General features: G+C 53.9%; 68 protein-coding genes and 2 pseudogenes (1 of these 70 only partly in view). 50 read left to right on the forward strand and 20 right to left on the reverse strand.

All coding sequences use genetic code 11. From position 1 onward, the window contains the following. From INF86_RS06465 to INF86_RS06480, 4 genes and pseudogenes are all read right to left on the reverse strand, one after another. Positions 1-413 (reverse strand): annotated as a pseudogene (locus tag INF86_RS06465) (DNA replication protein); the annotation flags it as partial. Next, on the reverse strand, positions 406-552 hold the full coding sequence (locus INF86_RS06470) for a hypothetical protein (RefSeq protein WP_015571544.1): 147 nt from the start codon (positions 550-552) through the stop codon (positions 406-408). The pseudogene INF86_RS06465 and the gene INF86_RS06470, both read right to left, overlap by 8 nt. A gap of 89 nt (positions 553-641) precedes the next feature. Then, the gene (locus INF86_RS06475) at positions 642-1,184 is read right to left on the reverse strand and encodes a toxin YdaT family protein (protein ID WP_063151927.1); all 543 of its coding nucleotides are present in this window, start codon (positions 1,182-1,184) and stop codon (positions 642-644) included. Positions 1,185-1,187: 3 nt separating this feature from the next. Then, positions 1,188-1,388, reverse strand: a complete 201-nt coding sequence (locus INF86_RS06480; protein ID WP_006176184.1) for a Cro/CI family transcriptional regulator — start codon at positions 1,386-1,388, stop codon at positions 1,188-1,190. 107 nt (positions 1,389-1,495) lie between these two features. Between INF86_RS06480 and INF86_RS06485 the strand changes: the two genes are divergently transcribed. The 4 genes from INF86_RS06485 to INF86_RS06500 all read left to right on the forward strand — a co-directional run bounded on the left by INF86_RS06485 (position 1,496) and on the right by INF86_RS06500 (position 3,462). Further along, positions 1,496-2,206: a LexA family transcriptional regulator gene (locus INF86_RS06485; RefSeq protein WP_023303585.1), complete on the forward strand. Its 711-nt coding sequence runs from the start codon at positions 1,496-1,498 to the stop codon at positions 2,204-2,206. Between the two features lie 112 nt (positions 2,207-2,318). Next, positions 2,319-2,732 carry a hypothetical protein gene (locus INF86_RS06490; protein ID WP_044704986.1) on the forward strand — a complete coding sequence of 138 codons (414 nt, stop codon included), beginning with the start codon at positions 2,319-2,321 and terminating at the stop codon, positions 2,730-2,732. Between the two features lie 9 nt (positions 2,733-2,741). Beyond that, positions 2,742-3,221: a hypothetical protein gene (locus INF86_RS06495; RefSeq protein ID WP_046695767.1), complete on the forward strand. Its 480-nt coding sequence runs from the start codon at positions 2,742-2,744 to the stop codon at positions 3,219-3,221. Between the two features lies 1 nt (position 3,222). After that, positions 3,223-3,462, forward strand: coding sequence for a hypothetical protein (locus tag INF86_RS06500; protein WP_044704990.1), 240 nt, complete (start codon positions 3,223-3,225; stop codon positions 3,460-3,462). A gap of 133 nt (positions 3,463-3,595) precedes the next feature. Here INF86_RS06500 and INF86_RS06505 read toward each other — a convergent pair whose 3' ends face one another. After that, complete coding sequence (locus INF86_RS06505) at positions 3,596-3,793, reverse strand: hypothetical protein (RefSeq protein ID WP_023313997.1); 198 nt, start codon at positions 3,791-3,793, stop codon at positions 3,596-3,598. A gap of 779 nt (positions 3,794-4,572) precedes the next feature. On the opposite strand from INF86_RS06505, the gene INF86_RS06510 reads away from it, so the two are divergent. The 19 genes and pseudogenes from INF86_RS06510 to add all read left to right on the forward strand — a co-directional run bounded on the left by INF86_RS06510 (position 4,573) and on the right by add (position 16,849). Beyond that, complete coding sequence (locus tag INF86_RS06510; RefSeq protein WP_045343392.1) at positions 4,573-4,857, forward strand: hypothetical protein; 285 nt, start codon at positions 4,573-4,575, stop codon at positions 4,855-4,857. A 278-nt stretch (positions 4,858-5,135) separates the two neighbouring features. Beyond that, positions 5,136-5,333 (forward strand): DUF1482 family protein, encoded by a 198-nt coding sequence (locus INF86_RS06515; RefSeq protein WP_048207095.1) that lies wholly within the window; start codon positions 5,136-5,138, stop codon positions 5,331-5,333. Between the two features lie 72 nt (positions 5,334-5,405). After that, entirely contained in the window at positions 5,406-5,687 is a 282-nt protein-coding gene (gene gamL, locus INF86_RS06520; RefSeq protein ID WP_048229705.1) for a host nuclease inhibitor GamL, read from the forward strand. 9 nt (positions 5,688-5,696) lie between these two features. Next, positions 5,697-6,614 carry a recombinase RecT gene (locus tag INF86_RS06525; protein WP_193543354.1) on the forward strand — a complete coding sequence of 306 codons (918 nt, stop codon included), beginning with the start codon at positions 5,697-5,699 and terminating at the stop codon, positions 6,612-6,614. Next, positions 6,611-7,291: a lambda exonuclease family protein gene (locus INF86_RS06530; RefSeq protein ID WP_193543355.1), complete on the forward strand. Its 681-nt coding sequence runs from the start codon at positions 6,611-6,613 to the stop codon at positions 7,289-7,291. Before INF86_RS06525 ends, INF86_RS06530 begins: the two co-directional genes overlap by 4 nt. A 2-nt stretch (positions 7,292-7,293) precedes the next feature. Next, complete coding sequence (locus INF86_RS22395; RefSeq protein WP_227414748.1) at positions 7,294-7,758, forward strand: hypothetical protein; 465 nt, start codon at positions 7,294-7,296, stop codon at positions 7,756-7,758. After that, positions 7,755-8,816, forward strand: a complete 1,062-nt coding sequence (locus INF86_RS06540) for a DGQHR domain-containing protein (protein ID WP_193543356.1) — start codon at positions 7,755-7,757, stop codon at positions 8,814-8,816. Before INF86_RS22395 ends, INF86_RS06540 begins: the two co-directional genes overlap by 4 nt. 2 nt (positions 8,817-8,818) lie before the next feature. After that, entirely contained in the window at positions 8,819-9,283 is a 465-nt protein-coding gene (locus INF86_RS06545) for a hypothetical protein (protein WP_193543357.1), read from the forward strand. Continuing rightward, complete coding sequence (locus tag INF86_RS06550) at positions 9,280-9,939, forward strand: MT-A70 family methyltransferase (RefSeq protein ID WP_193543358.1); 660 nt, start codon at positions 9,280-9,282, stop codon at positions 9,937-9,939. The genes INF86_RS06545 and INF86_RS06550 overlap by 4 nt, the downstream gene beginning before the upstream one ends. Beyond that, positions 9,936-10,154 carry a hypothetical protein gene (locus INF86_RS06555; RefSeq protein ID WP_193543359.1) on the forward strand — a complete coding sequence of 73 codons (219 nt, stop codon included), beginning with the start codon at positions 9,936-9,938 and terminating at the stop codon, positions 10,152-10,154. The genes INF86_RS06550 and INF86_RS06555 overlap by 4 nt, the downstream gene beginning before the upstream one ends. Then, positions 10,151-10,381 (forward strand): hypothetical protein, encoded by a 231-nt coding sequence (locus INF86_RS06560; RefSeq protein ID WP_006176201.1) that lies wholly within the window; start codon positions 10,151-10,153, stop codon positions 10,379-10,381. Before INF86_RS06555 ends, INF86_RS06560 begins: the two co-directional genes overlap by 4 nt. Positions 10,382-10,472: 91 nt before the next feature. Continuing rightward, complete coding sequence (locus INF86_RS06565) at positions 10,473-10,691, forward strand: TraR/DksA family transcriptional regulator (RefSeq protein WP_193543360.1); 219 nt, start codon at positions 10,473-10,475, stop codon at positions 10,689-10,691. Positions 10,692-10,886: 195 nt separating this feature from the next. After that, complete coding sequence (locus INF86_RS06570) at positions 10,887-11,126, forward strand: DUF4222 domain-containing protein (protein WP_023306020.1); 240 nt, start codon at positions 10,887-10,889, stop codon at positions 11,124-11,126. Between the two features lie 9 nt (positions 11,127-11,135). Beyond that, positions 11,136-11,411, forward strand: coding sequence for a hypothetical protein (locus tag INF86_RS06575; protein WP_032621606.1), 276 nt, complete (start codon positions 11,136-11,138; stop codon positions 11,409-11,411). Between the two features lie 108 nt (positions 11,412-11,519). Next, positions 11,520-11,768 carry an excisionase family protein gene (locus tag INF86_RS06580; RefSeq protein ID WP_022650951.1) on the forward strand — a complete coding sequence of 83 codons (249 nt, stop codon included), beginning with the start codon at positions 11,520-11,522 and terminating at the stop codon, positions 11,766-11,768. Between the two features lie 32 nt (positions 11,769-11,800). Then, positions 11,801-13,081, forward strand: coding sequence for a site-specific integrase (locus INF86_RS06585; protein ID WP_063926432.1), 1,281 nt, complete (start codon positions 11,801-11,803; stop codon positions 13,079-13,081). A gap of 44 nt (positions 13,082-13,125) precedes the next feature. Beyond that, positions 13,126-14,532, forward strand: a pseudogene (malX, locus tag INF86_RS06590) (maltose/glucose-specific PTS transporter subunit IIBC); the annotation flags it as partial. Between the two features lie 49 nt (positions 14,533-14,581). Continuing rightward, positions 14,582-15,754 (forward strand): MalY/PatB family protein, encoded by a 1,173-nt coding sequence (locus INF86_RS06595; protein WP_193543361.1) that lies wholly within the window; start codon positions 14,582-14,584, stop codon positions 15,752-15,754. Positions 15,755-15,850: 96 nt separating this feature from the next. Then, on the forward strand, positions 15,851-16,849 hold the full coding sequence (gene add / locus INF86_RS06600; RefSeq protein ID WP_022647922.1) for an adenosine deaminase: 999 nt from the start codon (positions 15,851-15,853) through the stop codon (positions 16,847-16,849). Between the two features lie 56 nt (positions 16,850-16,905). On the opposite strand, the gene INF86_RS06605 is transcribed toward add, so the two are convergent. Next, positions 16,906-17,946 carry an oxidoreductase gene (locus INF86_RS06605; RefSeq protein WP_023306015.1) on the reverse strand — a complete coding sequence of 347 codons (1,041 nt, stop codon included), beginning with the start codon at positions 17,944-17,946 and terminating at the stop codon, positions 16,906-16,908. 239 nt (positions 17,947-18,185) lie between these two features. On the opposite strand from INF86_RS06605, the gene blr reads away from it, so the two are divergent. From blr to gstA, 12 genes are all read left to right on the forward strand, one after another. After that, complete coding sequence (gene blr / locus INF86_RS06610) at positions 18,186-18,311, forward strand: division septum protein Blr (protein ID WP_193543376.1); 126 nt, start codon at positions 18,186-18,188, stop codon at positions 18,309-18,311. Positions 18,312-18,540: 229 nt separating this feature from the next. Beyond that, positions 18,541-18,756, forward strand: a complete 216-nt coding sequence (ydgT, locus tag INF86_RS06615; protein WP_000217941.1) for a transcription modulator YdgT — start codon at positions 18,541-18,543, stop codon at positions 18,754-18,756. Between the two features lie 85 nt (positions 18,757-18,841). Then, entirely contained in the window at positions 18,842-19,282 is a 441-nt protein-coding gene (locus tag INF86_RS06620) for a DUF2569 domain-containing protein (RefSeq protein WP_015570663.1), read from the forward strand. Between the two features lie 76 nt (positions 19,283-19,358). Next, positions 19,359-19,940: an electron transport complex subunit RsxA gene (rsxA, locus tag INF86_RS06625; RefSeq protein WP_022647920.1), complete on the forward strand. Its 582-nt coding sequence runs from the start codon at positions 19,359-19,361 to the stop codon at positions 19,938-19,940. Beyond that, on the forward strand, positions 19,940-20,518 hold the full coding sequence (gene rsxB, locus INF86_RS06630) for an electron transport complex subunit RsxB (RefSeq protein WP_015570664.1): 579 nt from the start codon (positions 19,940-19,942) through the stop codon (positions 20,516-20,518). The genes rsxA and rsxB overlap by 1 nt, the downstream gene beginning before the upstream one ends. Then, on the forward strand, positions 20,511-22,532 hold the full coding sequence (gene rsxC, locus INF86_RS06635; protein WP_193543362.1) for an electron transport complex subunit RsxC: 2,022 nt from the start codon (positions 20,511-20,513) through the stop codon (positions 22,530-22,532). Before rsxB ends, rsxC begins: the two co-directional genes overlap by 8 nt. Then, the gene (gene rsxD / locus INF86_RS06640; protein ID WP_022647918.1) at positions 22,533-23,585 is read left to right on the forward strand and encodes an electron transport complex subunit RsxD; all 1,053 of its coding nucleotides are present in this window, start codon (positions 22,533-22,535) and stop codon (positions 23,583-23,585) included. It begins immediately after the preceding gene. A gap of 10 nt (positions 23,586-23,595) precedes the next feature. Beyond that, the gene (rsxG, locus tag INF86_RS06645; RefSeq protein ID WP_063148153.1) at positions 23,596-24,216 is read left to right on the forward strand and encodes an electron transport complex subunit RsxG; all 621 of its coding nucleotides are present in this window, start codon (positions 23,596-23,598) and stop codon (positions 24,214-24,216) included. 2 nt (positions 24,217-24,218) lie between these two features. After that, positions 24,219-24,905, forward strand: a complete 687-nt coding sequence (locus INF86_RS06650) for an electron transport complex subunit E (RefSeq protein WP_003857592.1) — start codon at positions 24,219-24,221, stop codon at positions 24,903-24,905. Then, positions 24,902-25,537 carry an endonuclease III gene (gene nth / locus INF86_RS06655; RefSeq protein WP_161177683.1) on the forward strand — a complete coding sequence of 212 codons (636 nt, stop codon included), beginning with the start codon at positions 24,902-24,904 and terminating at the stop codon, positions 25,535-25,537. The genes INF86_RS06650 and nth overlap by 4 nt, the downstream gene beginning before the upstream one ends. A 608-nt stretch (positions 25,538-26,145) precedes the next feature. Continuing rightward, positions 26,146-27,654, forward strand: a complete 1,509-nt coding sequence (dtpA, locus tag INF86_RS06660; RefSeq protein WP_022647916.1) for a dipeptide/tripeptide permease DtpA — start codon at positions 26,146-26,148, stop codon at positions 27,652-27,654. Positions 27,655-27,759: 105 nt separating this feature from the next. After that, the gene (gene gstA / locus INF86_RS06665) at positions 27,760-28,365 is read left to right on the forward strand and encodes a glutathione transferase GstA (RefSeq protein ID WP_023299960.1); all 606 of its coding nucleotides are present in this window, start codon (positions 27,760-27,762) and stop codon (positions 28,363-28,365) included. A gap of 60 nt (positions 28,366-28,425) precedes the next feature. Here gstA and pdxY read toward each other — a convergent pair whose 3' ends face one another. The 5 genes from pdxY to anmK form a co-directional block, all read right to left on the reverse strand. Beyond that, positions 28,426-29,286 carry a pyridoxal kinase PdxY gene (pdxY, locus tag INF86_RS06670; protein ID WP_063137521.1) on the reverse strand — a complete coding sequence of 287 codons (861 nt, stop codon included), beginning with the start codon at positions 29,284-29,286 and terminating at the stop codon, positions 28,426-28,428. Between the two features lie 66 nt (positions 29,287-29,352). Beyond that, entirely contained in the window at positions 29,353-30,627 is a 1,275-nt protein-coding gene (gene tyrS, locus INF86_RS06675; protein ID WP_038415949.1) for a tyrosine--tRNA ligase, read from the reverse strand. A gap of 125 nt (positions 30,628-30,752) precedes the next feature. After that, positions 30,753-31,409: a pyridoxamine 5'-phosphate oxidase gene (gene pdxH, locus INF86_RS06680; RefSeq protein ID WP_003857601.1), complete on the reverse strand. Its 657-nt coding sequence runs from the start codon at positions 31,407-31,409 to the stop codon at positions 30,753-30,755. Between the two features lie 57 nt (positions 31,410-31,466). Then, complete coding sequence (gene mliC / locus INF86_RS06685; RefSeq protein ID WP_022647912.1) at positions 31,467-31,790, reverse strand: C-type lysozyme inhibitor; 324 nt, start codon at positions 31,788-31,790, stop codon at positions 31,467-31,469. Between the two features lie 93 nt (positions 31,791-31,883). Further along, positions 31,884-33,008, reverse strand: a complete 1,125-nt coding sequence (gene anmK, locus INF86_RS06690; RefSeq protein ID WP_032624364.1) for an anhydro-N-acetylmuramic acid kinase — start codon at positions 33,006-33,008, stop codon at positions 31,884-31,886. 255 nt (positions 33,009-33,263) lie between these two features. Here anmK and slyB point away from each other — a divergent pair, with 255 nt between their 5' ends. Both slyB and INF86_RS06700 read left to right on the forward strand, forming a co-directional pair. Next, a complete protein-coding gene (gene slyB / locus INF86_RS06695; protein ID WP_022647910.1) occupies positions 33,264-33,731 on the forward strand; it encodes an outer membrane lipoprotein SlyB in 468 nt (155 codons plus the stop codon). A 196-nt stretch (positions 33,732-33,927) separates the two neighbouring features. Beyond that, on the forward strand, positions 33,928-35,289 hold the full coding sequence (locus tag INF86_RS06700) for a GGDEF domain-containing protein (RefSeq protein ID WP_045308479.1): 1,362 nt from the start codon (positions 33,928-33,930) through the stop codon (positions 35,287-35,289). 38 nt (positions 35,290-35,327) lie between these two features. On the opposite strand, the gene slyA is transcribed toward INF86_RS06700, so the two are convergent. Continuing rightward, a complete protein-coding gene (gene slyA, locus INF86_RS06705) occupies positions 35,328-35,768 on the reverse strand; it encodes a transcriptional regulator SlyA (RefSeq protein WP_032623345.1) in 441 nt (146 codons plus the stop codon). 187 nt (positions 35,769-35,955) lie between these two features. Between slyA and INF86_RS06710 the strand changes: the two genes are divergently transcribed. From INF86_RS06710 to INF86_RS06720, 3 genes are read left to right on the forward strand one after another with little or no spacing between them, the layout of a single operon-like run. Next, on the forward strand, positions 35,956-36,192 hold the full coding sequence (locus INF86_RS06710; protein WP_022647907.1) for a DUF1656 domain-containing protein: 237 nt from the start codon (positions 35,956-35,958) through the stop codon (positions 36,190-36,192). A gap of 2 nt (positions 36,193-36,194) precedes the next feature. Continuing rightward, positions 36,195-37,055, forward strand: a complete 861-nt coding sequence (locus tag INF86_RS06715) for an HlyD family secretion protein (RefSeq protein WP_038417029.1) — start codon at positions 36,195-36,197, stop codon at positions 37,053-37,055. Further along, complete coding sequence (locus INF86_RS06720; RefSeq protein WP_032677351.1) at positions 37,055-39,088, forward strand: FUSC family protein; 2,034 nt, start codon at positions 37,055-37,057, stop codon at positions 39,086-39,088. Before INF86_RS06715 ends, INF86_RS06720 begins: the two co-directional genes overlap by 1 nt. Here the strand turns inward: INF86_RS06720 and sodC are convergent. The 3 genes from sodC to INF86_RS06735 all read right to left on the reverse strand — a co-directional run bounded on the left by sodC (position 39,067) and on the right by INF86_RS06735 (position 40,851). Continuing rightward, positions 39,067-39,585, reverse strand: coding sequence for a superoxide dismutase [Cu-Zn] SodC (gene sodC / locus INF86_RS06725; RefSeq protein WP_022647904.1), 519 nt, complete (start codon positions 39,583-39,585; stop codon positions 39,067-39,069). The genes INF86_RS06720 and sodC overlap by 22 nt on opposite strands. Before the next feature lie 81 nt (positions 39,586-39,666). After that, on the reverse strand, positions 39,667-40,563 hold the full coding sequence (locus INF86_RS06730) for an aldo/keto reductase family oxidoreductase (RefSeq protein ID WP_038415946.1): 897 nt from the start codon (positions 40,561-40,563) through the stop codon (positions 39,667-39,669). A 48-nt stretch (positions 40,564-40,611) separates the two neighbouring features. Beyond that, positions 40,612-40,851: a DUF1289 domain-containing protein gene (locus INF86_RS06735; RefSeq protein ID WP_023299951.1), complete on the reverse strand. Its 240-nt coding sequence runs from the start codon at positions 40,849-40,851 to the stop codon at positions 40,612-40,614. Positions 40,852-40,999: 148 nt separating this feature from the next. Here INF86_RS06735 and eptA point away from each other — a divergent pair, with 148 nt between their 5' ends. From eptA to rnt, 5 genes are all read left to right on the forward strand, one after another. Beyond that, complete coding sequence (gene eptA / locus INF86_RS06740; RefSeq protein WP_193543363.1) at positions 41,000-42,625, forward strand: phosphoethanolamine transferase EptA; 1,626 nt, start codon at positions 41,000-41,002, stop codon at positions 42,623-42,625. Between the two features lie 41 nt (positions 42,626-42,666). Beyond that, a complete protein-coding gene (locus INF86_RS06745) occupies positions 42,667-43,266 on the forward strand; it encodes a TetR/AcrR family transcriptional regulator (protein WP_022647900.1) in 600 nt (199 codons plus the stop codon). A gap of 53 nt (positions 43,267-43,319) precedes the next feature. Continuing rightward, positions 43,320-44,417 carry an alkene reductase gene (locus INF86_RS06750; protein WP_023299948.1) on the forward strand — a complete coding sequence of 366 codons (1,098 nt, stop codon included), beginning with the start codon at positions 43,320-43,322 and terminating at the stop codon, positions 44,415-44,417. Between the two features lie 99 nt (positions 44,418-44,516). Beyond that, positions 44,517-44,924, forward strand: coding sequence for a lactoylglutathione lyase (gene gloA, locus INF86_RS06755; protein WP_022647898.1), 408 nt, complete (start codon positions 44,517-44,519; stop codon positions 44,922-44,924). Between the two features lie 96 nt (positions 44,925-45,020). After that, a complete protein-coding gene (gene rnt, locus INF86_RS06760; protein WP_003857625.1) occupies positions 45,021-45,680 on the forward strand; it encodes a ribonuclease T in 660 nt (219 codons plus the stop codon). Between the two features lie 78 nt (positions 45,681-45,758). On the opposite strand, the gene grxD is transcribed toward rnt, so the two are convergent. Continuing rightward, entirely contained in the window at positions 45,759-46,106 is a 348-nt protein-coding gene (gene grxD / locus INF86_RS06765) for a monothiol glutaredoxin 4 (RefSeq protein ID WP_003832760.1), read from the reverse strand. A 338-nt stretch (positions 46,107-46,444) separates the two neighbouring features. Between grxD and INF86_RS06770 the strand changes: the two genes are divergently transcribed. Further along, on the forward strand, positions 46,445-47,203 hold the full coding sequence (locus tag INF86_RS06770) for a C40 family peptidase (protein WP_023299947.1): 759 nt from the start codon (positions 46,445-46,447) through the stop codon (positions 47,201-47,203). A gap of 122 nt (positions 47,204-47,325) precedes the next feature. Further along, complete coding sequence (gene sodB, locus INF86_RS06775; RefSeq protein ID WP_017693553.1) at positions 47,326-47,907, forward strand: superoxide dismutase [Fe]; 582 nt, start codon at positions 47,326-47,328, stop codon at positions 47,905-47,907. A 37-nt stretch (positions 47,908-47,944) separates the two neighbouring features. On the opposite strand, the gene INF86_RS06780 is transcribed toward sodB, so the two are convergent. Together INF86_RS06780 and INF86_RS06785 are read right to left on the reverse strand one after the other, a co-directional pair. Next, positions 47,945-49,111: an MFS transporter gene (locus tag INF86_RS06780; RefSeq protein ID WP_193543364.1), complete on the reverse strand. Its 1,167-nt coding sequence runs from the start codon at positions 49,109-49,111 to the stop codon at positions 47,945-47,947. 160 nt (positions 49,112-49,271) lie between these two features. Beyond that, a complete protein-coding gene (locus tag INF86_RS06785; protein ID WP_003857632.1) occupies positions 49,272-49,361 on the reverse strand; it encodes a YnhF family membrane protein in 90 nt (29 codons plus the stop codon). A 297-nt stretch (positions 49,362-49,658) separates the two neighbouring features. On the opposite strand from INF86_RS06785, the gene purR reads away from it, so the two are divergent. Continuing rightward, positions 49,659-50,684, forward strand: coding sequence for an HTH-type transcriptional repressor PurR (gene purR, locus INF86_RS06790; protein WP_006809011.1), 1,026 nt, complete (start codon positions 49,659-49,661; stop codon positions 50,682-50,684). A gap of 17 nt (positions 50,685-50,701) precedes the next feature. Here the strand turns inward: purR and punR are convergent, their stop codons facing one another. Further along, positions 50,702-51,613, reverse strand: coding sequence for a DNA-binding transcriptional activator PunR (gene punR / locus INF86_RS06795; RefSeq protein ID WP_022647895.1), 912 nt, complete (start codon positions 51,611-51,613; stop codon positions 50,702-50,704). 112 nt (positions 51,614-51,725) lie between these two features. Between punR and punC the strand changes: the two genes are divergently transcribed. Then, on the forward strand, positions 51,726-52,925 hold the full coding sequence (gene punC / locus INF86_RS06800) for a purine nucleoside transporter PunC (RefSeq protein WP_023299943.1): 1,200 nt from the start codon (positions 51,726-51,728) through the stop codon (positions 52,923-52,925). Positions 52,926-53,223: 298 nt separating this feature from the next. Beyond that, entirely contained in the window at positions 53,224-54,372 is a 1,149-nt protein-coding gene (gene cfa / locus INF86_RS06805; protein ID WP_193543365.1) for a cyclopropane fatty acyl phospholipid synthase, read from the forward strand. Positions 54,373-54,402: 30 nt separating this feature from the next. On the opposite strand, the gene INF86_RS06810 is transcribed toward cfa, so the two are convergent. Then, positions 54,403-54,481, reverse strand: the end of a protein-coding gene (locus INF86_RS06810; RefSeq protein ID WP_022647892.1) for a riboflavin synthase. Its footprint extends 563 nt past the window's final position; only the last 79 of its 642 coding nucleotides appear in the window; its start codon lies beyond the right edge, outside the window — the gene reads right to left on this strand; its stop codon occupies positions 54,403-54,405.

Raw genomic sequence — 54,481 nt, forward strand, 5'->3', positions numbered from 1 at the left:
GGCTGGACATCGGCTGGACAAAAATTTGACTGATATTCGTCATATTTGACCACTTTTAGAACAGTGAAACGGTTGTTCGATTTGGTGGTGATCATGCCCAGGTTCTGGAATTTACGGAGCAGTGATTTAACGCGATCAGCGGTCAAACCCGTTTCCATTGCCAGTGTGTTGCGCCCGGTGATGAACTCTCCGCGTTCACAGATCACATCGCCGACATCCGTGGATACCAGTGTCTGTTCGTGATTTGCACGCAGGAGCAGGTGAACCCATAAATGAGCCGCCTCAGCATCCTTGTAGAACGGCACATCCATAATTTTACGGTGCAGCAAGGCAAACCCCTTACCGTCATTCGTGCGCGGTTTCTGGAGCCTTCTGGCCTCTCTGGCTTCGGCTAAATTAGATACGTTACCCACGGCCACTCTCCTTACGTTTCAGTTCTTCCAGGATGGCGCGCATCTTCTCTGCCACAATCGGGTTAACCGAGCGGATGAAGCGGTCGCGGGTTATGTTTTTATGTACAGCGGTATGGTAATAGCGTGGATTTTTTGCCATTATTCCTCCTGCAATGAGTGCACACGATTTGCATCTGAAGGCCAGTTCTGTTCGCGCAGACTGGCTTTCACCATTTTTGAAACTTCCCATCACATAACCCCCAGCATCGACGTAACCATCGTCATCAACGGCCCTACCTGCTCCGGCATGAGGCGGAACAGCGACGCTATACCCTCGCTTACCTCTTTCAGCTTCTGATGCTCTGGAGCGTCCAGCAGCACGGCCTGTTTAGCTTCGGCGAGTTCTTTCTCGGCTTCAGCCAGACGAGACAATTTGCAATCGGCACCGATCAGGCGAGTGCGATACTCAACAGGCAGCACGGCCATGATTGCTGGCGTCAGCTGGCGAACGTTCTCGCGGTACTGTTCGGAGTCGAAACGGTTATCCAGGAAGCGGAACAGCTTCTGGCGCGCCCGGCTGATGTCTTCCGGAAAGCTGATGGCGGTCCCGCCCTGCTCCCGGTATTCGTTGATGATCAGCGCCGAAACGACGTCCTGATTGTCCAGCGCCGAAGACCATGCCCGGACCGCATCGCGGATCTTTTCGTGGTCTGGCGCCGCCTTATGTTGAGCGCGGTTTATCATCGCTCCCGGGTGTATTCCGGTATTGTGTTGATACGCAAGTGAATGCATTTGCTATTCCTGATGTTCCTGTTTCTTACTGTGAGGAAATTCGCGGTACTCGACCGCCTTAACCTCGCCAGTAGGAAGCTTGTTGATGAAAATCTGACGGCCGACCCTGATCGCTTTGCTAATTGCCGTTTGATGGACACCAATGGCATCAGCTGCTTTTACCTGGCCAACTTCGTCGACATACTCGGCGAGTGAAATTTTCATGTTTAGCGTTGCTCCTTACCGTTAATACAAAAACAATACCACAAGTATTAGATAAATCAATACCGCCGGTATTTTAAAAATATGAGCTTTGGTATTAATATCTGATAATGGAAAAGAAAAAGATCCTCACCCCCGCTCAAGTGGCTGATTCAAAGCGTTTAAAAGCCCTTTACGAAGCGAAGAAAAAAGAACTGGGTATTACTCAGCAATCCATTGCGGACGCGCTGGACATATCCCAGGGTGCCGTTGGCCATTATCTCAATGGAAGGAACGCTTTAAATACAGCGGTAGCATCGGTCTTTGCGAGGCTTCTTGGGATTAGTGTCTCTGATTTCAGCCCGTCACTTGCGAAGGATATCTCTGATATGAGCTCGGTGGCGTCGGAAAATACTTCTTTCGCAGGGCATTATTCACCTGGCTCAAAATATCCGGTGATTAGCAAAGTTCAGGCGGGCGCCTGGTGTGAAGCGGTTGAGCCGTACACCCTAAAGGATATAGACCTTTGGCTTGAATCAGATGCTCACATTCAGGGGGAGGCGTTCTGGCTGCAGGTAGATGGTGACTCGATGACAGCCCCTGCTGGTCTTAGCATCCCTGAAGGTACCTTCGTTCTTTTCGATACGGGCCGCGAGGCGATCAACGGCAGCCTAGTAATAGCAAAGCTATCTGATTCGAACGAGGCAACATTTAAGAAGTTAGTGATCGACGGTGCGCAGAAGTACCTGAAGGGTTTAAATCCACAGTGGCCATTGGTAGCGGTGAATGGTAACTGTCGAATTATCGGTGTTGCTGTAGAGACGAAGATGCGGCTGGTTTAGATGTTTGGAGAGTGTGCGATAACTGCATCATCAGAACGCGAAGATTCCGTCTCTCAAAGCAATTATTTTGTATAAAAATTTAGCCATTTAACATTTACAAAAGGACTGTAGAATGTCTAACGACCAGATTCTATCTAATGCTGATATTACAATAAAGCGTCTCGAAGAGATTTTTGCAAACGCAGGCTTTAAAACTGAGAGTTTTGAAAACAGGATCGTCATCAATCATGAAGGAACCGTTGCATCGGTCTATCTAAGGTCTGACGTTATAAGCATATTTACGTCCTTCCAAGTTAAGCCAGAAGTGAATATTGATGATTTTAAAGACAAGATTTTAGAACTAAACAGCGCCCACTCCCTTAGCAACTCCAGCCTCAATGAGGCAAAAAACAAACTCGTGATCTCAATGACATATCTGACAAGCGTTGGTGTTTACATTCCACATTTTATTTTCACAATAAATGGATATTTTGCTTTTCAAACAATCAACTTTAAAAGAATAGATTGCTCAGAATTCATCGAGTAAGGGTGCGATATGATAAACCCTATTGAAAACGCATTTAATGAAATAGCCTCGCTTCTTGGTAGTGACGAGGAGTCTAATCACATATCGATGACGATCAACACCTCTCCAGAGTGCTATTTAGAGGCAATTGAACGGTCTGAAATTGAGTACGAACGCATAAGGAATGACACTACAGATATTAATAAAATCTGTAACACTCTCTCAAAGACTGAAGACATAGTTGAAAGGGTGAAAAATCATATTTTCTTCGATGATCATGAGATAGTGTATCAGGACAATACTAAACGTTATGGCAGGCTCGACGCAGACCCGGAAATAGTAAATGCTTGGGATAGACTAGCCTGCAACCTACATATCAGTTCTGACGTAGAGTTTTTCGCGCACGAGGAATATGAGTCTCATATAGAAAAAAAAGATGGACTCACCTATAATGAAGCTCACAAGAGAACGATCGAAGCCGGTTTTGTATGGAATCTTAAGGAGGAATGATATGGGCTTTTATGTTCAAATTCAAAAAAAATCCTCTGATGGAAAGACATCTAACTATGTGTTTTTTAATGAAAATGGCAGTGGAGAGTTCAGCGTAAACGAACAAAGCGGTAAGATTGACTACTACTGCAAAATGCCGAATGACGTGAAGAATGTTTATTTTTCTCGTGCAGCCTTTAAAGTCATTAAACACTGGCAAACCAGTGGAAAACTTCCTGATGCAGAGGTGTGGGCATCCTGAATCAACCCGGCCACCGCGCCGGGTTTTTATTGCCCACCCATAAAGCCATCACCCATTCTGCCGATAACTATCCAGCCTGAAGCTGATAACAATAACTATCGCAACACTACCTGCCCGCCCCGTGCGGGCTTTTTTATTGCCCCTTCCTCACCAACTCCGCAGCATCCCTGTTAGCTCCCTTCCCTATCACGTTTCCTGTTTCCTTCCGGTACTGCTTCAGCTTGTCGATGATGTTTTGCTGGGTCATGGGTAAATCAGCCAGTGACAATTCCATCACCGCCCGCCCCATGGCCTGAATTTTCATGCTTATACGCTCTTCATCCAGAACCATGCACATCCCTCCTGCTGTTTTTTTAAGCGTAGCACTGGTATTTACAAAAATAAAATCACATCAAATTCATACTCTTAGTATTAATAAAAGATTTATTAATACTGGCGGTATTGCTATATATTAATACCGCTAGTATTGTTAACCCATCGAAACGAAACATCGACAGCTGAGCGAAGTTAGCCAGCGGCGGATGCCCCGCCTGCTTCTTTAACAATTCAGACTGAGTGACAGGCAAGCCGTAGCGCTCCTGGCAAAAAGAAATGGCACCCGATGGGATCGAGGTAAGCACTGAGTCCGTATGCGTACGGTAGGTGTAGAGGACCACGCTGCGATGAGCTGATAAGTCACTCAATTTGAAACGCTCCGATGATGGGGCGCTGATTCAACTTAGAGGAGTGATTCCAATGAAGCGCTAAAGCGGACAGACCGCACTTTCAAGCCGCAGTAATGATGCGGCCCCGAGTCTCCGTGAGAGAGCCAGACGCAGGTCCGAACTGCGACATACCGCTGGTCAGGGTTAAACGAGGAAAAGGGTATGCCGGTAAAGCAGCGCGAACGCCAGAAGCGCACCGGTTATAAGCGGCGATGAGCGACAAGGTCTCAAGGGCATGAGCGCGGCCACTGCGAGAGTGTGGCGAAGTGCTTTGGGCTGGCAGACGGTTATCAGCTAGTTGGTGAGGTAATGGCTCACCAAGGCGACGACGGCCTTCCCTGCTTCATTGTGGGGAGCCAGCGCCAAAGCATTTCTCCCGCATCAGCGGGTAACGATAGAGGGTTTTATGGCAGACGAAGATTATACGATGGGGGAGTTTTGGCGAGACATGAAGCCAGAACTTAAAGAGCGGCGCAGAATGGCACGCAATTCGGCACATGAAGGGATGAAGGCATTCTTTCAGCGTAATGGGGTTGAGTTCGAAGAGGGAGAAAACACACTCATATTTCGCACGCCGCAAGGGACCGTTGCTTATTACCCGCCAAGCAAGCGGATGCAGCATAAAACCACATGGCGAACATGCAGCCCTACAGCATGCATGAATTACGTCAACAAACTCAGAGCCGCCTAACCAGCGGCTTTTTTCATACCTCACCGTTCTCGATGAGTGCGGTTAGTTATGACAACCGGCGGCCATCCACCGCCCATTGAAACACTGAATAAATGCGTTGAAGTCTTGTATTAACTGTTCCGTTCGCCGCGATAAGGCCAAGAGGAAATCATGGTAAACCAGCAGCAGATCAGAGAGGCCCAACGGCTCGCGTCGTTCGCGGTACTCCATCGCAATGCTCCGGCGTGGGAAGCAGCAAAGCGCCTTTACGCCATCGCCATCGGGAGGACTCTTCACTGATGGAAACTTTATTCGCGCTCGTCCTGACCGTGGCAATGACCAACGGTGATTATCAGGACGTCATTCTCGGCGTTTACGACAGCCAACAGGAATGCAGCCAGGCAGCAACAGAGCAGAAAGTAACAGCAGAATGCTGGCCGGTAGAAAGCATCCTTCGCAACGGCGAGTTCCCGGCGAAATCCATCGCGCAACAGTAACCACCCTATTCAACCGATCGGCCTGGCTTTCTGCGGGCGGCATCTGCACATCCAAATTTCAGGAGTTCAGCCATGAACGCATACCTCACTTACGACCGAATCGAAGATCGGCGCTGGGTTGAGCAGCAGCTCACCGACGAGAAGGAGAAGTGGATCGACAACCGGGCGAAAGAACTGATCGCCATGTTCCCGAAATATGCTCTGCAAATGAGTAGCCTGTTTCTCCCAAAAGAAGCGCAAATGGCACTAGTCGGTGAAAAGGCAGAGGAAGCCTATAACGACTATGTCACACGCATCTGTTACGACCGCGCCGAAGAAGAGTGGGATCGCCTTCATCCAACCTGCCCATTTTAAGGAGGGGCTATGAGCTTAACCCTTGTTGATTTCGTCAAACAACAGGAGCCGCTTTTCATGAAGGCGGCCACAGACGAGCGGATGGTGTGGGCGAAGGAAAGCCAGTTTGCCATCCAACTATTTCAGAACAACGACTACCTCGCGAAAGTCGCTTTCCAGAACCAGACCAGCACGCAGAACGCAATCATCAACGTTGCGGCTATCGGTATTTCGCTAAACCCAGCTCAGAAGCTGGCTTACCTGGTTCCGCGTAAAGGGGCTATTTGCCTAGACATCAGTTACATGGGCCTGATGCACATCGCGCAGCAGTCTGGCGCCATTAAGTGGTGCCAGTCGGCTATTGTTCGAAGAAACGACCAGTTCCGCCGCGAGGGGCTCGATAAGCCGCCAATCCACATCTACAACGACTTCGATACTGAAGAGCAGCGCGGGGACATCGTAGGCGCGTATGTAACGGTAAAAACTAACGATGGTGATTACCTCACCCATACGATGCGCATCGATGCCATCTATTCCATCCGTGACCGGTCTGAAGCATGGAAGAAGTACAAATCTGACAACAGCAAAAAGTGTCCATGGGTCACTGACGAAGAACAGATGATCCTCAAGACGGTCGTGAAGCAGGCAGCAAAATACTGGCCTCGCCGTGAGCGCCTGGACGCCGCCATAGACCACGTCAACACCGAGGGTGAGGAAGGTATCAACTTCTCATCCGAACGCCAGCCTGAACGAGATGTAACCCCAGCAGGGGACGAAATTATCAAGGAGATTAACGACGTCCTTATCGCAATGGATAAGACGTGGGAAGAAAACCTGCTCCCAGTCTGTTCGCAAATTTTCCGTCGTGTTATTCGCGATTCATCCGAGCTTACGCAAGCCGAGGCAGTTAAGGCTCTCGGCTTCCTCAAGAAGAAGGCGGCAGCATGACACCAGAAATTATCCTTGCCCGGACCGGCATTGACGTAACCACTATCCAACAGGGCGATGAGGCGTGGCACCGTCTGCGCCTCGGCGTTATCACAGCCTCTGAAGTGCACAACGTCATATCCAAGCCCAGATCGGGAAAGAAGTGGACAGACATGAAAATGTCCTACTTCCACACGCTGCTCGCCGAGGTATGCACAGGCGTGGCGCCAGAGGTTAACGCCAAGGCGCTGGCCTGGGGCAAGCAGTACGAGGAAGACGCCCGCACCCTCTTCGAGTTCACCACGGATGTGAAAGTCACGGAGTCTCCGATCCTGTTCCGTGACGAGAGCATGCGCACCGCGTGCTCCCCTGACGGACTTTGCAGTAACGGGTTCGGCCTTGAGCTTAAATGCCCTTTCACCTCCCGCGACTTCATGAAATTCCGCCTTGGGGGTTTCGAAGCCATCAAGTCTGCGTACATGGCCCAGGTGCAGTACAGCATGTGGGTGACCGGAAAAGACGCCTGGTTCTTTGCCAACTACGACCCGCGCATGAAGCGCGAAGGTATTCACCACGTCGTAGTTGAGCGGGATCCGCAGTACATGACCGATTTCAACGAAATGGTTCCTGAGTTCATCGAGAAGATGGACGAGGCGCTGGCGGAGATCGGGTTCACGTTTGGCGAGCAATGGAGGTAATAATGGGTGCCAATCACTGGCAACCGTGGGAAAACCTGTTCCTGCATGAAGTTGCCGGACAGATGCCCGTCTCATTGATTGCCGAAAAACTCGAAAGAACTGAGCGCGCCGTTTACACACAGGCCGCTCGCCTCGATGTGAAATTTCCGGGCAATACCCACCTCAGGAAGTGGACCAAAGCAGAGCTGTTTCTGTTTGGCCGGTTCACTCCTGAAGAAATCGCCGCGGCAACCGGTCGCTCTATCCACTCCGTGCGCAGCAAGCGCAACTCACTTGCCCGATCGGCAGGAGGAAAAGTCATGCCTGAATGGACTACCGAAGAGCTGGCGCTGCTGTGGCGACACTCAAACGCTAAAGTCGCTGAGATTACCGGCCGCTGCATTGAAGAGGTAGGAGATAAGCGGCTGCAAACCAATATTGAGCGTAATGGCTGGGATGTAAACGATCCGGAGCGGGAGGATGCATGAGCAAAGTAGGCGATTATTTCTTTGAGTTCCCGGCGTCGCGCGGCATGCAGGGTAGCACGGCGACTTACATGATCACGGCGCCTGCTCGCGCGCTAACGCGCATACTTGCGTCCGACAATCACGGCAGCACGCTCGAGCGCTCTCAACGCGAAATTAACCAGGCGCGCGTGAAGAAGTTTTACCAGTACCTCGTCAATGCCTACCAAAATAAAGAGCCCTTCATCATCCCGCCACTGGTCGGCAACTGCGACGCGGATATTGAGTTTGAAGAGTTCGGCAATACGAATGTGGGCGTGGCACGCTTCCCTATGGATGCGGTGATCAAGCTGTTCGACGGCCAGCACCGCGCCGCCGGGTTAGCTGAGTTCTGCCGGACTTACGGAGAGCCAATCAGCATCCCGCTGATGCTGACCCATAATCTCCCACTGAAGGCACGCCAGCAGTTCTTCTCCGATATCAATAACAACGTCTCGAAACCTTCCGCTGCGATCAACATGGCCTATGACGGGCGTAATGATGTGGCCCAGGGGATGGTGTCGTTCCTGTCTCAGCACGACACCTTCTCAGAGGTTACAGACTTCGAGCACAACGTCGTTCCGGCGAAAAGTAAGTTGTGGGTGAGCTTCAAGGCGCTTAGCGACGCGACGGCCAAATTTTCCAACGCGGGCAGTAAGCCGCTGGAAATGGGCGACATCGAATCCATCTGGGAGGCCTGGTTGGCACTGACGCAGATCGAAGCGATTCGCCATGGCACCAGCCAGGCAGACTACAAGCGCGACTACATTCAGTTCCACGCAGTGATGATTAACGCCTTCGGCTATGCAGTTCAGCGGCTGATGGCTGACCACTCAATCGTCGATATCGTCCAGATGATTGAGGATCTGGCAAGCAATGCGGGCGCCTCTGAGATGGAAGACTTCTTCCTGCTTGCACGGTGGGGTGGCGTCTGCGTTAACGCCGAAAAAGACCGCCCAACGATAATTGCCTCCGTTCCGGCGCAAAAATCAGCTGCTGAGCGGCTCGTCAAAGTTATCCTGGCGCAAAGCCTCGGGGAATAGTTATGACAATGCAGATGCACTCAATGCCCTGGCCTGAATCTCAGGCCATTTTTTTGTCGAAAACTTATCTGTACATGGATATGGATGAGCTGTGCAAAAAGTTACAGCGCACCAAAGCGTCTATCCAAATGAAGGCCAGTAGCATGGGGCTTTACCGCTGCGGGAAATTAACCATCAACGATCTGCGGCTGATTGAAGCCCTGCTTGATGCCGGTCTTGAGCATCCTGTTATCGCCAGAAAGTTCGAACTCTCCAAGCCTCAGCTAATGAGGGTTCTGGAAACAGAATCCTTTCATTGCGATATCTGCGGCACGTTCTCCGCGTCTATGCGTTCCTCTTACTGGAAATTCGACGGAGAGCCGCAAAGGACTTATAGCTGCTGTCCGGCGTGTTGCCGGGCGATGGTTGAAAGCTTTAACGCAGGACACGACGGGCCGTTGCTGGCACGCAGACGGGAGGAGGAATGACCGAAAAATACGCTCTTATCTACGCAGATCCTCCCTGGTCTTACGGCAACACTATAAGCAACGGCGCCGCCGCCGGCCACTACTCCACCATGAAACTCATCGACATCAAGCGCCTTCCGGTGTGGGAGCTTGCCGCCGAAAATGCGGTGCTGGCGATGTGGTACACCGGCACGCATAACCAGGAAGCAATAGAGCTGGCCGAAGCCTGGGGATTTACAGTTCGCACGATGAAGGGCTTTACCTGGGTGAAGCTGAATCAGAACGCGGAATTGCGCATCAACAAGGCGCTGGCCGAGGGTGAAATCACCGACTTTTACGACTTCCTAGATCTGCTTAACGCCGAGACGCGCATGAACGGCGGCAACCACACCCGGGCCAATACCGAAGATCTGCTGATTGCTACCCGCGGCGCCGGGCTGGAACGAAAGCACGCCGGGATTAAGCAGGTGGTCTACAGCCCGCTCGGCGCGCATAGCGAAAAGCCGTGGGAAGTGCGCCACCGGCTGGAGCTGCTTTACGGAGATGTGCCGCGGATTGAGCTTTTTAGCCGCAGCGCGGCTCTAGGCTGGCATCACTGGGGAAATCAGTGCGCCACCTCCGCGGTTGAATTGCTACCCGGCTGCGCCATCGACGTCGTGAAAACGGAGGCCGCATGACACCAGAAACAGACAACGCCATCCGCGCAGCCTGCCGCCGCTGCACCGAGGAAATCCAGCAGGCTATGCGCAAGAAGCCAAAGCCTAACTGGAACGAAACGGTGCCTCCCATCATCAACAAGCATCACAAGAAAATTGAAGCTCTGGGAGTTAGCCTCCTGGAATTCGTCGTATACACAGGGTGGCTTAATCGCCGCTTCGGAGTTGAATCGTGACCAAATACGCGAAACTGGATAGCGAAGTATTAAGCGCTATCGGCGCTCAGCCAACCTCTTTTTCGGAGCTATTTAGCCCTTCCGTCAGGCAGGAGTGCCTCGTCATTGCTGAGGCAGAAGGAAAGCACCCAATGGACGTCTTCCGCATCCTTGACCGCCGACTCCAGTCACTCAGGAAGCTTGGCGTTATTCAGCACGTCAAAGGCAAAGGGTGGATACAGCCATGAAATCGCAAATCACCAGGTCGCTAAAGCGGCCTTTTTTATTGCTGGCGTTCACCTTCAACCGAATTAACCGACAGTTCCGGGAGCATTGACCATGGACATCATCGATACCGCAGCAGAGATAGAAGAGCTTCAGCGTAACGCTGCCCTTTCCGCTCACCGCATCGACCATAATGCCGTATCAGCTGAGCGTTGCGAAGAATGCGACGAACCAATTCCCGAGCCGCGGCGCGCTGCCGTCCCCGGCTGCAAGACCTGCGCGGAGTGCCAATCCGTCATCGAGTTGAAGAATAAGCAGAGGGGACTGTCATGAACAACCGACAAGCGCGTAGGCTGCTTGGTGATCACATCAATAACACATATCGAATCAGCAATAGACGCTGGTTGGTATTGGGTAGCAATTGGCCTTTTGTTTGGGAGCACGCAAAGCCATCACCAAGGCAGAAAAGGAAAGCTAAAGAGGTTGCTGCATACCGCGAGGAATTAAAACGCAGTCAGGAGCTTACCAATGTTTCAGCTAATTCAACGGGGTCAGATTTACGCTGACCAGCACGGTTGGCCCGTCATCATCCACAGCTGCACATCACAGATAGTCCGCTACTGGCGACAGGGCCGGATAAACACCGCTTCAATAGACCGTTTTAACAATGATTTTGAGCACCTCGATCACCGTGAGGCGACGCAGATACGCGCCGAACTGGAGACGAGCGAGCATATCAAATCGCTGCGTGCCCGGCGCGCGGCCTAAGGAGAGATTATGGGGAAGACATCTATTCGTCTTGAGGAGTTTAAGAGAGATGCTAACGGTCTAGAGGACTACAGCAAATATACCGTTATCAGTCACTCCTCAGAGGAACATTCAACAATCGTCGATTGGCCCGTCGAACTCGAGTATCGCCCGATGACGCATCTCAACCAGGTTTCAATGAGTATCCACTCTGACCTGCATGAAACAAAAGAAGAAGCCATGGAGCAATTAGGTCGCTGGCTAATTCGCCTCGGTGAGGCTTTGCAAGAACATAATTTCAAATGACGCAACTGATAGCCAGTTATGAGCTGGCTATTGGGTGCGAAAGCACCGCCTCACATCCCTTGATGTTATTGCCGCCTACGGGCGGCTTCTTTTTGCCTGGAGAAAACCATGAGCGACATTATTCAGTTGGTACCGAATAAATGGGTCACAGAGGAACTTTTAACTGCGACAACCGGCATGTCAAAGCACATGATTCAGCATGCCCGCCGGTCTACCTGGATGGAGGGAAAGCATTATCGCCATGTTGCCCCTGATATGGCACCTAAGCAAAACAGCCCAATCATGTATAACCGCGATGAGATAAACCACTGGATCGAGCACCAAAGCCCAGCGAAACGCCGGAGAATATCTGCTTAAATGTCCTTTGGCACATCAAACGAGGAATGATTATGGCAGCATACCCAACAGGCGTAGAGGTTCATGGCGAATCGTTACGCATATGGTTCATATATCAGGGGAAGCGTGTCAGGGAAAATCTCGGCGTTCCTGACACGCCAAAAAACAGGAAAATGGCAGGCGAACTTCGGGCTTCAGTCTGCTTTGCGATAAAGACAGGCACATTCAATTATGCCTCGCAATTCCCTGATTCATCGAACGCAGAGAAATTCAGCACTGTCAGAAAGCAAATCTCACTACTTGAACTGAAATCGAAATGGCTTGGGCTTAAGGAGATGGAGCTTAGCCTCGGGACGTTGAGGCGTTACGATTGCCACCTCACAACCACTATCGAAACAATTGGTGAGCACAGGTATATCGGCAGCCTGAACACTGAAGATATCCTTAGTGCCAGGAAGGAGCTACTGAACGGCTGGCAGAAGACCAGACATGGCCTAAATCATCCACCCAAAAAGGGAAGAAGCGTTCCTACAGTCAATAGCTATATGGCATGCCTTGGCGGGATGCTGGGCTTTGCTTTCAAAAGTGGATACCTGAAAACCGATCTGATGGCAGGTATTACCCCTCTCGCAAAAGAAAGACCCATTCCAGATCCTCTTACTTCTGATGAGTATCAGAGAGTGGTTGCGGCCTGCCCAACGCTACAGTTTCAGAATATGGTTATCTTTGCGGTAAATACAGGCGTCAGGCATGGCGAACTAAGCGCGTTATCCTGGGAGGATGTGGATACTGTCAACTGGACTGTTACAGTGTCACGGAACTATTCCCTGAAGGGAAACTTCACCCTGCCAAAAACCAACGCCGGGATTCGAACAATACAGCTGACCCAGCCAGCAATTGATGCACTCAAGGCACAAATGCCACTGACCAGAATGATGGCATCCCACAAGGTAAGCGTCAGCCTACGGGAATACAAAAAAAAGAGAACCGATGAATGCACCTTTGTATTCTCGCCGTCCATTACTTCAATGAACGGTAAGAAGACGATGTGCTACGTCCCCGGATCCATTAATTCAGCCTGGCGCACTGCCCTGCGTCGTGCAGGCGTCCGACAAAGACGGTCTTATGAAACCAGGAACACATATGCGTGCTGGGCACTGGTCGCCGGAGCGAACCCAAATTTCGTTGCGCACCAGATGGGCCATTCGTCAGCGCAAATGCTATTCACGGTTTACGGTAAATGGATGACCGAGAATAACCATGACCAGGTGGGCATTTTGAACGCATCATTTACTCAAAATGCCCCACTGATGCCCCATAGAAAAACCGCATAACCTTAACTATCTGATTTAACATATTAATATCACTTCAATCATGATTCATCTGGATGAGCAAGGTCGGCTCTTTTGCCTTTAGCTTCCTGCCGGTAATGTTCTGTATCGCCATTCCTCTGGGTCTGGCGCGCGAAAACAAAGGCGTGGCGGCGTTTGCGGGCTTCGTTGGCTATGCGGTCATGAACCTTGCGGTTAACTTCTGGCTGACCGCCAAAGGGATCCTGCCGACGACCGACGCGGCGGTACTGAAAGCCAATAACATTCAGAGCGTGATTGGTATTCAGTCCATCGATACCGGGATCCTTGGAGCCGTGATCGCGGGAGTGATCATCTGGATGCTGCACGAGCGCTTTCATAACATCCGCCTGCCCGATGCGCTGGCCTTCTTCGGCGGCACCCGCTTTGTGCCAATCATTACGCTGGTTGTGATGGGTCTGTTTGGTCTGATCATCCCTCTGATTTGGCCGGTTTTTGCCATGGGGATCACCGGTATTGGCCGCATTATCAACGGCGCGGGTGATTTCGGCCCGATGATTTTCGGTACGGGTGAACGTCTGCTGCTGCCATTTGGTTTACAGCACATCCTGGTTGCCCTGATTCGTTTTACTGAAGCAGGCGGCACTATGGACGTTTGCGGTCATTCCGTTAGCGGCGCGCTGACCATCTTCCAGGCCCAGCTGAGCTGCCCGACCACGCACGGCTTCTCTGAAAGTGCGACGCGTTTCCTCTCTCAGGGGAAAATGCCTGCCTTCCTCGGCGGCCTGCCGGGCGCTGCGCTGGCGATGTACCACTGCGCCCGCCCGGAAAATCGTCATAAAATTAAAGGCCTGCTGATCTCCGGCGTTATTGCCTGCGTGGTGGGCGGTACGACAGAACCTATTGAGTTCCTGTTCCTGTTCGTGGCACCGGTGCTGTACCTCATCCACGCCGTACTGACAGGGCTGGGCTTTACCGTGATGGCTGTGCTCGGTGTGACCATCGGTAACACCGACGGTAACGTGATTGACTTCGTGGTATTCGGTATCCTGCATGGCCTGTCCACCAAGTGGTACCTGGTGCCGGTTGTGGCCGCCATCTGGTTCGCGGTTTACTACGGGATCTTCCGCTTCGCCATCACCCGCTTTAACCTGAAAACGCCTGGCCGCGATACCGATACGGCCACCAGCGTTGAACAGGCAGTGGCCGGTACCGTTGGGAAATCCGGATATAACACGCCGGCTATTCTGGCGGCGCTGGGCGGTGCGGATAACATTACCTCTCTGGATAACTGCATCACCCGCCTGCGTTTGTCGGTGGCGGACATGTCCAAAGTGGATACCAACGCACTTAAAGCTAACCGGGCTATCGGCGTGGTACAGTTAAATCAACACAATTTGCAGGTCGTCATTGGCCCGCAGGTACAGTCAGTGAAGGATGAGCTGGCAACCCTGATGCGAACCGTCGAAGCCTGATGCCTCGCCCCCCTCGTCATGAGGGGGTTTTACTTTACGGAGCACCGTCATGTTTGATTTTTCTACCGTCGTGGATCGACACGGCACCTGGTGTACCCAGTGGGATTATGTCGCTGACCGTTTTGGGGCTGCCGACCTGCTGCCCTTTACCATCTCTGATATGGATTTCGCCACCGCTCCCTGTATTACCGATGCGCTGCACCAGCGCATCAACCACGGCGTGTTTGGCTACAGCCGCTGGAAAAATGACGAATTTCTGGCTGCCGTGGCGCACTGGTTCCGGCAACGCTTTAACAGTCAGATTGATACCGAAACCGTAGTGTATGGGCCGTCGGTCATTTATATGGTCTCGGAGCTGATCCGCATATGGTCCGCGCCTGGCGACGGCGTGGTGGTTCATACTCCGGCTTACGATGCCTTTTATAAAGCCATTGAAGGCAACCGGCGTACCGTTGTTTCCGTGCCGATGCAGAAAACGGCGCGTGGCTGGGACGGCAATATGGCCGCGCTGGAAGCGGCGCTGGCAAAACCGGAAAACACGGTTCTGCTGCTGTGTAGCCCGCAAAATCCGACCGGCAAAGTCTGGACGCGGGAAGAGCTGGCCACAATTGCAACGCTTTGCAGCCGTCATGATGTGGCGGTAATCAGCGACGAAATTCATATGGACATGGTATGGGGCACGCATCGCCATACCCCGTGGAATGAGGTTGCGGACGGTAAATGGGCGCTGCTGACCTCCGGTTCTAAAAGCTTCAATATTCCGGCACTGACGGGCGCCTGGGGGCTTATCGCCGATGACGACAGCCGTAACGCCTATCTGAATGCATTAAAAGGTCGGGACGGACTCTCTTCCCCTTCCGTGCTGGCGCTGACCGCGCACATTGCTGCTTACCGGCAGGGCGAACCCTGGCTGGACGCGCTGCGGGCCTATCTCGAAGAAAACCTGCGCTACATTGCTGACGAACTGAATGCTGCATTTCCGACACTCAACTGGCAACCGCCAGAGGCCACCTATCTGGCCTGGATTGATCTCAGCCCACTCGGTATTGATGACAATACGCTGCAAAACGTGCTGATTGAACAGCAAAAAGTGGCCATCATGCCGGGATATACTTATGGGGATGAAGGAAAAGGCTATGTGCGACTGAACGCTGGCTGTCCGCGTAGTAAGCTTGAACAGGGCGTTCAGCGCCTTATCGCTGGCATCAACACTCTGCTGTAAATTATTTGCGCAACGGAATATTCCCTTGCGCAAATAGCTTTTTCCCCCGTTTTGTTTTTATAATATGGCGCACTTTAACCAGCAAAGAGTGCGACCATGATTGATACACGCCTGCCTTTAACTGATATTCACCGCCACCTCGACGGGAACATTCGTGCCCAAACTATTCTCGATCTTGGTCGCCAGTTCAATTTAACGCTTCCTGCCGAAACGCTTGAAACCCTGATCCCCCATGTCCAGGTGACGTCGAACGAGCCGGATCTGGTAAGTTTTCTGAGCAAGCTTGACTGGGGCGTGAAGATGCTGGCCTCGCTCGATGCCTGTCGCCGTGTCGCCTTTGAAAACATCGAAGATGCCGCTCGCAACGGCCTGCACTATGTCGAACTGCGTTTCTCTCCGGGTTATATGGCGATGACCCACAGTCTCCCCGTAGCGGGCGTGGTTGAAGCGGTCATTGAGGGCGTGCGTGAAGGTTGCAAAACCTTTGACGTTCAGGCGCGTTTGATCGGCATTATGAGCCGTACCTTCGGTGAAGCGGCCTGTCTTCAGGAGCTGGAAGCGTTACTGGCGCATCGCGACCAGATCACCGCCATCGACCTGGCCGGTGATGAGTTGGGCTTCCCGGGCAGCCTGTTCCTGTCTCATTTCAACCGCGCACGTGATGCAGGATGGCATATTACCGTTCATGCTGGCGAAGCCGCGGGGCCGGAAAGCATCTGGCAGGCCATTCGTGAACTGGGTGCGGAACGTATTGGTCACGGTGTGAAAGCCATTGAAGATCGCGCGCTGATGGATTTCCTCGCCGAACAACGTATTGGAATCGAATCCTGCCTGACCTCCAATATTCAGACCAGTACAGTGGCGTCGCTGGCGCAACACCCACTGAAAACCTTCCTTGAACACGGGGTGCTGGCTTCACTGAACACGGACGATCCGGCGGTTCAGGGCGTGGATATTATTCACGAATACAACATCGCCGCGCCGCAGGCCGGGCTGAGCCGCGAGCAGATCCGTCAGGCGCAAATCAACGGGCTGGAGATCGCCTTCCTGACGCCTGAAGAGAAACAGGCGCTGCGCGATAAAGTTGCTCAGTAGTCCTCTTTACTGCCGGGTGGCGCTGCGCTTACCCGGCCTACGAAAGCGTTTGGCACTTATGCCAGACAGAGCGTTGCGCGATGTTTGGCAGATTCGATCCCCAGCTCGATGAGCTCCATAATCTGGATTGCCTGGCTCGCCGGAACCGGATTTTCACCTGAACCGTTCAGCGCGTCACGAATTGCGGCGTAATACGCCGGATAGTTCCCAGGCTGGGTCAACACCGTCTCTTCAACCAGTACCTCACCCTCCGCACGCGTCACCACCCCGTCCCGCATGTCGTAGCCCCAGTCCTCCTGCGGTAAGCGTTCGCCATTTTTGAGGCGCTCTTCCTGCGGATCCAGGCCGAACTTCACATAGCTGCCGCGCGCCCCGTGAAGGATATAACGGGCCGATTCCGCCGCCGCAAGCATTGTCCCGTGCAGCACAATGCGCCGCTGCGGATAACTCAAAACGGCGTGGAAATAGTCGGTGGTCTGCGCCCCCGGCCTGAGCTGAGCTAAATCGACCGTCATGCTTACGGGCAGACCAAACAGATGAACGGCCTGATCGAGAAGATGCGGCGCTAAGTCATACCAGATGCCGCTGCCCGGTCCCGCCTGCTCGCGCCAGCGATCTCGCACCTGCGGACGATAACGATCGAAGTGAGACTCAAAAAAAGCAATTTCGCCGAGCGTGCCTTCGTTTATCAGCGCTTTGATCGTCAGGAAATCACTATCCCAGCGCCGGTTGTGAAAGACCGACAATAACCGACCCAGGCTTCGCGCCAGCGCATCCAGCTCGCGCGCCTGTGACAACGTCACGGTAAAAGGCTTATCGACAACGACATGTTTGCCAGCCTCCAGCGCCGCTTTCGCCAGGGGGAAATGGGTGTCGTTAGGGGTGGGAATGACAATAAGGTCAATATTAGGATCGTTAAACAGATGCTTAGGCTCCGTTACCACCGGCACGGCTGGCCAGTCGGCATGGACTTTGGTTTCATCGCTGCTTGTGATAGCCGCCAGTTCCATTCCCGGCGTGCCGGCAACCAGCGGCGCATGAAAGGTTTTGCTTGCGTACCCGTAGCCAATAAGACCGACGCGGATGTTTTCACTCATCGTATGCCCCCTCGCTGTGCGCTTATTTATCACTGGCCTTGTGCTTAACGCACAGATTAATAATGTGCCCTGTGAGTTAAAATAGCATCTCGCGACAGCTTTTTTTGTTACCTCGCATTAAAGTGTGTATATGGGGCCCGGGAATCGTTCCCAAAGCGCTTGCTCTGTCGAAAAGGCCGCTGTAACATTTGCAATCTGTATTTATGGATAAATTACAAACACAAAATATGTCATCAATAATTAATCGAATCATTGAATTAGCGGGATGGATTGTCCTTGGCGTTTCAGTCGTGTTGCTCGGCATTGCCAGCCATATCGATAACTACCAGCCGCCGGAGCCTGTTACTGTTGCTCAACCAAAGTAAGCCGCATCGTCATAAAGCGTGACACATTACGTCATGGAACGTATTGCCAGCCGTAATGAACGGGGTTACCCTTCTCTTCCAGGCATCTGCTGATGCCTGAATCTTCGCAAAGAAAACTCCTAATTTCGTCGCGTTACCCGAGTGGACAGTTTACGTCTTTATTAATCCGTTTATTATTCGAACGCATTACCTTTATGGGTATTACCCTTTTATATGGAAACTTATTAATATGACAGTTCAGGACTATTTATTAAAATTTCGCAAGATCAATTCCCTCGAAAGCCTGGAAAAACTGTTTGACCATCTGAACTACACGCTGTCGGATAATCAGGACATCATCAATATGTACCGCGCGGCTGACCATCGTCGCGCCGAACTCGTCTCTGGCGGTCGTCTGTTCAACGTGGGGGAAGTACCTAAATCTGTCTGGCGTTACGTTGTATAAGAAAGTAGCCTTCGGCGTGAAATGTTATATACTCTCCGCCCTGCAAATTTCTGTATAACATTTCGCGCAGACTATGGGAGAGCGTATGACCGCATTGCCTGGAGAGAGAATTGGGGGCTGGTTAATCGCCCCGCTGGCATGGCTGCTGGTGGCTTTATTAAGCGCTTCGCTGGCGCTGTTGCTTTACACCACTGCACTGGTTACTCCTCATGCTATCCAGACACTGATGTCTCAGAGTGCGCTCAATATTGCGACGTGGTTTGTGTCGTTCGTTTTCGCAATCGCGATGTGGTACTACACGCTTTGGCTGACCATCGCCTTCTTCAAACGCCGCAAAAGCGTGCCGAAACATTACATTATCTGGCTGCTGGTCTCCGTGCTGCTTGCCGTCAAAGCGTTCGCTTTTTCGCCAGTTTCTGACGCACTGGCGGTTCGCCAGCTACTCTTTCCGTTGCTTGCAACGGCGCTTCTGGTGCCCTATTTCAAGCGGTCGACGCGCGTTAAGAAGACCTTCGTTAACCCGTAATAACCTTACAGTTAACCTGTTGTGGCCTGTTGTCGTTTATCCGATAATAGGCGGCTCTTTTATTTCAGGCTAAATAATGACCGATTACTTACTGCTCTTTGTCGGAACTGTGCTGGTTAATAACTTCGTACTGGTGAAGTTCCTTGGCCTGTGCCCGTTTATGGGGGTCTCCAAAAAGCTGGAGACGGCAATGGGCATGGGGCTGGCCACCACCTTCGTGATGACGATGGCCTCCATTTGCGCATGGCTGATTGATACCTGGATCCTGATCCCGCTGGACATGCTCTACCTGCGCACCTTGTCCTTTATTCTGGTCATTGCGGTGGTGGTGCAATTTACCGAAATGGTAGTGCGTAAAACCAGCCCTGCCCTGTATCGCCTGTTGGGTATTTTTCTGCCCCTCATCACCACCAACTGTGCTGTGCTGGGCGTGGCGCTGCTCAACATCAACCTTGGGCATAATTTCATGCAGTCGGCGCTGTACGGTTTTTCCGCGGCGGTCGGTTTCTCTTTTGTTATGGTCCTGTTCGCGTCGATTCGCGAGCGTCTGGCAGCGGCGGATATTCCCGCGCCGTTTCGCGGAAACGCCATCGCTCTGGTGACCGCAGGTTTAATGTCTCTGGCCTTTATGGGCTTTAGTGGTCTGGTGAAGTTGTAATGAGTGCTATCTGGATTGCCATCGCGTCCATCAGCGTACTGGGACTCGTCTTTGGCATCATTCTGGGTTATGCCTCCCGCCGGTTTGCGGTGGAGGACGATCCGGTGGTTGAAAAAATTGATGAGCTTTTGCCGCAGAGCCAGTGTGGGCAGTGCGGCTACCCTGGCTGCCGTCCTTACGCTGAGGCGGTGGGCGTGCAGGGAGAAAAGATCAACCGCTGCGCGCCGGGTGGCGAAGCGGTCATGCTTAAAATAGCTGCCCTGCTGAACGTCGATCCGCAGCCTGTCGACGGCGATGAACAGGCGCAGGAGCCCGTTCGTGCCCTTGCTGTTATCGACGAAGCCAACTGCATCGGCTGCACCAAATGTATTCAGGCGTGCCCTGTCGACGCCATTGTAGGCGCAACCCGCGCCATGCACACCGTTGTGGCGGACCTGTGCACCGGCTGTAACCTCTGCGTGGCCCCCTGCCCGACGCAGTGTATAGAACTCCGCCCGGTTGAAACGACGACCGAAAGCTGGAAATGGGATCTTCAGACCATTCCGGTTCGCAATATTCCTGTGGAACAACATGCTTAAGTTATTTTCTGCTTTCAGAAAAGAGAAGATCTGGGACTTCGACGGCGGTATCCATCCCCCGGAAATGAAAACCCAGTCAAACGGCACGCCGCTGCGTCAAATTCCGCTGGCGACCCGCTACGTGATGCCATTGAAACAGCACATCGGCGCGGAAGGCGAGCTGTGCGTGAAAGAAGGCGATACCGTCCTTCGCGGCCAGCCGCTGACCTTTGGTCGTGGACGTATGTTGCCGATACATGCCCCGACTTCGGGCAAGGTGGTGGCTGTTGCCCCCCATACCGTTGCCCATCCCTCGGCGTTGTCTGAGCTGAGCGTCATCATTGAAGCCGACGGGGAAGATCTCTGGATCGATCGTGACGGCTGGAGCGACTACCGTTCCCGCAGCCGTGAAGCGCTGATTGAACGCATTCATCAGTTTGGCATAGCAGGTCTTGGAGGCGCTGGCTTCCCGACCGGCGCCAAGCTTCACGGCGGCGGCGATAAAATCGAAACGCTGATTATTAACGCCGCCGAGTGCGAACCGTACATCACCGCCGATGATCGTCTGATGCAGGACTGTGCCGCGCAGGTGGTGGAAGGTATTCGCATTCTTGCGCATATCCTGCAACCCCGCGAAGTGCTGATCGGTATTGAGGACAATAAACCGCAGGCCATTTCGATGCTGCGTGCGGTACTGGCGGACAGCCATGATATCGCCCTGCGCGTGATTCCAACCAAATACCCGTCCGGCGGGGCGAAGCAGCTGACGCAGATCCTGACCGGAAAACAGGTCCCCCACGGGGGCCGTTCGTCCGATATCGGCGTGCTGATGCAAAACGTGGGTACTGCCTACGCGGTGAAACGTGCGGTGATTGACGGAGAGCCATTGACCGAACGCGTCGTCACGCTGACCGGCGAGTCCGTCTCCCGTCCCGGCAACGTCTGGGCGCGTCTGGGTACGCCGGTGCATCATCTGCTGGAACAGGCTGGCTTCTGCCCGGGGAGCGAGCAGATGGTCATTATGGGCGGCCCGCTGATGGGCTTTACCCTGCCGTGGCTGGATGTGCCAGTGGTGAAGATTACCAACTGCCTGCTCGCCCCTTCCCCAACGGAGATGGGCGAAACGCAGGAAGAGAAAGGTTGTATACGCTGTAGCGCCTGCGCGGATGCGTGTCCGGCAGACTTGCTGCCGCAGCAGTTGTACTGGTACAGCAAAGGCCAGCTGCACGATAAAGCCCAGGCGCATAACCTGGCTGACTGTATTGAATGCGGTGCCTGTGCCTGGGTCTGCCCAAGCAATATTCCGCTGGTGCAGTACTTTCGTCAGGAGAAAGCCGAAATCTACGCTATCTCCATGGAAGAAAAACGTGCCGCTGAAGCGAAGGCCCGCTTTGAAGCGCGCCAGGCGCGACTGGAGCGCGAGAAACAAGCCCGTCAGGAACGCCATAAGCAGGCTGCCGTGCAGCCTGCGGCGAAAGATCAGGATGCGATTAACGCTGCCCTCGCCCGTGTGCGGGAGAAGAACGCGACTGCCGCTCAGCCGGTAGCGATCGTGGCTGGCCAAAAGCCGGACAATAGCGAAGCGATTGCCGCCCGCGAAGCGCGTAAAGCCGAAGCGCGCGCACGTCAGGCGGAGAAGGCGCAAAACGCCAAACCGGAAGCCGACACAGACCCGCGTAAAGCGGCGGTGGAAGCGGCTATCGCCAGGGCAAAAGCCCGTAAAGCCGGTCAGCAGACAGTGGTGGTTGAACAGGAAGCGACCGATCCGCGCAAGGCGGCCGTTGAAGCCGCTATCGCCCGCGCCAAAGCACGTAAAGCGGCACAGCTTCAGCCTGCCGAAGAGAGTGAAGCGCCTGTCGACCCACGTAAAGCCGCCGTTGAAGCGGCCATCGCCCGTGCCAAAGCACGAAAAGCGGCACAGCAGGACGAACGGCCTGCGGCCGCCAACGACGATCCACGCAAAGCCGCAGTCGCCGCCGCGATTGCGCGTGTTCAGGCAAAGAAAGCCGCGCAGCAAGCCGTTAACGAGGATTAAATGGTTTTCAGAATTGCAAGTTCCCCTTATACCCATAACCAGCGCCAGACATCGCGTATTATGATGCTGGTGTGCCTGGCCGCGTTGCCAGGTATTGCCGTACAGTGTTGGTTTTTCGGCTGGGGTACGCTTTTCCAGTTAGTTCTGGGTTGCGCCAGTGCCGTCGCAGCGGAAGCAGCGATCCTGAAGCTGCGCAAAATGGAGGTGACTCGCATCCTGAGCGATAACTCCGCCCTGTTGACCGGCCTGTTGCTTGCCATCAGCATTCCCCCGTTCGCCCCGTGGTGGATGGTAGTATTGGGAACGGTATTTGCGGTGATCATCGCCAAGCAGCTGTACGGTGGGCTGGGCCATAACCCGTTTAACCCGGCAATGATTGGTTACGTGGTGCTACTGATCTCCTTCCCGGTACAGATGACCAGCTGGCTGCCGCCGCATGAGATCGCCGCCACGGTGCCCGGCTTTATGGATGCCCTGAACGTTATCTTTACTGGCCACACCGCGATGGGCGCGGATATGAACGCGCTTCGCATGGGCGTGGATGGCATCAGCCAGGCCACCCCGCTCGATACCTTCAAAACCTCCCTGCGTGCCGGCCACAGCGTCGAGCAGGTGATGAAATCGTCTATTTACAGCGGCGTACTGGCGGGTGCGGGCTGGCAGTGGGTCAATCTGGCCTACCTGTTGGGCGGTGCCTTCCTGCTGCAACAAAAAGCGATCCGCTGGCATATTCCGGTGAGCTTCCTGGTGACGCTGGCCGTCTGTTCAACGCTCGGCTGGGTCATCTCACCTGAGTCACTGGCCAGCCCACAGCTCCATCTGCTCTCCGGCGCGACCATGCTCGGGGCATTCTTTATTCTCACCGATCCGGTCACCGCCTCTACCACCAACCGAGGTCGTCTGATTTTCGGCGCGCTGGCGGGCTTGCTGGTCTGGCTTATTCGCAGCTTTGGTGGCTATCCGGACGGCGTGGCATTTGCCGTACTGCTGGCTAACATCACCGTTCCGCTCATCGACTACTACACGCGTCCACGCGTGTACGGTCATCGCTAAGGGTTACGCCATGCTAAAGACTATGCAAAAACACGGCGTCACGCTGGCGATCTTCGCCGCCGCCCTCACCGGGCTGACCGCGCTGGTAAATGAACTGACGAAAAGCACCATTGAAGAGCAGGCAATGAAGCAGCAAAAGGCGTTGTTCGATCAGGTGATCCCATCAGACTTCTATGATAATGACCTGCAAAAAAGCTGCTTTGTCGTGCAGGCCCCGCAGCTCGGTAAAGGAACACACCGCGTTTATATTGCCCGTAAGGGCGAGAACCCGGTGGGTGCCATCATGGAAGCCACCGCGCCGGACGGTTACTCTGGCGCAATTCAGCTGCTGGTAGGCAGCGATTTTTCCGGCACCGTGCTGGGTACGCGCGTGACGGAACATCACGAAACGCCGGGCCTTGGCGACAAAATTGAAACACGCCTGAGCGACTGGATTTTACACTTTGCCGGTAAGATGATTCATGGCGAGGACGATCCTGCTTTCGCGGTGAAAAAAGATGGCGGTGAGTTTGACCAGTTCACGGGCGCCACGATTACGCCCCGCGCGGTCGTCAACGCCGTCAAACGCGCCGGTCTGTATGCCGAAACGCTGCCCGCGCAGATCAATCATCTTTCCGCCTGTGAGGAGTGACCATGAGCCAGGTTAAAGAGGTTATCGTCCAGGGACTCTGGAAAAACAACTCGGCACTGGTACAGCTGTTGGGATTGTGCCCGCTGCTGGCGGTGACGTCTACCGCCACCAACGCGCTCGGGCTGGGGCTGGCGACCACGCTGGTGCTGACCCTGACCAACTTCTCCATTTCTGTTTTGCGCCGCTGGACGCCATCGGAAATCCGTATTCCGATTTATGTCATGATCATTGCATCGGTGGTCAGCGTCGTGCAAATGCTAATTAACGCCTACGCATTTGGCCTGTACCAGTCGCTCGGGATCTTCATTCCGCTTATCGTGACTAACTGTATTGTCGTGGGACGCGCTGAAGCCTTCGCGGTGAAAAACAACCCGGCAATTTCCGCGCTGGATGGGTTTTCCATCGGCATGGGCGCGACTGCCGCCATGTTCGTCCTCGGCTCTCTGCGTGAAATTCTGGGCAACGGTACGCTCTTCGACGGTGCGGACGCGCTGCTTGGCGGCTGGGCGAAATCGCTGCGTATCGAGGTGTTCCATACGGACACCCCATTCCTGCTGGCCATGCTACCGCCAGGCGCCTTCATTGGCCTTGGGATGATGCTGGCGTTAAAATACCTGATTGACGAAAAACGTAAACGCCGCGCCGCTGAACGCAGCGTACAGGAAGGGATCCCCGAGAAAGCAGTATGAATAAAGAGAAACGCATTGCGATCCTGACGCGCCTGCGCGATGAGAATCCTCATCCAACGACAGAGCTGAATTTTAACTCGCCGTTTGAACTGTTGATCGCGGTGCTGCTCTCTGCGCAGGCCACTGACGTGAGCGTCAACAAAGCCACGGCCCTGCTCTACCCTGTCGCCAATACGCCGCAGACCATGCTGGAGCTGGGCGTTGAAGGTGTAAAATCCTATATTAAGACCATCGGCCTGTTTAACAGTAAGGCCGAAAACGTCATTAAGACCTGCCGGATCCTGCTTGAGCAGCACGGCGGTGAAGTTCCGGAAGATCGCGCAGCGCTGGAAGCGTTGCCAGGCGTCGGGCGTAAAACGGCAAATGTCGTGCTCAACACGGCGTTTGGCTGGCCGACGATCGCCGTGGACACTCACATCTTCCGCGTTTCTAATCGCACCCGGTTCGCGCCGGGTAAAAACGTGGAAGAGGTGGAAGAAAAGCTATTAAAAGTGGTCCCTGCGGAATTTAAGGTGGATTGCCATCACTGGCTAATCCTTCACGGGCGCTATACCTGTATTGCACGTAAGCCACGCTGCGGCTCCTGCATTATCGAAGATCTCTGTGAATACAAAGAAAAAGTCTATCCCTGAAGGTACGTCCACTTGTTACTGTTCAAGCCCTTAGATTAAACAAGGGCTCTGATATCTTCTCCCTTGGCCGTAATTTTCCCTCTCATTGTCCATAAAGTGTTGTCGATTCTGCGGATATTTAACACTCAAACAGGTTAATAGTTTTTTCATCACCAAAAATTTCTATACATCTGTGATCGCGATCACTCTGATAACTTGATGTTGGATTTTTGTTGTTAAAACCCTCTCCACGCCTTTGCCAGACAAGATTTCATCCATTACTCACCGCATATAAGACCAGTCATTTTTCAGAATATGGGCTATATCACTGCCTTTCACCCAAAATAGCAGAACATATCGCCATACAGCCATTCATCAGGGTCATTTACAGTGAAAAAAACCACCAATTCTCAACGGATGAAATTTAACGCTGCATAACATTTGCGTGAACCGATGATTATACCGCCACAGTTAAATGTAACAGATTATTACAAACGTATTGCCAGATGGGGCTGGATAGTGAACATTACCCGCCGTTTCCCCTCCCAATATAACTATAAAGCGGATGGACTGCGGTCATCACGCTATGAACACCCCCGTTAATATGGGATGTAAAAAAAGAGGTATATGTGTCTACTGCAAACAATAAACCAACAGATGAGAGCGTAAGTCTTAACGCTTTCAAACAGCCTAAAGCGTTCTATCTCATTTTCTCTATCGAATTGTGGGAGCGTTTTGGCTACTACGGCCTGCAAGGGATTATGGCCGTTTACCTGGTTAAGCAACTGGGTATGTCCGAAGCCGATTCCATCACGCTGTTCTCGTCCTTCAGCGCTCTGGTCTATGGCCTGGTCGCCATCGGCGGCTGGTTAGGCGATAAAGTTCTCGGTACGAAACGTGTCATTATGCTGGGCGCCGTGGTTCTGGCGATTGGCTATGGTCTGGTTGCATGGTCCGGGCACGATGCGGGCGTGGTATACATGGGCATGGCTACCATCGCGGTAGGTAACGGCCTCTTTAAGGCTAACCCTTCCTCCCTGCTTTCTACCTGCTACAACAAAGATGATCCGCGTCTGGACGGTGCATTTACCATGTACTACATGTCCATCAACATCGGTTCATTCTTCTCTATGCTGGCAACTCCATGGCTGGCCGCGAAATTCGGCTGGAGCGTAGCGTTTGCGCTGAGCTTCGTGGGTATGTTGATCACCGTTGTGAACTTCCTGTTCTGCCGCAGCTGGGTTAAAGATTATGGTTCTAAACCAGACTTCGAACCCGTGCATATGGGCAAACTGCTGGCAACCATCGTCGGCATTGTGATCCTGGCCGCTGTCGCTACCTGGCTGCTGCACAACCAGGGTATTGCTCGTGCCGTACTGGCCGTGGTTGCGCTGGGTATCGTGATTATCTTCGCTAAAGAAGCCTTCGCGATGCAGGGTGCCGCACGTCGTAAGATGATTGTGGCGTTCATCCTGATGCTGGAAGCGATTATCTTCTTCGTCCTGTACAGCCAGATGCCAACCTCCCTGAACTTCTTCGCAATCCGCAACGTTGAGCACTCCATCCTGGGTATCGCGTTCGAGCCGGAGCAGTACCAGGCACTGAACCCGTTCTGGATCATGATTGGTAGCCCGATTCTGGCCGCTATCTATAACAAGATGGGCGACCGTCTGCCGATGCCGCACAAGTTCGCTATCGGTATGGTGCTGTGCTCTGGCGCATTCCTGGTGCTGCCGCTGGGGACGAAATTCGCGACCGACGCGGGTATCGTGTCTGTTAACTGGCTGATCCTGAGCTATGCGCTGCAATCCATCGGTGAACTGATGATCTCCGGTCTGGGCCTGGCGATGGTTGCACAGCTGGTCCCTCAGCGTCTGATGGGCTTCATCATGGGTAGCTGGTTCCTGACGACCGCTGGCGCAGCCATCATTGCAGGTAAGATTGCGAACCTGATGGCGGTACCGGACAACGTTACCGACCCGCTGGTCTCCCTGAACGTCTACGGCACCGTGTTCATGCAAATTGGTATCGCGACAGCCGTAATTGCCGTGCTGATGCTGCTCACCGCACCAAAACTCAATCGTATGACGCAGGACGACGACAAATCCGCTAAAGCGATCAACACCGCGAACGCGTAATGTCATCGGGAAACGACTGAACAGAAGCCGCTAATTGATTAGCGGCTTTTTTTTTATCTGAACGCGCACTAACATAGCGGGAACCTCAGCAAAAAGGAGTTACCGATGAAACTGTTCTATAAACCGGGCGCCTGCTCTCTTGCTTCGCATATCACCCTTCGCGAGAGCGGTAAGGATTTCACGCTGGACGGCGTTGACCTGATGAAAAAGCGCCTGGAAAACGGGGATGACTTTTTTGCGATTAACCCAAAAGGGCAGGTTCCGGCCCTGCTGCTGGATGATGGTACGCTGCTGACCGAAGGCGTGGCGATAATGCAGTACCTGGCCGACAACGTGCCTGATCGTCAGCTGCTGGCACCAACAGGCAGTATCTCTCGCTATAAAACCCTTGAGTGGCTTAACTACATCGCGACCGAGCTGCACAAAGGCTTTACGCCGCTGTTCCGCCCGGATACTCCGGAAGAGTACAAACCGACCGTACGTGCGTTACTTGAGAAAAAGATGCAGTACATTAATGAATCACTGAAAGACGATCAGTGGATCTGCGGTGCGCGTTTCACCATTGCTGATGCGTATCTGTTTACCGTTCTGCGCTGGGCGCGCGCGGTGAAGCTGAACCTGGAAGGATTAGATCATATTGCGTCGTATATGGAACGCGTAGCGGCACGCCCTGCGGTTGCAGCGGCGCTGAAGGCAGAAGGGTTGAATTAATCCGAGCGCGCTGTATTGCCGGGTGGCGCTGCGCTTACCCGGCCTACACTATCCCTGCTCTTACAATTGGGTTGCGCTGAAATAATGCTCGGGCTTCGCGATGCGATCCTGCGCCGCGACCACCTGGAGCTCATATTCCTGCATCGTCTTCGTCGCAATCATGATTTCATAAACGGCTGCGGTGACGTGCTCCAGCGCATCGCGCAGGCTTGCGCCCTGCAATAGCTTCACCAGCAGCAAACCGCTGGTCACATCCCCGACCCCGACAGGCTGACGTGTACCGAAATCCACCAGCGGTCGACTGATGTGCCAGGCTTCATCCTTCGTCACCAACAGCATTTCAAAACGGTCCTGGCTCAACCCTGCGCGTGCCAGGTGCTTAACCAGCACAATCTCTGGCCCCTGGGCGAGGAGCTCGCGAGAGGCGCGTACAGCCTCTTCTACGCTGTTGACCGGATGCTCGCACAGGATCTCAAGTTCAATTAGATTGGGCGCAATAATATCGCTGGCGGGCAATGCATGACGGACATGAAACTCCGCAACGCCCGGCGCGACGATGCAGCCTTTTTCCGGATGCCCCATCACCGGATCGCAGAAATATTTCGCCGCGGGGTTTGCCGCTTTCACCTGGCGCACAATGCCGAGGATATGTTCCCCCTGCTCCGCCGAACCCAGATAACCGCTCAGTACGGCATCGCAGCGTTTAAGCTGGTCGATATCCGCAATCCCCTGAACGATCTCCGTCAGATGCGACGGCGGCATCACGCAGCCGGTCCATTTACCGTACTGGGTGTGATTCGAGAACTGAACGGTATTGAGGGGCCAGACGTTGGCCCCGAGGCGGCGCATCGGGAATTCCGCAGCGCTGTTGCCAGCATGTCCAAAAACAACGTGGGACTGAATGGCGAGGATGTTCTTCATGTTGTACTTACCAAACCCTGTCAAAACAAAAGGGGCGTGGTTTCCCACGCCCCTGCGTACTTTTAATTACTTCCAGCAGACCAGGCAGTAATTTTTCTTACCGCGACGCAGCAGCGTGTAGCGACCATAGAGACGGTCGTTCTCGGTAAAGGTGTATTCCGGATCGGCCTGTTTTTCGCCATTAATGGTGATCGCGTTAGAGGCGATGGTTTTACGCGCCTGACCGCGAGACGGCTGGAGCTCGGAGTCCACCAGCGCCTGCATCAGATCGGCGCCTTTTTCCATCTCCACCATCGGCACGCCATCCTGAGCAAGCTGTTCGAAGTCCTCTTCGCTTAAATCGCTCAGGGTCCCGTTGAACAGGCTCGCCGTAATGCGTTTCGCCGCTGCCAGACCTTCTTCACCATGAACCAGTTTAGTCACTTCGTCGGCCAGCACATACTGGGCGCGCGGTGCTTTACCGCTGTTCTTGTCTTCTTCTTCCAGCGCATTGATTTCTTCGATATCCATAAAGGTGAAGAATTTCAGGAAGCGATAAACATCGGCATCCGCCGTGTTGATCCAGAACTGGTAGAATTTGTACGGGCTGGTTTTCTTCGGATCCAGCCATACTGCGCCGCCTTCGGTTTTACCAAACTTGGTACCGTCTGCTTTGGTGATCAGCGGCACGGTCAGACCAAACACCTGATTCTGGTGAAGGCGACGGGTCAGATCGATACCGGAGGTGATGTTACCCCACTGGTCAGAACCGCCAATTTGCAGCGACACGCCGTGCAGCTTGTTCAGGCAGGCGAAGTCATACCCCTGCAACAGGTTGTAGGAGAACTCGGTGAAAGAGATACCCTGATCGTCACGGTTAAGACGCTGCTTGACCGCTTCTTTGTTAATCATCTGGTTAACAGAGAAGTGTTTGCCGATGTCACGCAGGAACGTCAGCACGTTCATGCCACCAAACCAGTCGTAGTTGTTCGCCGCAATCGCAGCGTTGTCACCACAGTTGAAATCCAGGAACGGTGCAACCTGTTTACGGATCTTATCCACCCACTCCTGCACGGTGTCTTCGGTATTCAGCTTACGCTCAGCGGCTTTGAAACTTGGGTCGCCAATCAGACCAGTCGCACCGCCAACCAGGGCAACAGGCTTATGACCCGCCATCTGGAAGCGTTTCAGGCATAACAATGGAACAAGATGCCCCAAATGCAAGCTGTCAGCGGTGGGATCGAAGCCGCAATAGAGCGCGATCGGGCCTTGCGCCAGTCGCTCTGCTAACGCTTCCTCGTCCGTCACCTGGGCCACCAGGCCCCGCTCTTGCAATTGTTTAATCAAGTTACTGCTTGCCATCAAATTCTCCATGTATAAACGACTGCACCTTTGCCGGTACACGACTTTTCGCCTGATGCGAAAGGACCATAGAATAAAGCGCCAGCGCGGTGTGCGCTAGCGCTTAAATCAACAAATTTTGGGGATTACGGTGCCAGTCGGTCTATTTTCCAGCCACCGTTGTCGCGCTGGTATAAAAAGCGATCGTGCAGGCGGTGCTCACCGCCCTGCCAGAATTCCATCTGCTCAATGGGGATGCGGAACCCGCCCCAGAAACTCGGCAGCGGCACTTCACCCTGCTGAAACTTCTGTTTGAGTTCGAGGAATTTACTTTCAAGTACGCCGCGGGCCGAGATTCGGCTGGACTGTTTAGAAACCCAGGCGCCAATCTGACTGTCGCGCGGTCGGCTGTGGAAATATTTCACCACTTCGAGCGTAGAGAGGCGCTCTGCCTTGCCGGTAACCATCACCTGGCGCTCAAGCATATGCCACGGGAAGAGCAGGCTAATACGCGGATTATTTTCCAGGTGATGCGCTTTACGACTGCCAAGGTTGGTGTAGAACACCAGCCCTTTCTCGTCATAATGCTTAAGAAGAACGATGCGTTGATACGGCTGACCGTTTTCATCAACCGTGGCAACGACCATCGCCGTCGGGTCGGCCAGTTTCGCTTCGCAGGCCTGTTTCAGCCAGCGTTCAAAAAGCACCAGCGGTTCGGCGGGAAGATCCTGGCGGCGCAGACCGCCTTTGGTGTATTCACGGCGCAGATGCGCAATTTGCTGTAGTTCGTCGTTATCTGACATGGCGTTAGCTGAAAGTGAGGTTGGGTGGCGCTATTGTGCGCGCCCCCTTCAAAAATCTCAACGCTTCGGATTTTCCAGCTGACAATTGTTCAGCACAATGCGGTCTCGCTTATAGACGGTGGCGCTGTCACCTTTTGACCAGAAGACGTAGATCCCATCCGTGTAACGCGCCCCGGAGGCGGACATCCCCTGCTTCAGCGTCAACAACTTATTGTCATAAACAAAGCTGGCTTCCTGGCGAGTGTTGTTCAGCTTCACCGTCAGCGGTTTTTCATCACAACGATATTCCAGCGTATCGGTTTGCATACGCTCAACGAACTGGTTATAGACGCTGCATCCGGTCATAAGAAAAGGTACAGCAATGAGAAGAAGTTTTTTCATGGGCAGATTCCGAAGACTATCCTGGTCCTGGAGGGCCTAACCGCCCTCCTGTTTTTCCCTATTTTACGGGTTATGCCTCCCGCTGAATTTCAGTTAACTCTGATTATGGCGCGGATTTGCCGGGAAAATAGCACCGAGGACGCTCGCCTCCCGCGCACCGGTTACGGAGGGTAAATTCCCGGGCAGACCGGCAACCGTACGCCAGGCAAGCCAGGCGAAGGCCAGCGCTTCCATGTCGTCTCCGCTGATCCCGGCTTCGTCAGTAGTCGTGACTTCGGTGCCCGGCAGCAGGGCGGCGAGGCGTGCCATCAGGAGCGGGTTGCGGCTTCCGCCTCCGCATACCAGCAGACGCTCGCACCCGCCGCTGAGCAACACCTGTTCAGAAATCGACACGGCGGTAAGCTCAGTCAGCGTAGCCTGCACATCCTGAGGCGCAAGGCCGGGGAAGCGTGCCAGATGACGTTCAAGCCAGCCGTAGTTGAAATACTCTCGCCCCGTGCTTTTCGGCGCTGGCAGGGCAAAGAATGGATCGCTTAACAGGGCTTGCAGCAAGGGAAGGATCACTTTCCCCTGGCTGGCCCACTGCGCGTCTTTGTCGTAGGGTTTACCGTTCTGACGCCAGATCCAGGCATCCATCAGCATATTACCGGGCCCGGTATCGTATCCACGCACGGGCTGCCCGGGAATGAGCATCGACAGGTTGGCAATCCCGCCAATGTTCAGAACCATTCTGCGCTCCACCGGGTGCGCCAGCAGCGCCTGATGAAATGCCGGAACCAGCGGCGCCCCCTGACCGCCGAGGGCCATATCGCGACGACGGAAATCCCCCACCACCGTCACGCCGGTTTTTGCCACAATCTGGTTATTATCGCCAATTTGCATCGTGTGCGGCGCCTCGCCGACAGGTTCATGCCAGACGGTCTGCCCATGGCAGCCTATTGCCACGACATCCTGCGGATGAAGTCTTTCTTGCTGCATCAGAGCCAGTACCGCATCAGCAAACAGCGCCCCCAGACGCACATCCAGTTGGCCCAGTTGGGAAAGCGTCAGCTGTTGCCCCTGGCAGATGCTCAGGATCTCTTCTTTTAACGAGACCGGAATAGGCCAGGTCAGGCTTGCCTGCTGCGCCACCATGTTTTCATCAATGGCGGCCAGAACGACATCCACACCGTCAAGACTGGTACCAGACATCACACCGATATAGCGACCCGATTTCATGCGCTTTCCTTACGTTACATGGGCTAAGTGCAACCACTCCATCATAAATAACGCTGCTTTGCTATCCGGTGATAATATTTTTTAACAATCTCAGACCTGTAGCACAGACGGTTTTTGTTTATGTCCCGTTAAGCCCCGTTCAGGTAAAATTTATCTATTCGGCATGCAAAGATATGAACTGTGGTCAGGAATGCCATATAATTTAGCCATAACGGATGCCCCAACCGGGCGTTTTTTGGTGAACAGGAGAGTCAAATGATTTTACGTGTACTGGGCGTTTCGCTGATTGGTTTAACACTGGCGGGTTGTGTGAACGACAATTCACTCTCCGGCGACGTATATAGTGCTTCTGAAGCTAAACAGGTACAGAACGTGACCTACGGTACTATCGTTAATGCCCGTCCTGTTCAGATTCAGGGTGGTGATGACACGAACGTCGTGGGCGCAATCGGTGGTGCTGTGCTGGGTGGTTTCCTGGGTAACACCATTGGTGGCGGCACCGGTCGCTCTCTGGCTACCGCAGCAGGCGCAGTTGCAGGCGGCGTAGCGGGTCAGGGCGTTCAGGGTGCGATGAACAAAACTCAGGGCGTTGAGCTGGAAATCCGTAAAGACGATGGCAGCACCATTATGGTTGTGCAGAAACAGGGTAATACTCGCTTCTCTGCAGGCCAGCGTGTTGTACTGGCAAGCAACGGTAGCCAGGTCACCGTCTCCCCGCGTTAATATCCCGACGGATGCGGTCCTTTCGGGCCGCATCCATTTACAAAAACTATCATTTTAAAAAATGTATTTATAAAAATACATTCACACGGCGTATAATTAATTCCCTCTGATATTGTTCCTGCGCAAAGTATTTTTTATTTCCCTCCTTTAGACTCGTCTGATTCTCTTTTTCCTCTTTTTAATTTTTTAACATTCTATGCTTGCGAACTGTCGATTTGTAATGAACCGCTTTGTGGCCTTTGCACTTGGGTGCATTTTTATCATTGCCGTGTTACAAGGTTGTTTTATAAAACTTGTTGAATGGGTTCCTTCATTCTCTCCGCTATTTTTCCCTACGCTCACTATTTTTCTTCTGGTATTCCATCTGTTTATCGCCTGTTTTATGGCAATGAAATACTGGTGTGATAAAAAACGGCTATATCTCGTTCCGATTGCGTCAGCCTTTGCCGGTTCAGCACTGCTGATGGTGGGTACGCTATCCAGTTTTCCAGGTTGGCTGGATCTCTATCAGTTCAACGAGGCGAACTATAATGACGCGATGATCTTTTATATGTTCCGACACCTCTTAATGGCGGTGCTCATGATGGCCTCAGCCTTACTTTATACGCTTCGCGTTTCCCCCCTTTCACGAAGCACCCACATCGGTATTGTTGTCGGATCGGCTCTCTTTACGGGCTGCATGCTTTGGCTGGCGTGGTTCTATTCCAGCCATTCCACGACGTTAACCCTGGATCTTGTGGATAATGAAACCCGGCAGTTCATGATTCTCTGGAGCCAGACCATCAACATCATTTTGGTCATTCTTTGGGTTGTCACATTAATCACCCTGATGGTCGTGACCCGGATAAGAAATTTGTTCTGGGCGGGCGGCAATTTTTTATGCGTCTGTTATGTCGTCACGCTGTTAATGCTGTTGTTAGGTGGATACGTAGAAGATGTATCATGGTACCGCGCCCGGTTATTCGAAACTGTCGCGACATTAATGATTATTTTCATTTTGCTTTCCGACGTCTTTAATTTGTATCGTGACTCGCACGTCAAATACCAGCAGTCATATCAAAATTCAATCCGCGACCCGCTTACCCGTCTTTATAATCGCAGCTATTTTTATGATTCATTAAACTATGCCCTCAGCTCTGCAACGGAGGCACACCCGGTATCGGTGGTGGTAAGCGACCTTGACCGTTTCAAACGTATCAACGACTGTTACGGGCATTTGCAGGGCGATAAGGTATTACAGTTCGTCTCTAATCTGCTGACGGATTCCGTGCGCCCCCAGGATATCGCGGCCCGAATCGGTGGTGAAGAGTTTGTGTTGATGCTGACAAATACCCCTTCAGACGCCGCGCGGCAGGTGGCCGAGCGCATTCGCCTCAAGCTGAGCGGGTTTGATAAAGCCAGCAGCGGCGGTCATCTGCCGGAACCCATTACCATCAGCATGGGCGTATTCACCGCAACCTCGCCGGAAACCAGTGCGGAAACCTGCGTGGAGAGCGCGGATAAAGCCATGTATGAGGCAAAAGAGACAGGGCGCAACCGGGTGGTGGTGTTCAGATAATAAGAAAGGCCTTGATTTCGCAAGGCCTTTACGTTCGGTCAGTCGCGAGACTGCAGATCGTGGATGTTCTGCTCAAGACGGGCGATGAGTCCTATCAGCATCTCCAGCTCAGCGGGGGAAATACCTTCAAGGATCTCCCCACGCGTTTTACTGATGACGGCTTCCATCTCAGTAATAATCGGGGCCGCTTTTTCCGTCAATTTGATCCGCTTGGCGCGACGGTCGCTGGCGCAGGTTTGTCGGGAGATAAGTCCCTTCTCTTCCAGTTGGTCAAGAGTGCGCACCAGTGACGGCTGCTCAATGCCAATCGCTTTTGCCAGTTGGATCTGTGACTGGTCGGGCGGGAGCTGATGAATGTTATGCAGCGTAACCCAGTGCGTCTGCGTGAGTTCCAGAGGTTTCAGGCGATGGTCAATCAGAGCACGCCAGATGCGTACCAACCTTGCCAGATCAGAACCTAATGGCGATTCCAATTTCATCTCCTTATAATTAGCTTGCTAAGTGATTATAGTGATTTTAGAATAGTTTGCAGTATTTGTATTGCCAAAACAAATGCAATCACGGTATTCATCATTCCTGAAAGGATGATTTACACTGAACGGTAATGCGCCATCGCATTGAAATATGCCATTGTGGCCCTCACCCCACTGCAAAGGATCACTGCTTGTGACGTTCTTTTCCCTCTCCGCAGGGTTGCCCCTCCAGGATCTGATTGTCGGCGCATCGGTCTACTTTCCGCCACTGTTTAAAGCCGTGATGGTCGGTTTTGTGATCTGGCTCATTGCGCATCGTCTGCTGCGCGACTGGATGTATTCCGGTGAAATCTGGCACCCGATGTTAATGGATCTCTCCCTGTTTACCCTTTCCGTCTGTCTTGGCCTTGCCGTGTTAACCGTGTGGTGAGAATAGCATTGAAAACGTTAAAATATTTTTCCACTCTTTTCGTTTTAGCGCTGGCGCTTATGGCCGGCTGGTGGCTCTGGAATTATTACATGCAGTCGCCCTGGACGCGTGACGGCAAGATCCGCGCAGAACAGGTCAGCATCACGCCACAGGTGTCCGGCAGTATCAGCGCGCTGCTGGTGAAGGACAACCAGTTCGTTCATGCGGGCGATGTGTTATTCCGCATCGATGAGACCCCTTTCCACATTGCGGTGCTCAATGCCCAGGCGCAGCTCGCAAAAGCTCAATCAGATCTGGCAAAAGCCAATAACGAAGCCGAACGTCGCCGACATCTGTCGAGGAATTACATCTCTGCGGAAGATCTCGATACCGCCAATATCAATGTAAAAGCCATGCAGGCCAGCCTGAAGGTTGCAGAGGCAACGCTGAAACAGGCCGAGTGGCAACTGACCCAGACCGTGGTCAAAGCTCCGGTGGATGGATGGATCACGAGCCTGTCGACCCGTGTGGGGGATTACGCCACCACAGGCCAGCCGGTCTTTGCCCTGGTAGATAGCCACTCTTTCTATGTTGTAGGTTATTTTGAAGAGACCAAGCTGCGCCATATCCGCGAGGGTGCGCCTGCCCGGATCACGCTTTACAGCGGTGCAGAAAAGTTACAGGGTCACGTTAGTAGCATAGGTCGGGCAATTTACGATCAGAGCGTGGAAACCGATTCTGGTCTGGTGCCTGACATCAAACCCAACGTACCGTGGGTGCGTCTGGCTCAGCGGGTGCCTGTTCGCGTCGAGTTAGAGCAACTGCCGAAAGACATTACTCTGGTCTCTGGCACAACCTGCACCGTCGCCATCGGATCGCGATGATGAACCTGGGAGCTTTCTCCTGGCGCAATACGCCGTGGATAAAAGCGACACGGCCGCAGTGGCGTTACGCGCTGCGTAACGGCATCGCCATGTGCCTTGCGCTTACGGTTGCCTATTATCTGAATCTGGATGAGCCTTACTGGGCGATGACCTCTGCGGCGGTCGTCAGCTTCCCTACCGTCGGGGGCGTTATCAGTAAAAGCCTCGGGCGCGTGGCGGGTAGCCTGCTGGGTGCGACCGCTGCACTGCTTCTTGCCGGCCATACCCTGAACGATCCCTGGCTCTTTCTGTTAAGCATGTCGGCATGGCTGGGGCTGTGCACCTGGGCCTGCGCCCATTTTACCAACAACGTTGCGTACGCGTTTCAACTGGCAGGTTACACCGCAGCCATTATCGCCTTTCCGGTCGTCAACGTGCTGGATACCACCGAGCTATGGGACATCGCCCAGGCACGCGTATGTGAAGTGATGGTCGGCATTCTGTGCGGCGGCGTCATGATGATGATCCTGCCCAGCACCTCGGATGGCACTACGCTTATCACCGCCCTTAAAACGATGCACGCGCGTTTGCTGGAACATGCCAGCCTGCTCTGGCAGCCTGATAGCAGCGATAACATCCGTCTAGCACACGAAAAGGTCATCGGCCAGATCCTGACCATGAATCTGCTGCGCATCCAGGCATTCTGGAGCCACTACCGTTTTCGTCGCCAGAACACGCTCCTGAACTATTTACTGCACCAGCAATTGCGGATGACGAGTGCGATCTCAAGCCTTCGCCGGATGTTGCTGAACTGGCCTGCGCCGCCAGCCCATACCCGGGAAGTTATCGAGGCGCTTCTCGCCGCCCTTGCGCGTCCGGATGCCGATATCTATACCGTGGCCCGCATTATCGCGCCGCTCGCCCCAACGGATGAATATGATTACCGGCACCGCGCTTTCTGGCAGCGTCTGAACTATTTCTGCCGCTTGTATCTGCGCAGCAGCCGCTGGTTAAAAGCCGTCGAAAATGCCACGCCCGTCACCGAATTTTCCGTTCCCGGTAGCCCAGCTCTGGCGCGCCATACCGACGCAATGGAGGCGCTGTGGAGCGGTTTTCGTACGTTTTGCGCGTTGACGGCCGTGGGCGCATGGGCCATCACCACCCAATGGGATGCGGGCAGTGCAGCCCTGACGCTTGCGGCAATCAGCTGCGTGCTCTATTCCGTCGCAGCTTCCCCGTTTAATTCCCTGACGCTTCTGCTGCGTACGCTGGTACTGCTGTCGCTGTTCAGCTTCGTGGTGAAATTTGGTTTGATGGTGCAGATAACCGACCTCTGGCAATTTCTGCTGTTTCTCTTCCCGCTATTAACCACCATGCAGTTGCTCAAACTGCAAATGCCAAAACTGGCCGGTCTGTGGGGGCAGTTGATTGTTTTTATGGGCTCATTTATCTCTGTAACGAATCCTCCGGTTTACGATTACGCTGATTTTCTCAACGATAACCTGGCGAAGATCCTCGGCGTGGGGCTGGCGTGGCTGGCTTTCGCCGTGCTACGCCCGGGCTCGGATGCGCGTAAAAGCCGCAGGCATATTCGTGAGCTGCGCAGGGGTTTTGTCGATCAACTGAGTCGCAGCCCGCATCTGCGTGAAAGCGAGTATGAATCGCTGGTTTACCATCATGTCAGCCAGCTGAACAACAGCCAGGATTCCCTCTCCCGTCGCTGGCTACTGCGCTGGGGCGTGGTGCTGCTGAACTGTTCGCACGTGGTGTGGCAGCTGCGTGCCTGGGAGACGCGTTCCGACCCGCTTTCGCAGGTCCGCGATAATTGTATTTCCATGCTCCGCGATGTGATGAGCGAGCGCGGAGTTCAGCAACGCCCCCTGAGCGTCACGCTCGCCGAGCTTCAGCGTATTTGCGACGCTCTGGCGCACCACCATCAGCCTGCGGCCCGCGATCTGGCGTCCATTATCTGGCGGCTGCACTGCTCCCTGTCACAGCTTGAACAGGCGCCGCCACCCGGAACAATTGGCGATCAGATCACCCCGCAGGCATAGCGCGCCCCGCCGCCGCCAAGCGGTTTAGGTTGATCGGACATGTTATCGCCGCCCACATGGACCATCAGCGCCTTGCCTTTGACCTCGTCAATCTTTTTCAGCCGGGGCGCAACAACCGGATCGGTGGCTTTACCGTCGTTATTCACCACCAGCACCGGCAGATCGCCGAGGTGCCCCATACCTTCCGGGCCTTCATGCTTACCAGAGTTGTGCGGATCCAGATGCCCCCCAGCGGCCTCAGCGGCTGAAGGTTTCCCCTCTTTCATTGCAGGTTGACAGCTGCCTTTGGCATGAACGTGAAAACCATGTTCACCGGGTGGAAGGGCCTTGAGATCGGGAGCAAATTCCAGCCCTTTATCGGTTTCGGTGATTTTCACCGTCCCGATGGACTGGCCTACTCCCTGAGAAGTGACGAGATTCATTTCAACTTCTTCGCTGGCTGCCTGCGCTCCTGCGCAAACAACCAGCGTGACCACTGCCAGAGCAAAACGCTTCATATGACCTCCACGGGTTATTTTTTGCACCTTAAGTCTATACCAGCGGCGCAGATTTCACCGGAAAGTCAGGTTCAGGCGTGCTCAGGGTACGTCGTAGCCCAGCGCCGCCTTGCGGATGCGGAACCACTGCTGACGCGACATATCCAGCTCTTCAGCCACCAGCGCAGCGCGTACGCGCTCAATTTTGCCGGAGCCGATAATTGGCAGCGGTTTAGACGGCAGGCGCAGGATCCAGGCGTAAACCACCTGCTCGATGCTTTCCGCATTCAGTTCGCGGGCCACGGTTTCAAGCTCGTTACGCAGCGGCTGGAAGGCCTCATCGTTAAACAGGCGACCGCCGCCCAGGCAAGACCAGGCCATCGGACGAATGCGTAACTGTTGCAGCTGATCGAGCGTTCCGTCCAGCAGCAGCGGCTGGTGAACAGGCGAAATCTCCACCTGATTCGTCGCCAGCGTAAACGGCAGGCGAGACTGCAATAGCGCAAACTGTGCCGGGGTGAAGTTAGACACGCCAAAATGACGCACTTTGCCGCTCTGGTGTAGCGTCAGGAACGCTTCCGCAACCTCATCCGCTTCCATCAATGGATCGGGACGGTGGATCAGCAGCAGGTCGATACGATCGGTGGCCAGGTTGACCAGTGACTGCTCGGCGCTTTTAACGATATGCGCGCTGTCAGTGATGTAATGCCCAAGTGCATGCTCCGGTTTTGCTGTGGTGGCAATACCGCATTTGGTCACAATCTCCATACGTTCACGCAGCGCTGGCGCACGCTTCAGCGCTTCGCCAAAAGCGGCCTCGCACTGATAGCCGCCATAAATATCAGCGTGATCGACGGTGGTGATCCCGAGATCGAGATGCTCTTCTATAAAGTCCGCCAGCTGGACCGGAGACATATTCCAGTCCATAAGGCGCCAGTAGCCCATAACGAATCGGGAGAATTCCGGGCCCTGCGGGGCAAGGGTAATACGCTGAACCATAACATTTTCCTCAAGGAAGTCATGTCCCCAGTATACGCAATTACCCTGCTAAAACAGTGAAGGTTGCTGAGGTTCTTCGGTTTCAACCGCTTTGTTTGCACGAATTTTGCGCAGCAGACGTTGTCGGCAGAGCCGTAAGACCTCCTGCTTTTGCGCGTCGCTGAAATTTTGCCAGTTAAAACGTTCATCGCGTGTGCGCATGCAGCCACGGCAGTATCCTCGTTCATCAACCTGGCAAATACCCCGGCACGGGCTCTGGACAGGGAAAAATTCCAGTTGCTCTGCCACACCTACCTCCAGAACGTCATTATTCCCTACAGTGAAGACCCTAAATGGCCTGCATGCAAGGAGTGTCCGTCACAAACAGGGCATTAAGGTTTCGCTAATCTTCCCTTCTTATACTCGCCGCATTGATATAACGAATGGTCTGGTCATCATGTGGCTCACTAAAAAGTTACACTGTAACGATACGAAATTTACCCTCGCCTGTGCGCTTTTCTTCACCGTGTTCAATGCGCTGTTTATCCAGCGCAGCTGGTCAATTATCGCACCTGCCCGTCTGCATGACATGCTTTTTGCCGCCAGTGTGCCGCTGGTTCTGTTCTGCGGCTGGGTCATTGTTTTTAGCCTGCTGAATATTCCCTTTATTCGCAAGCCGCTCATGATTGCCCTGACCATAGGATGCGCCGCCGCGACCTGGTTTATGTACACCTATGGCGCGGTTATCGATCAAAACATGATTGTGAACGTGTTTGAGACTAACTCCCAGGAAGCGACAGCCCTGGTAACGCCGCAGCTGATCCTGTGGCTGGCCGTCGCGGGTCTGGTCCCTTCCGTCATCTTAGCCCTGACGCGCATTCGAACCGGAAAATGGTGGTATGCCCTGCTAACACGTTTCGCCGCTATACTGGGTGCGCTGCTGGTGATCATTCTCGTCGCGGCAGTGTTCTATAAAGACTATGCTTCGCTGTTCCGCAATAACAAAAGCATCGTCAAAATGGTCACTCCGGCGAACTACGTGAGCGCCGTTGTGAAGTACAGCAAAATGCGCTGGTTTGCCGGCGACCAGACGCTGGTCCGCATTGGCGAGGATGCCCATAAAGGGGCGCTGATTTCCGGCCAACGTAAGAAAACCGTGCTGGTTCTGGTGGTGGGCGAAGCCTCCCGCGCTGCAAACTATTCGTTAAATGGTTACCCGCGTGAAACCAACCCCGAGCTGAAAAAGCGGGATGTCATCAATTTCCCACAGGCCTCCTCCTGTGGCACGGAAACCGCCGTTTCCGTCCCCTGCATGTTCTCCGGCATGACGCGAAAAAAATATGACGCGGACCTCGCCCATCATCAGGAAGGACTGCTCGATGTGCTTAACCACGCCGGATTCAACCTGCTGTGGCGCGACAATGACGGCGGGTGTAAAGGTGCCTGCGACCGCGTGCCGCACACGGACATGACCCAGTGGAAACTGGATCAGTTCTGTAAGGACAAATCCTGTATTGACGACGTCAACCTGTACCGCCTGGACAACGTGCTGGACGGAATAAAGCAGGATACCGCACTGGTGATACACCTGATGGGCAGCCACGGTCCGGCTTATTACAACCGTTACCCGGACCGCTTCCGGAAATTCACCCCAACCTGCGATACCAATGAAATTCAGGATTGCGATCATCAGTCGCTGATCAATACCTATGACAACTCGATTCTGTATACCGATAGCGTGCTCAGCCGAACCATCGACGCGCTAAAAGCCCGGAAGGCCAGTATGAACACAGCGCTCATTTACCTCTCCGATCACGGCGAATCGCTGGGCGAAAGCGGAATTTACCTGCACGGTACGCCGTATATGCTGGCCCCGGAGCAGCAAACGCATATTCCGTTTATGTTCTGGCTCTCCCCGGACTATGCGAAAAACTTCGGCGTAAACACGGATTGCCTGCGTAACCATGCTGCAAAAGAGGCAGTTTCACAGGACAATTTGTTTGCCACGGTTCTGGGTATGATGGACGTGAAATCAGTGGTTTATCAGCCGCAGCTGGATATTTTGTCGCAATGTCGTCGCTAAGCGGGCTTGCATTAGACCGAACGGTCTATTAGAGTAAGAGCATGAGCAGACATACAGAACACGATACACGAGAACATTTGCTGGCTACCGGCGAGCGCCTTTGCATGCATCGCGGGTTTACCGGTATGGGGCTGAGCGAGTTATTAAAAACCGCTGAAGTGCCTAAGGGATCGTTTTATCACTATTTTCGATCCAAAGAGGCGTTTGGCGTAGCCATGCTGGAGCGGCACTACGCCAGCTACCATCAGCGCCTGGCAGCCCACTTCGCCAGCGGCGAAGGTGACTACCGGGATCGTGTTCTGAACTACTATCAGGAAACGCTGACGCAGTTCTGTCAGCAGGGCATCATCAGCGGGTGCCTGACGGTAAAACTGTCTGCCGAAGTGTGCGATCTCTCCGAAGATATGCGCACCGCCATGGATAAAGGGGCCAGCGGCGTAATCGCTCTGCTGGCTCAGGCGCTGGAAAAAGGCCGCGATGAAACAACGCTCTCCTTCTCCGGCGATCCGCTCACGCAGGCACAGGTGCTCTATTCCCTCTGGTTAGGCGCCAACCTGCAGGCAAAAATGTCTCGCAGCGCCGTGCCGCTCGAAAGCGCGCTGGCGCATGTGAAAAACTGTATTACCGCGCCTGGCGTGTAGCCGGCGTTTTTATTTACCCTTTTACTAGTCGACTGGTCTACTCAGGAGCCATTATGTCCGCTGAAAAGCTATTTACCCCACTGAAAGTGGGTGCCGTTACTGCCCCAAACCGCGTGTTTATGGCCCCACTTACCCGTCTGCGCAGCATCGAGCCGGGAGATATCCCAACGCCATTGATGGGTGAGTATTACCGTCAGCGCGCCAGCTCGGGCCTGATTATTTCCGAAGCCACGCAGATTTCTGCCCAAGCTAAAGGCTACGCCGGTGCGCCGGGTCTGCACAGCCCGGAACAGATCGCCGCGTGGAAAAAAATCACCGCAGGCGTTCATGCTGAAGATGGCCGTATTGCGGTTCAGCTGTGGCACACCGGTCGTATCTCGCACAGCAGCATCCAGCCTGGCGGTCAGGCGCCCGTTTCTGCCTCTGCCCTGAATGCGAATACCCGCACTTCCCTGCGCGATGAAAACGGTAATGCTATTCGCGTCGACACCACCACGCCACGCGCGCTTGAGCTGGACGAGATCCCGGGTATCGTGAATGATTTCCGTCAGGCCGTCGCCAACGCCCGTGAAGCGGGCTTCGACCTGGTTGAGCTGCACTCTGCGCACGGCTACCTGCTGCACCAGTTCCTGTCACCGTCTTCCAATCAGCGTACCGACCAGTACGGCGGCAGCGTTGAAAACCGCGCGCGTCTGGTGCTTGAAGTGGTAGATGCCGTGTGTAATGAGTGGAGCGCAGATCGCATTGGTATTCGAGTTTCCCCAATTGGTACCTTCCAGAACGTCGACAACGGTCCGAACGAAGAAGCGGATGCGCTGTATCTGATTGAAGAGCTGGCTAAACGCGGTATCGCGTATCTGCACATGTCCGAGCCGGACTGGGCAGGCGGCAAGCCCTACAGTGAAGCCTTCCGACAGAAAGTTCGCGAGCGCTTCCACGGCGTGATTATCGGGGCGGGCGCTTATACGGCAGAGAAAGCCGAGGATCTGATCGGTAAAGGTCTGATCGACGCCGTGGCCTTTGGCCGTGATTACATTGCTAACCCGGATCTGGTTGCCCGTTTGCAGAAGAAAGCCGAACTGAACCCGCAGCGCCCTGAAAGCTTCTATGGCGGCGGCGCGGAAGGTTATACCGACTACCCTTCACTGTAATCCCGCTTTGTACATTGATAGCGGCGACCTTTCGCCGCTATACTAAAACATCGTTTCTGTTCAAAAAGATAATCCATTCCACTGGTTAATGAGGAAATTATGCGCCTACTTCACACCATGCTGCGCGTTGGCGACCTGCAACGTTCTATCGATTTCTACACTAACGTTCTGGGCATGAAGCTGCTGCGCACCAGCGAAAATCCGGAATATAAATACTCTCTGGCGTTTGTCGGTTACGGCCCGGAATCTGAAGAAGCGGTCATCGAGCTGACCTACAACTGGGGCGTGGACAGCTACGAGCTGGGTACGGCTTACGGCCACATCGCGCTGGAAGTGGATAATGCGGCTGAAGCCTGCGAACGTATCCGCAGCAATGGCGGTAACGTCACCCGTGAAGCCGGTCCGGTTAAAGGCGGCACCACCGTGATTGCGTTTGTTGAAGATCCGGACGGGTATAAAATCGAACTGATCGAAGCTAAAGACGCTGGTCGCGGTCTGGGCAATTGATCCCGCAGGGCGCACTATGCGCCCGTTGTTTTGCTGCATCCCCTCTCAAAATTTGCCATAATGCGCACTGCTTTTTCCCCCTTGTAAGAGACCCTGATGTCCGATAACGCTCAATTTACCGGTCTGTGCGACCGTTTTCGTGGTTTTTATCCCGTTGTCATTGATGTAGAAACAGCCGGATTTAACGCTAAAACCGATGCGCTGCTTGAAATTGCCGCCATCACGCTGAAGATGGATGAACAGGGCTGGCTTGTACCGGACACCACGCTGCATTTCCACGTTGAACCCTTTGAAGGGGCAAACTTACAGCCAGAGGCGCTGGCCTTTAACGGTATCGATCCGACAAACCCGCTGCGCGGGGCGGTAAGCGAATATGAGGCGCTGCACGCCATTTTCAAAATGGTGCGCAAAGGCATGAAAGAGAATGACTGTAGCCGCGCCATCATGGTGGCCCACAACGCTACGTTCGATCACAGCTTCACCATGGCTGCCGCCGAGCGCGCCTCGCTAAAGCGTAATCCATTCCATCCGTTTGTGACCTTCGACACCGCCGCGCTGAGCGGCCTGGCGCTGGGGCAAACTGTGCTCTCTAAAGCCTGCATCACGGCGGGTATTGCGTTTGACGGCACTCAGGCGCATTCCGCGTTATACGATACCGAGCGTACGGCGGAGCTGTTCTGTGAGATCGTCAACCGCTGGAAACGTCTGGGTGGCTGGCCGCTGCCGATGGGCGACGAGGCCGATCTTCAATCGTAGACTGGGTAATCAACAGCCCCACAGGACAAAAAAAAGCGACCAACATAATGTGGTCGCTTTTTTATATTCGCAGAAAACTTATTCTGCGTCCGGCTCTTCGGTTTTATACTTCGCCGCAGTCTCTTTGATCAGCTGTTGCAGTTCGCCGCGCTGATACATTTCAATCAGAATATCACAGCCGCCAACCAGTTCACCGTCAACCCACAGCTGTGGGAAGGTCGGCCAGTTTGCGTATTTTGGCAGCTCAGCGCGGATGTCCGGGTTTTGCAGGATATCAACGTAAGCAAAACGCTCACCACAGGCGGACAGCGCCTGAACCGCTTGCGCGGAGAAGCCGCAGCTTGGCAGCTTCGGAGAACCTTTCATGTACAGGAGAATCGGGTTTTCAGCGATCTGGCGCTGAATTTTTTCAATAGTGGTGCTCATGTCTTGCTTCCTTTAACTTCTGTTACGGCATCAGTCTGACATTGTAGCGGGTCAGGCCTACATCGGAAAATAACATTTTTGTCACGTCTCATTATTTTATCCGCTATCGCGTAAAGTTGCATTGATAATGACGTTTAAGGCTACGCGCCGTGCGGTTTTGCTTAAGGAGCGAACAAGAGTGCGACAGAATGGTGAATTTTTTTGCACTTGCTAACGAAACACAATTTTTGAATGAAAAATGCTATTAACTTATTCCGATTTTATGGATTAGAATCGACTGGTTTTGTAAATCTCATGCGGGTATGTATTTTGGCTCGCACTTATCAGGGGACTGCCCAGTGGCGCGGATAACTAAAATCTCGATGACGCTCTGTGCTTTACTGTTTACCACACTCTCATTTACGCCAGCGGCGAACGCCTCCGAACAGGCACGGCATTCTGCTGTACAAAAAACGCATCTGGCAAAAACCACAGAACGTAAGAAAAAAACCACCAGCAAAACAGTAAAGAAGAAAACCACCGCTCACACCAAAAAAACCGCCTCCAGTAAAACCAAAACTCTCCGTTCCGGCACGCACAAAACCACCCGTACGACCGCCAGCCTGGTGAATGATAAATGCACCGTGCGCAAAGGCCATAAAACGAAATGCGCCAAAGTGACGAAGCTGGCTGACGTGCATAAAGCGCGTATGCAGAAAGCGCAAAAAACGGCGATGAATAAACTGATGGGGCAAATAGGTAAACCATATCGCTGGGGTGGCACCTCACCGCGCACCGGTTTTGACTGTAGTGGGCTGGTTTATTATGCCTATAAAGATCTGGTGAAGTTTCGCATTCCGCGCACCGCCAATGAGATGTACCATCTGCGCGACGCCGCGCCTGTAAACCGTGGCGAACTGCAAAATGGCGACCTGGTGTTCTTCCGCACCCAGGGACGCGGCACGGCCGATCACGTTGGGGTGTATGTGGGTAACGGTAAATTTATCCAGTCACCGCGCAGCGGTCAGGACATTCAGATCACCTCCCTCAGCGAAGATTATTGGGTGCGCCACTACGTGGGTGCGCGCCGAGTGATGACGCCAAAAACCATTCGCTAGACCCTGCCCTGCCGCCTCCGTGGCGGGGTAAGTTCCTCTTTTGCATACCCTTTCAATTTGCTATTCTGTCCTTGTTGTCTGTAGGGTTATTGGCAACGTATAAAACTATAAGGAGAGTAGCAATGTCGTTCGAATTACCTGCACTACCGTATGCAAAAGACGCCCTGGCTCCGCACATTTCTGCGGAAACCCTGGAGTACCATTACGGCAAGCATCACCAGACCTATGTCACCAACCTGAATAACCTGATCAAGGGCACCGATTTTGAAGGCAAAACGCTGGAAGAGATTGTGCGCAGTTCAGACGGTGGCGTATTCAACAACGCCGCCCAGGTGTGGAACCACACCTTCTACTGGCACTGCCTGGCTCCAAATGCAGGCGGAGAACCTACCGGTGAGCTGGCCGCAGCGATTAACGCCGCGTTCGGCAGTTTCGCGGATTTCAAAGCGAAATTTACTGACGCAGCCGTTAAAAACTTTGGCTCCGGCTGGACCTGGCTGGTAAAAGAGGCTGATGGCAAACTGGCTATCGTTTCCACTTCTAATGCGGGTACCCCTCTGACCACCAGCGCAACGCCGCTGATGACCGTGGACGTATGGGAACACGCCTATTACATTGATTACCGTAATGCGCGCCCGAACTACCTGGAACATTTCTGGGCACTGGTTAACTGGGAATTTGTTGCGAAGAACTTCGCCGCATAAGGGACACGCAGAAGGGGCAACCCTTCTGCGTTTTTATTTATTCCGCCGTCCACACCGCTTCTGGCTGTTTACGCCCGGACATCAACACCAGCAGCAAGCCGAGTGCGGCGATGATCGCCCCCATCACCGGCACAAAGCTGTAACCTAAACCACCGGAAATCACCGCCCCGCCCGCTGCGGCTCCCAGCGCATTTCCCAGGTTAAACGCACCGATATTCACGGATGATGAGAGCCCCGGCGCCTCATGCGCAACACGCATCACGCGCATCTGCAACGGCGGCACCACGGCAAAGGTTGCGGCGCCCCACACCACCATGGCAACCGCGGCGCCCACTTCGTTACGCGCCAGCCACGGGATCGCCACCATGATGACAATCAGCAGCGTTAAAAAACCTTTCAGCGTCCCGCTGACGGAGCGGTCGGCAAATTTCCCGCCGAGATAGTTGCCAATCGAGAACCCGACACCAATCAGCACCAGCATCGCGGTAACAAAGAGTGGCGTTGCGTGGGTAATGTCGTGCAGCACCGGGGAGATATAGGTGTAGAGCGTAAACATCGCCCCTGCCCCCAGCACCGTGGTGAGCAGCGCGGACAACACCTGAGGACGCATCAGCACCGCCAGCTCTTTACGTACTTCCGGACGTTCTCCCGCACTTCCTTTCGGCAGCGAGAAGAACAGCGCGACCATCGCGACCACGCCCAGTCCGGCGGTTGCGAGGAAAGACATACGCCAGCCGATGGCTTCTCCCAGCCAGGTGGCAGCGGGAACGCCGCCGATATTAGCGATGGTGAGGCCCATAAACATAGTGGCTACCGCGCTGGCCTGCTTATGTTTTGGCACTACGCTTGCGGCAACAACCGAGCCCAGCCCGAAGAAAGCGCCGTGGTTCAGGCTGGTCAGAATACGGGAAAGCATCAGCGTGGTGTAATCCGGCGAAATCGCGGAAAGCACATTTCCGAGAGTAAAAATTGCCATCAGGAAAATCAGCGCATTGCGTCGCGCGCGGTGCGAAAGCAGCAGCGTCATCAGCGGTGCGCCCACCATCACGCCGATCGCATAGGCGCTAATCAACATACCGGCCGCAGGGATAGAGACGTCCACACCCCGGGCGATAACAGGCAATAACCCCATCGGGGAGAATTCAGTGGTGCCAATCCCAAAGGCGCCAATCGCCAGGGCCAGCAGGGGAAAATTGATTTTCATGAAAAGACTCCGGATACCGTGCCGTTGCCCGGCACAGACTAAGAAGGCAAAAGCATGACATCAATCACAAAAAATGAGAAGTTAACATTTTGGCAAAAGATTTTTGCCGGAGAGGTAACAATAGCGGCAAGGGAGGGAGAAGACTCTCCCTCCACCTAAATCAGTGCAGCGCAGCGGTTAAACCACCCGCAACAATCAGGGCAAGAACAACAATGGTGGTAAACAGCGAAAACTTCAGATCGGTACTCATCAATTTTTCTCCTTTTATTCACCCTACGAAAAGTGAGCTTGCTCATTTTTACACAGTTCAGGTCAAAAATCTTCCAGGATTTAAACGGATATCCACTTTACCTCTTCCCCTTTTCATCAAGATAGGACAAAATTCCACGCTAAATTTATTAGCGTACCGGCCACTGACCCCCTCCTGACGTCCTGTGTCGTTTTCCCGGCGTGTCGCAACTCATGTTTGCGTAATAAGGGTGAGAGAAGGCAAACGTTTACCTTCTTTTTTTTCAGGAGCTTAGGATATGGTCTGGAGTGACATTTAATGGCAACAATTAAAGACGTAGCAAAACGCGCAAACGTTTCCACTACAACCGTATCACATGTTATTAACAAAACGCGTTTCGTCGCAGAAGAGACGCGTAATGCCGTTTGGGCAGCAATCAAAGAACTGCACTACTCGCCAAGTGCGGTCGCCCGTAGCCTGAAGGTTAATCACACCAAATCGATTGGCCTGCTGGCCACCAGCAGTGAAGCGGCTTACTTTGCTGAAATCATCGAAGCCGTTGAAAAAAACTGCTTTCAGAAAGGCTATACCCTGATTCTGGGCAACGCGTGGAACAACATTGAAAAACAGCGCGCTTACCTGTCGATGATGGCGCAAAAGCGCGTCGACGGCCTGCTGGTCATGTGTTCTGAATACCCTGAGTCGGTGCTTTCCATGCTGGAAGAGTATCGCCACATTCCGATGGTAGTGATGGACTGGGGCGAGGCGCGCGCAGACTTCACCGACTCTGTTATTGATAACGCCTTTGAAGGCGGCTACATGGCCGGGCGTTATCTGGTAGAACGCGGGCATCGTGAAATTGGCGTGATCCCGGGCCCGCTGGAGCGTAACACCGGTGCTGGCCGTCTGGCCGGTTTCATGAAAGCGATGGAAGAGGCGCTGATTACCGTGCCGGAAAACTGGATTGTCCAGGGCGATTTCGAGCCGGAGTCGGGCTATCGCGCTATGCAGCAGATCGTCTCCCAGCCGCATCGCCCTACCGCTGTGTTCTGCGGCGGCGATATCATGGCAATGGGCGCGCTCTGCGCGGCGGATGAACTCGGCCTGCGCGTTCCGCAGGACATCTCGGTGATCGGCTATGATAACGTTCGCAACGCCCGTTTCTTTACCCCGGCGCTGACCACCATTCACCAGCCGAAAGATTCGCTGGGTGAAACGGCCTTCAATATGCTGATGGACAGGATCGTCAACAAGCGAGAACAGTCCCAGTCCATTGAGGTCCACCCGCGCCTGATTGAACGCCGTTCCGTTGCCGACGGTCCGTTCCGCGACTACCGACGTTAATCTCTTTACGGGGCCAGCTACGCTGGTCCCCGCAACCACTCCCGGTTCAGCGTTTCGCTGTCTCCCAGATAATCCAGCAGCCAGGCCATGGCGGGCGAGACGTCGTTTTGCTGCCACGTCAGACAGCATGCAGCATCCGGGAAAGGATTTTCCAGCGTCAGAGCCACCCACTCTCCCGCGTCGATGCGCGGGCGCGCAAAATGCACCGGCACCATGCCAACGCACAGCCCCGCGCTCAGACAGGTGGCTGACGACTCCCAGTCCGGCGCAACCACGCGGCGCTGATTATCCAGCAGCCAGGTAATGCGCTTGGGCAGCGAGCGGGAGGTATCTTCCAGCACCAGCGAAGGCCAGTTGCGTAAGGTGTCATCACTCAGCGGCCCGTCCAGCGCCGCCAGCGGGTGATCGCGCGCGACCACGCAGGTCCAGCTCAGCATGCCCATGTCGCGGAACGCGTAGCGCCCGCCAACCGGGATCGCCTGGGTTGCACCAATTGCCATCTCCGCCCTGCCGTCCGCCAGCGCATCCCATACGCCGTTGAACACTTCCTGCGACACACGCAGTTCGACGTCGGAAAAATGACGATAGAAATCGACGATCATCTGCCGGGTCCGTTCCGGCTTAACGATGTTATCCACCGCGATAGCGAGATGTCCGCGCCAGCCGTTGGCGATCTGCTGGCACTGCTCACGGGTGATCTGCATTTTTTTGATAACAGACCGGCCTTCCTTCAAAAACCACGCGCCGGCAGGCGTGAGCTCCACGTCGCGATGACGCCGCTCGAACAGCGGGACTGCCAGCCACGCTTCCAGCTGGCGCACCGTATAGCTGATAGCCGAGGGAACGCGGTGCAACTCCTGGGCGGCACCAGTAAAGCTGCCGTTACGCGCCACGGCATCAACCACTTCAAGGGAATAATCTGACCACATCTTTAGCCTGCAAATTTTTTGAATGCACCCTCCAAATATTAGCGTTTCACAAGCCGCTTTGCACTCCCTACACTCTGCGCCAACGTACACCTGCCTCCTCAGGAGAAAAAAAGTGCAACCCAGGAAAGGATTTTTAGTCTGGCTCGGCGGCTTAAGCGTGCTGGGCTTTTTGGCGACCGACATGTATCTGCCCGCCTTCGCCGCGATGCAGGAAGATTTGCAAACTCCTGCCGCCGCCATCAGCGCCAGTTTGAGTTTATTCCTTGCAGGTTTTGCTTTTGCGCAACTACTCTGGGGACCGCTCTCTGATCGTTTTGGCCGTAAGCCCGTTCTGTTGCTGGGACTGGCGATTTTTGCCGTAGGCTGTCTGGGCATGCTGTGGGTCCGCGATGCCGCCTGGTTATTGGTGTTGCGCTTTATTCAGGCGGTCGGCGTCTGTGCCGCAGCGGTCACCTGGCAGGCGCTGGTGACCGATTACTACCCCGCCTCACGCACTAACCGCATTTTCGCCACCATCATGCCGCTGGTCGGCCTGTCTCCGGCGCTCGCTCCGCTGCTGGGCAGCTGGATCCTGGCGCATTTCGACTGGCAGGCCATTTTCGCCACGCTCTTTGCGATCACGCTGGTCCTGATGCTGCCCGCGTTCGGGCTTAAACCTGCGCATAAAAAAGAGACGCATCCGGACGCGAAGCCCATCACCTTTACCTCTTTACTGCGGTCGAAAGCCTATCGCGGTAACGTGCTGATTTATGCCGCCTGCTCTGCCAGCTTCTTTGCCTGGCTGACCGGTTCACCGTTCATTCTGCATGACATGGGCTACAGCCCGGCGGCTATCGGCCTGAGCTATGTACCACAGACCATCGCCTTCCTGGTGGGTGGCTATGGCTGTCGCGCCGCGCTGCAAAAATGGGAAGGCCAGCAGATGCTGCCCTGGCTGCTGGTGCTGTATGCGCTAAGCGTGATTGCGACCTGGGCTGTCGGCTTTATTCCCGGCGCCGGGCTTGCAGAAATTTTGATTCCGTTCTGCGTCATGGCGATCGCTAACGGGGCCATTTACCCTATTGTTGTAGCCCAGGCGCTGCGTCCATTCCCTCAGGCGACAGGCCGCGCTGCCGCGCTGCAAAATACCCTGCAACTTGGCCTGTGCTTCCTGGCAAGTCTCGTGGTCTCTGCATTGATTGCAACCCCGCTGCTCACCACCACCAGCGTGATGCTGGTCACCGTTGTGCTGGCAGGATTGGGTTATCGCATGCAGTCCTCCGCCCATCGCGAGCAGAGTGAAAACGCGCAGACAGAAACGTCGCACGCCTGATTACGCGGGAAACTATGTTAAAAACCAGTGATTAGGTTGCTAACAATTTTCTGTTGAATCACCAAATTTTGCGGCCTATACTGAATTTGGTTCGATTAAATACGATAAATATTAAGTGTTAACGGGAGCCGGAGCGCTCCCGTTTTACCATGGAAGGCATTTCGGCAAGGGTTATCTCCCTTCCTCTGTTCTACGTCGGATATTAGCCTCGCGGGCATTTACCGTGAGATTTCTCACAAACCAAAAAAGCGTCTACGCTGTTTTAAGGTTCTGATCACAGCAAGGTGATGGAGAAGCTATGAGTTCATCGTGTATAGAAGAAGTCAGCGTTCCGGACGATAACTGGTCCCGGATCGTCAGTGAACTGTTGGGACGTGCGGGCATTACGATTAATGGCTCATCCCCCTCCGACCCCCAGATTAAACATCCCGATTTTTTCAAACGCGTGTTACAGGAGGGATCGTTAGGGCTGGGTGAAAGCTATATGGACGGCTGGTGGGAGTGTGAGCGGCTGGATATGTTCTTCTCCAGCGTTTTACGCGCCGGTCTTGAAAATCAGCTCCCTCGTCATTTCAAAGATACGTTACGTATCGCCTCCGCCCGCCTGTTCAATCTGCAAAGTAAAAAGCGCGCGTGGATCGTCGGTAAAGAGCATTATGACCTGGGCAACGATCTTTTCAGCCGTATGCTCGACCCGTTAATGCAGTACTCCTGCGGATACTGGAAAAAAGCGACAACCCTGGAAGAGGCGCAGCAGGATAAGCTACAGCTGATTTGCGATAAGTTGCAGTTGCAGCCCGGCATGCGCGTGCTGGACATCGGCTGTGGTTGGGGCGGCCTTGCCTGGTTTATGGCGAAACATTATGGTGTCAGCGTAGTCGGCGTCACGATTTCAGCTGAACAGCAGAAGATGGCACAGGAACGGTGTCTGGGTCTGGATGTCGATATTCGGCTTCAGGATTACCGCGACCTGAATGAGCAGTTCGATCGGATTGTTTCCGTGGGTATGTTCGAGCACGTGGGGCCAAAGAACTACAAGACTTATTTCGACGTCGCCGACCATAACCTGAAGCCTGACGGAATTTTCCTGCTACACACCATCGGCTCTAAACGCACCGATAACAATGTGGATCCCTGGATCAACAAATATATCTTCCCGAATGGTTGTTTACCCTCTGTTCGCCAGATTGCGAACGCCAGCGAACCGCATTTTATTGTGGAAGACTGGCATAACTTCGGCGCAGATTACGACACCACGCTGATGACCTGGCATGAACGTTTCCAGGCTGCATGGCCTGAAATCGCCGACAACTATTCGGAACGATTCAAACGGATGTTTAGCTATTATCTGAATGCCTGCGCGGGTGCGTTCCGCGCGCGGGATATACAGCTGTGGCAGGTGGTGTTTAGTCGTGGGATTGAGCACGGCCTGCGCGTGGCCCGCTGAAAAATAACCCCGGGTAACCGGGGTTATTTTTTATTCTTCTTCCACGGCCTTTATTATCGCCGCCTCTTTCGCCGCCAGCACGCGCTCAACGGTATCTACGACCGCCTGG

It is taken from the genome of Enterobacter cloacae complex sp. I1M, from assembly GCF_014982425.1.
Taxonomy (GTDB): Bacteria; Pseudomonadota; Gammaproteobacteria; order Enterobacterales; family Enterobacteriaceae; genus Enterobacter; species Enterobacter intestinihominis.

What these genes read in the sequence shown, in the direction of transcription:
- INF86_RS06470 (WP_015571544.1), bottom strand. Translation starts at nt 552, where the DNA reads ATGGCAAAAAATCCACGCTATTACCATACCGCTGTACATAAAAACATA.
- INF86_RS06475 (WP_063151927.1), bottom strand. Translation starts at nt 1,184, where the DNA reads ATGCATTCACTTGCGTATCAACACAATACCGGAATACACCCGGGAGCG.
- INF86_RS06480 (WP_006176184.1), bottom strand. Translation starts at nt 1,388, where the DNA reads ATGAAAATTTCACTCGCCGAGTATGTCGACGAAGTTGGCCAGGTAAAA.
- INF86_RS06485 (WP_023303585.1), top strand. Translation starts at nt 1,496, where the DNA reads ATGGAAAAGAAAAAGATCCTCACCCCCGCTCAAGTGGCTGATTCAAAG.
- INF86_RS06490 (WP_044704986.1), top strand. Translation starts at nt 2,319, where the DNA reads ATGTCTAACGACCAGATTCTATCTAATGCTGATATTACAATAAAGCGT.
- INF86_RS06495 (WP_046695767.1), top strand. Translation starts at nt 2,742, where the DNA reads ATGATAAACCCTATTGAAAACGCATTTAATGAAATAGCCTCGCTTCTT.
- INF86_RS06500 (WP_044704990.1), top strand. Translation starts at nt 3,223, where the DNA reads ATGGGCTTTTATGTTCAAATTCAAAAAAAATCCTCTGATGGAAAGACA.
- INF86_RS06505 (WP_023313997.1), bottom strand. Translation starts at nt 3,793, where the DNA reads ATGGTTCTGGATGAAGAGCGTATAAGCATGAAAATTCAGGCCATGGGG.
- INF86_RS06510 (WP_045343392.1), top strand. Translation starts at nt 4,573, where the DNA reads ATGGCAGACGAAGATTATACGATGGGGGAGTTTTGGCGAGACATGAAG.
- INF86_RS06515 (WP_048207095.1), top strand. Translation starts at nt 5,136, where the DNA reads ATGGAAACTTTATTCGCGCTCGTCCTGACCGTGGCAATGACCAACGGT.
- gamL (WP_048229705.1), top strand. Translation starts at nt 5,406, where the DNA reads ATGAACGCATACCTCACTTACGACCGAATCGAAGATCGGCGCTGGGTT.
- INF86_RS06525 (WP_193543354.1), top strand. Translation starts at nt 5,697, where the DNA reads ATGAGCTTAACCCTTGTTGATTTCGTCAAACAACAGGAGCCGCTTTTC.
- INF86_RS06530 (WP_193543355.1), top strand. Translation starts at nt 6,611, where the DNA reads ATGACACCAGAAATTATCCTTGCCCGGACCGGCATTGACGTAACCACT.
- INF86_RS22395 (WP_227414748.1), top strand. Translation starts at nt 7,294, where the DNA reads ATGGGTGCCAATCACTGGCAACCGTGGGAAAACCTGTTCCTGCATGAA.
- INF86_RS06540 (WP_193543356.1), top strand. Translation starts at nt 7,755, where the DNA reads ATGAGCAAAGTAGGCGATTATTTCTTTGAGTTCCCGGCGTCGCGCGGC.
- INF86_RS06545 (WP_193543357.1), top strand. Translation starts at nt 8,819, where the DNA reads ATGACAATGCAGATGCACTCAATGCCCTGGCCTGAATCTCAGGCCATT.
- INF86_RS06550 (WP_193543358.1), top strand. Translation starts at nt 9,280, where the DNA reads ATGACCGAAAAATACGCTCTTATCTACGCAGATCCTCCCTGGTCTTAC.
- INF86_RS06555 (WP_193543359.1), top strand. Translation starts at nt 9,936, where the DNA reads ATGACACCAGAAACAGACAACGCCATCCGCGCAGCCTGCCGCCGCTGC.
- INF86_RS06565 (WP_193543360.1), top strand. Translation starts at nt 10,473, where the DNA reads ATGGACATCATCGATACCGCAGCAGAGATAGAAGAGCTTCAGCGTAAC.
- INF86_RS06570 (WP_023306020.1), top strand. Translation starts at nt 10,887, where the DNA reads ATGTTTCAGCTAATTCAACGGGGTCAGATTTACGCTGACCAGCACGGT.
- INF86_RS06575 (WP_032621606.1), top strand. Translation starts at nt 11,136, where the DNA reads ATGGGGAAGACATCTATTCGTCTTGAGGAGTTTAAGAGAGATGCTAAC.
- INF86_RS06580 (WP_022650951.1), top strand. Translation starts at nt 11,520, where the DNA reads ATGAGCGACATTATTCAGTTGGTACCGAATAAATGGGTCACAGAGGAA.
- INF86_RS06585 (WP_063926432.1), top strand. Translation starts at nt 11,801, where the DNA reads ATGGCAGCATACCCAACAGGCGTAGAGGTTCATGGCGAATCGTTACGC.
- INF86_RS06595 (WP_193543361.1), top strand. Translation starts at nt 14,582, where the DNA reads ATGTTTGATTTTTCTACCGTCGTGGATCGACACGGCACCTGGTGTACC.
- add (WP_022647922.1), top strand. Translation starts at nt 15,851, where the DNA reads ATGATTGATACACGCCTGCCTTTAACTGATATTCACCGCCACCTCGAC.
- INF86_RS06605 (WP_023306015.1), bottom strand. Translation starts at nt 17,946, where the DNA reads ATGAGTGAAAACATCCGCGTCGGTCTTATTGGCTACGGGTACGCAAGC.
- ydgT (WP_000217941.1), top strand. Translation starts at nt 18,541, where the DNA reads ATGACAGTTCAGGACTATTTATTAAAATTTCGCAAGATCAATTCCCTC.
- INF86_RS06620 (WP_015570663.1), top strand. Translation starts at nt 18,842, where the DNA reads ATGACCGCATTGCCTGGAGAGAGAATTGGGGGCTGGTTAATCGCCCCG.
- rsxA (WP_022647920.1), top strand. Translation starts at nt 19,359, where the DNA reads ATGACCGATTACTTACTGCTCTTTGTCGGAACTGTGCTGGTTAATAAC.
- rsxB (WP_015570664.1), top strand. Translation starts at nt 19,940, where the DNA reads ATGAGTGCTATCTGGATTGCCATCGCGTCCATCAGCGTACTGGGACTC.
- rsxC (WP_193543362.1), top strand. Translation starts at nt 20,511, where the DNA reads ATGCTTAAGTTATTTTCTGCTTTCAGAAAAGAGAAGATCTGGGACTTC.
- rsxD (WP_022647918.1), top strand. Translation starts at nt 22,533, where the DNA reads ATGGTTTTCAGAATTGCAAGTTCCCCTTATACCCATAACCAGCGCCAG.
- rsxG (WP_063148153.1), top strand. Translation starts at nt 23,596, where the DNA reads ATGCTAAAGACTATGCAAAAACACGGCGTCACGCTGGCGATCTTCGCC.
- INF86_RS06650 (WP_003857592.1), top strand. Translation starts at nt 24,219, where the DNA reads ATGAGCCAGGTTAAAGAGGTTATCGTCCAGGGACTCTGGAAAAACAAC.
- nth (WP_161177683.1), top strand. Translation starts at nt 24,902, where the DNA reads ATGAATAAAGAGAAACGCATTGCGATCCTGACGCGCCTGCGCGATGAG.
- gstA (WP_023299960.1), top strand. Translation starts at nt 27,760, where the DNA reads ATGAAACTGTTCTATAAACCGGGCGCCTGCTCTCTTGCTTCGCATATC.
- pdxY (WP_063137521.1), bottom strand. Translation starts at nt 29,286, where the DNA reads ATGAAGAACATCCTCGCCATTCAGTCCCACGTTGTTTTTGGACATGCT.
- tyrS (WP_038415949.1), bottom strand. Translation starts at nt 30,627, where the DNA reads ATGGCAAGCAGTAACTTGATTAAACAATTGCAAGAGCGGGGCCTGGTG.
- pdxH (WP_003857601.1), bottom strand. Translation starts at nt 31,409, where the DNA reads ATGTCAGATAACGACGAACTACAGCAAATTGCGCATCTGCGCCGTGAA.
- mliC (WP_022647912.1), bottom strand. Translation starts at nt 31,790, where the DNA reads ATGAAAAAACTTCTTCTCATTGCTGTACCTTTTCTTATGACCGGATGC.
- anmK (WP_032624364.1), bottom strand. Translation starts at nt 33,008, where the DNA reads ATGAAATCGGGTCGCTATATCGGTGTGATGTCTGGTACCAGTCTTGAC.
- slyB (WP_022647910.1), top strand. Translation starts at nt 33,264, where the DNA reads ATGATTTTACGTGTACTGGGCGTTTCGCTGATTGGTTTAACACTGGCG.
- INF86_RS06700 (WP_045308479.1), top strand. Translation starts at nt 33,928, where the DNA reads ATGCTTGCGAACTGTCGATTTGTAATGAACCGCTTTGTGGCCTTTGCA.
- slyA (WP_032623345.1), bottom strand. Translation starts at nt 35,768, where the DNA reads ATGAAATTGGAATCGCCATTAGGTTCTGATCTGGCAAGGTTGGTACGC.
- INF86_RS06720 (WP_032677351.1), top strand. Translation starts at nt 37,055, where the DNA reads ATGAACCTGGGAGCTTTCTCCTGGCGCAATACGCCGTGGATAAAAGCG.
- sodC (WP_022647904.1), bottom strand. Translation starts at nt 39,585, where the DNA reads ATGAAGCGTTTTGCTCTGGCAGTGGTCACGCTGGTTGTTTGCGCAGGA.
- INF86_RS06730 (WP_038415946.1), bottom strand. Translation starts at nt 40,563, where the DNA reads ATGGTTCAGCGTATTACCCTTGCCCCGCAGGGCCCGGAATTCTCCCGA.
- eptA (WP_193543363.1), top strand. Translation starts at nt 41,000, where the DNA reads ATGTGGCTCACTAAAAAGTTACACTGTAACGATACGAAATTTACCCTC.
- INF86_RS06745 (WP_022647900.1), top strand. Translation starts at nt 42,667, where the DNA reads ATGAGCAGACATACAGAACACGATACACGAGAACATTTGCTGGCTACC.
- INF86_RS06750 (WP_023299948.1), top strand. Translation starts at nt 43,320, where the DNA reads ATGTCCGCTGAAAAGCTATTTACCCCACTGAAAGTGGGTGCCGTTACT.
- gloA (WP_022647898.1), top strand. Translation starts at nt 44,517, where the DNA reads ATGCGCCTACTTCACACCATGCTGCGCGTTGGCGACCTGCAACGTTCT.
- rnt (WP_003857625.1), top strand. Translation starts at nt 45,021, where the DNA reads ATGTCCGATAACGCTCAATTTACCGGTCTGTGCGACCGTTTTCGTGGT.
- grxD (WP_003832760.1), bottom strand. Translation starts at nt 46,106, where the DNA reads ATGAGCACCACTATTGAAAAAATTCAGCGCCAGATCGCTGAAAACCCG.
- sodB (WP_017693553.1), top strand. Translation starts at nt 47,326, where the DNA reads ATGTCGTTCGAATTACCTGCACTACCGTATGCAAAAGACGCCCTGGCT.
- INF86_RS06780 (WP_193543364.1), bottom strand. Translation starts at nt 49,111, where the DNA reads ATGAAAATCAATTTTCCCCTGCTGGCCCTGGCGATTGGCGCCTTTGGG.
- INF86_RS06785 (WP_003857632.1), bottom strand. Translation starts at nt 49,361, where the DNA reads ATGAGTACCGATCTGAAGTTTTCGCTGTTTACCACCATTGTTGTTCTT.
- purR (WP_006809011.1), top strand. Translation starts at nt 49,659, where the DNA reads ATGGCAACAATTAAAGACGTAGCAAAACGCGCAAACGTTTCCACTACA.
- punR (WP_022647895.1), bottom strand. Translation starts at nt 51,613, where the DNA reads ATGTGGTCAGATTATTCCCTTGAAGTGGTTGATGCCGTGGCGCGTAAC.
- cfa (WP_193543365.1), top strand. Translation starts at nt 53,224, where the DNA reads ATGAGTTCATCGTGTATAGAAGAAGTCAGCGTTCCGGACGATAACTGG.